This is a genomic window from Pseudoalteromonas sp. MEBiC 03607 (assembly GCF_004792295.1).
Lineage (GTDB): Bacteria > Pseudomonadota > Gammaproteobacteria > Enterobacterales > Alteromonadaceae > Pseudoalteromonas > Pseudoalteromonas lipolytica_C.
This window is the reverse complement of sequence record NZ_SRRY01000001.1, coordinates 1,269,217-1,326,887: the sequence shown is the minus strand read 5'-3', so window position 1 is coordinate 1,326,887 and position 57,671 is coordinate 1,269,217. Positions and strand designations below refer to the sequence as shown.

At 41.7% G+C, this 57,671-nt stretch carries 53 protein-coding genes and 1 tRNA gene (2 of these 54 only partly in view); 27 read left to right on the top strand and 27 right to left on the bottom strand.

The annotated features are described in order from the left end of the window. The 3 genes from E5N72_RS06045 to E5N72_RS06035 all read right to left on the bottom strand — a co-directional run. A protein-coding gene (locus E5N72_RS06045; protein ID WP_135923646.1) for an endonuclease/exonuclease/phosphatase family protein crosses the window boundary here: on the bottom strand, positions 1–416 show its 5' portion. It extends 658 nt beyond the left edge of the window; the window shows 416 of its 1,074 coding nt (coding positions 1–416); it begins with the start codon at positions 414–416; the stop codon falls past the left edge of the window. Positions 417–433: 17 nt separating this feature from the next. Then, on the bottom strand, positions 434–748 hold the full coding sequence (locus E5N72_RS06040) for a hypothetical protein (protein WP_135923645.1): 315 nt from the start codon (positions 746–748) through the stop codon (positions 434–436). 100 nt (positions 749–848) lie between these two features. After that, complete coding sequence (locus E5N72_RS06035; RefSeq protein WP_135923644.1) at positions 849–1,286, bottom strand: hypothetical protein; 438 nt, start codon at positions 1,284–1,286, stop codon at positions 849–851. Positions 1,287–1,632: 346 nt separating this feature from the next. Here E5N72_RS06035 and E5N72_RS06030 point away from each other — a divergent pair, with 346 nt between their 5' ends. Then, on the top strand, positions 1,633–3,690 hold the full coding sequence (locus E5N72_RS06030; protein WP_135923643.1) for a TonB-dependent receptor: 2,058 nt from the start codon (positions 1,633–1,635) through the stop codon (positions 3,688–3,690). A gap of 96 nt (positions 3,691–3,786) precedes the next feature. Beyond that, a complete protein-coding gene (locus E5N72_RS06025) occupies positions 3,787–4,971 on the top strand; it encodes an MFS transporter (RefSeq protein WP_135923642.1) in 1,185 nt (394 codons plus the stop codon). Positions 4,972–4,985: 14 nt separating this feature from the next. Here the strand turns inward: E5N72_RS06025 and E5N72_RS06020 are convergent, their stop codons facing one another. The 5 genes from E5N72_RS06020 to E5N72_RS06000 all read right to left on the bottom strand — a co-directional run bounded on the left by E5N72_RS06020 (position 4,986) and on the right by E5N72_RS06000 (position 10,984). Continuing rightward, the gene (locus E5N72_RS06020; protein ID WP_135923641.1) at positions 4,986–5,396 is read right to left on the bottom strand and encodes a GFA family protein; all 411 of its coding nucleotides are present in this window, start codon (positions 5,394–5,396) and stop codon (positions 4,986–4,988) included. Between the two features lies 1 nt (position 5,397). Further along, positions 5,398–6,411, bottom strand: a complete 1,014-nt coding sequence (locus tag E5N72_RS06015) for a fatty acid desaturase (RefSeq protein ID WP_135923640.1) — start codon at positions 6,409–6,411, stop codon at positions 5,398–5,400. Between the two features lie 46 nt (positions 6,412–6,457). Continuing rightward, positions 6,458–8,629: a GGDEF domain-containing phosphodiesterase gene (locus tag E5N72_RS06010; RefSeq protein ID WP_135923639.1), complete on the bottom strand. Its 2,172-nt coding sequence runs from the start codon at positions 8,627–8,629 to the stop codon at positions 6,458–6,460. A 441-nt stretch (positions 8,630–9,070) separates the two neighbouring features. Then, positions 9,071–9,155, bottom strand: a tRNA-Leu gene (locus E5N72_RS06005). A gap of 176 nt (positions 9,156–9,331) precedes the next feature. Then, complete coding sequence (locus E5N72_RS06000) at positions 9,332–10,984, bottom strand: acyl-CoA dehydrogenase family protein (protein ID WP_135923638.1); 1,653 nt, start codon at positions 10,982–10,984, stop codon at positions 9,332–9,334. A 140-nt stretch (positions 10,985–11,124) separates the two neighbouring features. On the opposite strand from E5N72_RS06000, the gene E5N72_RS05995 reads away from it, so the two are divergent. Next, positions 11,125–11,625 (top strand): RDD family protein, encoded by a 501-nt coding sequence (locus E5N72_RS05995; protein WP_135923637.1) that lies wholly within the window; start codon positions 11,125–11,127, stop codon positions 11,623–11,625. Between the two features lie 66 nt (positions 11,626–11,691). On the opposite strand, the gene lptG is transcribed toward E5N72_RS05995, so the two are convergent. Continuing rightward, positions 11,692–12,759, bottom strand: a complete 1,068-nt coding sequence (lptG, locus tag E5N72_RS05990) for an LPS export ABC transporter permease LptG (RefSeq protein WP_135923636.1) — start codon at positions 12,757–12,759, stop codon at positions 11,692–11,694. Then, a complete protein-coding gene (gene lptF, locus E5N72_RS05985; RefSeq protein WP_135923635.1) occupies positions 12,756–13,868 on the bottom strand; it encodes an LPS export ABC transporter permease LptF in 1,113 nt (370 codons plus the stop codon). The genes lptG and lptF overlap by 4 nt, the downstream gene beginning before the upstream one ends. Before the next feature lie 322 nt (positions 13,869–14,190). Here lptF and pepA point away from each other — a divergent pair, with 322 nt between their 5' ends. From pepA to E5N72_RS05970, 3 genes are all read left to right on the top strand, one after another. Further along, positions 14,191–15,705 carry a leucyl aminopeptidase gene (gene pepA / locus E5N72_RS05980; protein WP_135923634.1) on the top strand — a complete coding sequence of 505 codons (1,515 nt, stop codon included), beginning with the start codon at positions 14,191–14,193 and terminating at the stop codon, positions 15,703–15,705. Between the two features lie 114 nt (positions 15,706–15,819). Further along, positions 15,820–16,266 carry a DNA polymerase III subunit chi gene (locus E5N72_RS05975; protein WP_135923633.1) on the top strand — a complete coding sequence of 149 codons (447 nt, stop codon included), beginning with the start codon at positions 15,820–15,822 and terminating at the stop codon, positions 16,264–16,266. Between the two features lie 23 nt (positions 16,267–16,289). Next, positions 16,290–19,145 (top strand): valine--tRNA ligase, encoded by a 2,856-nt coding sequence (locus E5N72_RS05970; RefSeq protein WP_135923632.1) that lies wholly within the window; start codon positions 16,290–16,292, stop codon positions 19,143–19,145. Between the two features lie 109 nt (positions 19,146–19,254). On the opposite strand, the gene E5N72_RS05965 is transcribed toward E5N72_RS05970, so the two are convergent. Continuing rightward, positions 19,255–20,532, bottom strand: coding sequence for an outer membrane protein transport protein (locus tag E5N72_RS05965; protein WP_135923631.1), 1,278 nt, complete (start codon positions 20,530–20,532; stop codon positions 19,255–19,257). A gap of 336 nt (positions 20,533–20,868) precedes the next feature. On the opposite strand from E5N72_RS05965, the gene E5N72_RS05960 reads away from it, so the two are divergent. Next, positions 20,869–21,192 (top strand): hypothetical protein, encoded by a 324-nt coding sequence (locus E5N72_RS05960; RefSeq protein ID WP_135923630.1) that lies wholly within the window; start codon positions 20,869–20,871, stop codon positions 21,190–21,192. Here E5N72_RS05960 and E5N72_RS05955 read toward each other — a convergent pair. The 3 genes from E5N72_RS05955 to E5N72_RS05945 all read right to left on the bottom strand — a co-directional run bounded on the left by E5N72_RS05955 (position 21,152) and on the right by E5N72_RS05945 (position 23,642). After that, the gene (locus E5N72_RS05955; RefSeq protein ID WP_135923629.1) at positions 21,152–22,369 is read right to left on the bottom strand and encodes an HD-GYP domain-containing protein; all 1,218 of its coding nucleotides are present in this window, start codon (positions 22,367–22,369) and stop codon (positions 21,152–21,154) included. The genes E5N72_RS05960 and E5N72_RS05955 overlap by 41 nt on opposite strands. Before the next feature lie 224 nt (positions 22,370–22,593). Then, positions 22,594–22,929 (bottom strand): ribonuclease E inhibitor RraB, encoded by a 336-nt coding sequence (gene rraB / locus E5N72_RS05950; protein ID WP_054552644.1) that lies wholly within the window; start codon positions 22,927–22,929, stop codon positions 22,594–22,596. Beyond that, on the bottom strand, positions 22,929–23,642 hold the full coding sequence (locus E5N72_RS05945) for a 1-acylglycerol-3-phosphate O-acyltransferase (protein ID WP_168246715.1): 714 nt from the start codon (positions 23,640–23,642) through the stop codon (positions 22,929–22,931). Before E5N72_RS05945 ends, rraB begins: the two co-directional genes overlap by 1 nt. Before the next feature lie 264 nt (positions 23,643–23,906). On the opposite strand from E5N72_RS05945, the gene E5N72_RS05940 reads away from it, so the two are divergent. After that, entirely contained in the window at positions 23,907–26,216 is a 2,310-nt protein-coding gene (locus tag E5N72_RS05940) for a M66 family metalloprotease (RefSeq protein ID WP_135923628.1), read from the top strand. Between the two features lie 36 nt (positions 26,217–26,252). Here E5N72_RS05940 and parC read toward each other — a convergent pair whose 3' ends face one another. The 7 genes from parC to E5N72_RS05905 are packed head-to-tail and all read right to left on the bottom strand — an operon-like array spanning position 26,253 to position 34,033. After that, the gene (gene parC / locus E5N72_RS05935; protein ID WP_135923627.1) at positions 26,253–28,550 is read right to left on the bottom strand and encodes a DNA topoisomerase IV subunit A; all 2,298 of its coding nucleotides are present in this window, start codon (positions 28,548–28,550) and stop codon (positions 26,253–26,255) included. A gap of 10 nt (positions 28,551–28,560) precedes the next feature. Further along, positions 28,561–29,661, bottom strand: coding sequence for a PQQ-dependent sugar dehydrogenase (locus E5N72_RS05930; RefSeq protein ID WP_135923626.1), 1,101 nt, complete (start codon positions 29,659–29,661; stop codon positions 28,561–28,563). 34 nt (positions 29,662–29,695) lie between these two features. Further along, positions 29,696–31,585, bottom strand: a complete 1,890-nt coding sequence (parE, locus tag E5N72_RS05925) for a DNA topoisomerase IV subunit B (protein WP_135923625.1) — start codon at positions 31,583–31,585, stop codon at positions 29,696–29,698. Positions 31,586–31,618: 33 nt separating this feature from the next. After that, on the bottom strand, positions 31,619–32,179 hold the full coding sequence (locus tag E5N72_RS05920) for a YqiA/YcfP family alpha/beta fold hydrolase (RefSeq protein WP_135923624.1): 561 nt from the start codon (positions 32,177–32,179) through the stop codon (positions 31,619–31,621). Beyond that, positions 32,164–32,946 carry a metallophosphoesterase gene (locus tag E5N72_RS05915; RefSeq protein ID WP_135923623.1) on the bottom strand — a complete coding sequence of 261 codons (783 nt, stop codon included), beginning with the start codon at positions 32,944–32,946 and terminating at the stop codon, positions 32,164–32,166. Before E5N72_RS05915 ends, E5N72_RS05920 begins: the two co-directional genes overlap by 16 nt. Continuing rightward, entirely contained in the window at positions 32,933–33,391 is a 459-nt protein-coding gene (locus tag E5N72_RS05910; RefSeq protein WP_135923622.1) for a DUF1249 domain-containing protein, read from the bottom strand. The genes E5N72_RS05915 and E5N72_RS05910 overlap by 14 nt, the downstream gene beginning before the upstream one ends. Before the next feature lie 9 nt (positions 33,392–33,400). Continuing rightward, entirely contained in the window at positions 33,401–34,033 is a 633-nt protein-coding gene (locus E5N72_RS05905) for an NUDIX domain-containing protein (protein WP_135923621.1), read from the bottom strand. A 150-nt stretch (positions 34,034–34,183) separates the two neighbouring features. On the opposite strand from E5N72_RS05905, the gene tolC reads away from it, so the two are divergent. The 3 genes from tolC (at position 34,184) to E5N72_RS05890 (ending at position 37,193) form a co-directional block, all read left to right on the top strand. Next, the gene (tolC, locus tag E5N72_RS05900) at positions 34,184–35,524 is read left to right on the top strand and encodes an outer membrane channel protein TolC (RefSeq protein ID WP_135923620.1); all 1,341 of its coding nucleotides are present in this window, start codon (positions 34,184–34,186) and stop codon (positions 35,522–35,524) included. Positions 35,525–35,631: 107 nt separating this feature from the next. Further along, positions 35,632–36,558 carry an LpxL/LpxP family Kdo(2)-lipid IV(A) lauroyl/palmitoleoyl acyltransferase gene (gene lpxL / locus E5N72_RS05895; protein ID WP_135923619.1) on the top strand — a complete coding sequence of 309 codons (927 nt, stop codon included), beginning with the start codon at positions 35,632–35,634 and terminating at the stop codon, positions 36,556–36,558. Between the two features lie 59 nt (positions 36,559–36,617). Next, a complete protein-coding gene (locus E5N72_RS05890; RefSeq protein WP_135923618.1) occupies positions 36,618–37,193 on the top strand; it encodes a TcpQ domain-containing protein in 576 nt (191 codons plus the stop codon). Positions 37,194–37,200: 7 nt separating this feature from the next. Here the strand turns inward: E5N72_RS05890 and glnE are convergent, their stop codons facing one another. Further along, positions 37,201–39,987 (bottom strand): bifunctional [glutamate--ammonia ligase]-adenylyl-L-tyrosine phosphorylase/[glutamate--ammonia-ligase] adenylyltransferase, encoded by a 2,787-nt coding sequence (gene glnE / locus E5N72_RS05885; protein WP_135923617.1) that lies wholly within the window; start codon positions 39,985–39,987, stop codon positions 37,201–37,203. A gap of 72 nt (positions 39,988–40,059) precedes the next feature. Here glnE and E5N72_RS05880 point away from each other — a divergent pair, with 72 nt between their 5' ends. The 6 genes from E5N72_RS05880 to ruvX all read left to right on the top strand — a co-directional run bounded on the left by E5N72_RS05880 (position 40,060) and on the right by ruvX (position 44,322). Next, positions 40,060–40,953, top strand: coding sequence for a hypothetical protein (locus tag E5N72_RS05880; RefSeq protein WP_135923616.1), 894 nt, complete (start codon positions 40,060–40,062; stop codon positions 40,951–40,953). A 27-nt stretch (positions 40,954–40,980) separates the two neighbouring features. Further along, complete coding sequence (locus E5N72_RS05875; RefSeq protein ID WP_135923615.1) at positions 40,981–41,442, top strand: hypothetical protein; 462 nt, start codon at positions 40,981–40,983, stop codon at positions 41,440–41,442. A 69-nt stretch (positions 41,443–41,511) separates the two neighbouring features. Next, positions 41,512–42,246 (top strand): 16S rRNA (uracil(1498)-N(3))-methyltransferase, encoded by a 735-nt coding sequence (gene rsmE, locus E5N72_RS05870; RefSeq protein WP_135923614.1) that lies wholly within the window; start codon positions 41,512–41,514, stop codon positions 42,244–42,246. Positions 42,247–42,315: 69 nt separating this feature from the next. Further along, on the top strand, positions 42,316–43,269 hold the full coding sequence (gene gshB / locus E5N72_RS05865) for a glutathione synthase (RefSeq protein WP_135923613.1): 954 nt from the start codon (positions 42,316–42,318) through the stop codon (positions 43,267–43,269). A gap of 24 nt (positions 43,270–43,293) precedes the next feature. Beyond that, a complete protein-coding gene (locus E5N72_RS05860) occupies positions 43,294–43,851 on the top strand; it encodes a YqgE/AlgH family protein (RefSeq protein WP_135923612.1) in 558 nt (185 codons plus the stop codon). A 21-nt stretch (positions 43,852–43,872) separates the two neighbouring features. Further along, positions 43,873–44,322, top strand: coding sequence for a Holliday junction resolvase RuvX (gene ruvX, locus E5N72_RS05855; RefSeq protein WP_135923611.1), 450 nt, complete (start codon positions 43,873–43,875; stop codon positions 44,320–44,322). Here ruvX and E5N72_RS05850 read toward each other — a convergent pair. From E5N72_RS05850 to E5N72_RS05840, 4 genes are read right to left on the bottom strand one after another with little or no spacing between them, the layout of a single operon-like run. Then, positions 44,319–44,864, bottom strand: a complete 546-nt coding sequence (locus tag E5N72_RS05850; protein WP_240704502.1) for a hypothetical protein — start codon at positions 44,862–44,864, stop codon at positions 44,319–44,321. The genes ruvX and E5N72_RS05850 overlap by 4 nt on opposite strands. Next, positions 44,852–45,187 carry a hypothetical protein gene (locus tag E5N72_RS20705; protein ID WP_240704501.1) on the bottom strand — a complete coding sequence of 112 codons (336 nt, stop codon included), beginning with the start codon at positions 45,185–45,187 and terminating at the stop codon, positions 44,852–44,854. Before E5N72_RS20705 ends, E5N72_RS05850 begins: the two co-directional genes overlap by 13 nt. Next, positions 45,187–46,320 (bottom strand): PilT/PilU family type 4a pilus ATPase, encoded by a 1,134-nt coding sequence (locus E5N72_RS05845; RefSeq protein WP_135923610.1) that lies wholly within the window; start codon positions 46,318–46,320, stop codon positions 45,187–45,189. The genes E5N72_RS20705 and E5N72_RS05845 overlap by 1 nt, the downstream gene beginning before the upstream one ends. Positions 46,321–46,334: 14 nt before the next feature. Further along, positions 46,335–47,375 (bottom strand): type IV pilus twitching motility protein PilT, encoded by a 1,041-nt coding sequence (locus E5N72_RS05840; RefSeq protein ID WP_135923609.1) that lies wholly within the window; start codon positions 47,373–47,375, stop codon positions 46,335–46,337. 2 nt (positions 47,376–47,377) lie between these two features. On the opposite strand from E5N72_RS05840, the gene E5N72_RS05835 reads away from it, so the two are divergent. The 9 genes from E5N72_RS05835 to E5N72_RS05795 all read left to right on the top strand — a co-directional run bounded on the left by E5N72_RS05835 (position 47,378) and on the right by E5N72_RS05795 (position 55,643). Next, positions 47,378–48,091 (top strand): YggS family pyridoxal phosphate-dependent enzyme, encoded by a 714-nt coding sequence (locus tag E5N72_RS05835; protein WP_135923608.1) that lies wholly within the window; start codon positions 47,378–47,380, stop codon positions 48,089–48,091. 17 nt (positions 48,092–48,108) lie between these two features. Further along, the gene (gene proC, locus E5N72_RS05830) at positions 48,109–48,930 is read left to right on the top strand and encodes a pyrroline-5-carboxylate reductase (RefSeq protein ID WP_135923607.1); all 822 of its coding nucleotides are present in this window, start codon (positions 48,109–48,111) and stop codon (positions 48,928–48,930) included. Between the two features lie 23 nt (positions 48,931–48,953). Next, positions 48,954–49,487 carry a YggT family protein gene (locus E5N72_RS05825; RefSeq protein ID WP_135923606.1) on the top strand — a complete coding sequence of 178 codons (534 nt, stop codon included), beginning with the start codon at positions 48,954–48,956 and terminating at the stop codon, positions 49,485–49,487. 57 nt (positions 49,488–49,544) lie between these two features. Next, on the top strand, positions 49,545–49,985 hold the full coding sequence (locus E5N72_RS05820) for a DUF4426 domain-containing protein (RefSeq protein ID WP_135923605.1): 441 nt from the start codon (positions 49,545–49,547) through the stop codon (positions 49,983–49,985). 8 nt (positions 49,986–49,993) lie between these two features. After that, positions 49,994–50,593 (top strand): XTP/dITP diphosphatase, encoded by a 600-nt coding sequence (locus tag E5N72_RS05815; protein ID WP_058586594.1) that lies wholly within the window; start codon positions 49,994–49,996, stop codon positions 50,591–50,593. Further along, the gene (hemW, locus tag E5N72_RS05810) at positions 50,590–51,723 is read left to right on the top strand and encodes a radical SAM family heme chaperone HemW (RefSeq protein WP_135923604.1); all 1,134 of its coding nucleotides are present in this window, start codon (positions 50,590–50,592) and stop codon (positions 51,721–51,723) included. Before E5N72_RS05815 ends, hemW begins: the two co-directional genes overlap by 4 nt. A gap of 40 nt (positions 51,724–51,763) precedes the next feature. Next, positions 51,764–53,599 carry a DUF885 family protein gene (locus tag E5N72_RS05805; RefSeq protein WP_135923603.1) on the top strand — a complete coding sequence of 612 codons (1,836 nt, stop codon included), beginning with the start codon at positions 51,764–51,766 and terminating at the stop codon, positions 53,597–53,599. A 99-nt stretch (positions 53,600–53,698) separates the two neighbouring features. Further along, entirely contained in the window at positions 53,699–54,382 is a 684-nt protein-coding gene (locus E5N72_RS05800) for a hypothetical protein (RefSeq protein WP_135923602.1), read from the top strand. 4 nt (positions 54,383–54,386) lie between these two features. Beyond that, positions 54,387–55,643, top strand: coding sequence for an oligosaccharide flippase family protein (locus E5N72_RS05795; protein ID WP_135923601.1), 1,257 nt, complete (start codon positions 54,387–54,389; stop codon positions 55,641–55,643). On the opposite strand, the gene E5N72_RS05790 is transcribed toward E5N72_RS05795, so the two are convergent. Further along, on the bottom strand, positions 55,632–56,348 hold the full coding sequence (locus tag E5N72_RS05790; RefSeq protein WP_135923600.1) for an SIMPL domain-containing protein: 717 nt from the start codon (positions 56,346–56,348) through the stop codon (positions 55,632–55,634). The genes E5N72_RS05795 and E5N72_RS05790 overlap by 12 nt on opposite strands. 169 nt (positions 56,349–56,517) lie before the next feature. Between E5N72_RS05790 and E5N72_RS05785 the strand changes: the two genes are divergently transcribed. Continuing rightward, positions 56,518–57,671, top strand: partial view of a bifunctional acetate--CoA ligase family protein/GNAT family N-acetyltransferase gene (locus E5N72_RS05785; protein ID WP_135923599.1) — the start only. The gene runs 1,516 nt beyond the window's last position; only the first 1,154 of its 2,670 coding nucleotides appear in the window; the start codon lies at positions 56,518–56,520; its stop codon lies off the right edge, out of view.

Genomic DNA, 57,671 nt, shown 5'->3' with positions numbered 1-57,671 from the left:
CAAGTTTGATCAGACTCTAAGGTAATGAATAGGTCTGGTTGGTGCGTTCTAACTAAACCTATGAGTTTGTCATATTCAGTGTTCGACATCAGTACATTTGCCGACATAATACGAATACTGTGCTTATCATCTTTATTGCTTGAGGCAACTTCTTTATTAGCCAACCTTGTGTAAGGGTAAATCCAACCAACTTGCAGTAGCAGAACTAGGATACTAGCCAGAGCACAGCCAATAAAAAGCAATGACTCCGTTCGACTGATTAAATAACATGATGCAACTAAACACATTCCTGCAAGGTAAACCACTTGCAAACGTACAAAGTCACAACTACGAATTAAATAATGTTGGGAGTATGAAAATGGCAGGATTGAGACCACCAGCAGCAGAGCTAGCAGTATACTCAATCCATAAGTCATACAGCTTTGTAGCAAAACTAGCGACTCAATATTGATACAATTTCGCGAGTGTCTTCAACTAAACGAACAACAGTATTGTCTACCTCAATAGAAATTAATCCATCGCGATCACGTGAGTTAATTATTTTACCGCGGCGGTAAATATCACGATCGAGAATGTCGCCCTTACGAAGTTTTTTCTGCCAACCTGGTGGTAAATCACCACCGTTATCTAGCTTTTTCTCTAGACCCGGTGGGAGACTCTTTCCTTTGTCTTTGTCCTTATCTTTTGCCAATACACCTGTTGTGGCTAGACTTAATCCCAACACAGCAACCGTTAATAATGCTTTCATGCAAATACTCCTTTTTTATATACACTTTTAAGCGTAGCAAGTTTTCCTGAACAAGGTATGAAATAACCAAAAAAAGCCGCATTAGCGGCTTCTTACAGGATTAACGATGACGAGTAACGATTGATAATATCTCTCGCGTATCATGTACTAAATGAATCAGGCGGTCATCGATTTCGATGGCAATAATACCATTTCGATCACGGCGCTTAATTACACGCCCATGTCGATAAATATCACGGTCCAGGATGTCACCGTGGTGAAGACGTTTATACCAACCTGGTGGCAAACCACCACCATGTCCTACTTTTTTGTATAAACCAGGTGGTAAATCACGGTAGCTATAACGGTCATACCTATCGTGGCGATCATATCTGTCATGATGATGGTGATGCTTGTGATGCTTCTTATGTTTATGATGCTTTTTACGCTCATGTTTGCGCTCATATCTATCATGGTCACGGTCATGTTTTGCGTATGCTTCCATCGGAATAAAGCTTAGACCCAAAACAGCAACAGAGATAGTTAGTAATTTATTCATAATTGAGACCCTCAACTTTGCTCATATTGAAAGCCTAACGTTTGTGGCTGAATCATAGATGAAGGGTTACAATTTAAAAACGTAATTGTTTACATATCAAAATATTAGAAAGCCAATCTTTACATTTCTTTAAACTTCTTTGGTGATCATAGCCAATTTTATGACTCGATTTTGACTTTTTACAACGCTAATTACCGAAAATAGGGCAGTACTTTTCATGCTGATTTAAAGTGCGAATTTTTAGCGTCATAAACACAACGTAAAAAGTTATTAATCGCGAAAGCTTTTACCCATCCTAAAAAGCAGTTACCCTTTGATTTTTGTTGTACCTAACCAAAGGCTTTTCATGAAGTTGTCGATACTCTCAGTGCTTGTGAGCACCTCATTAATTAATCAGCAAGCGATTGCTAATAATGAGCTAGAACATATTACAACAACCGCCTCGCGCAGCGAGGTATTGGCAGATCCACTGCCTGTTGTGGTTAGTAGTATTTCACAAAAGCAACTGGCACTTATCGCTCCAACCCATATTGAACAAGCCCTAAAGCAAGTTGCCGGTGCTAATCTTCAACATGGTAACGGTCAAGAGTATTTACCCGCTTTACGTTCGCCTGTGCTATCAGGTGCCGGTGCTTGCGGTGGTTTACTTACTGCTGAAGATGGTATTCCACTTCGCGCAGCTGGCTTTTGCAACATCAATGAATTATTCGAAGCCCATACTGAAATGGCTGAACGTATCGAAGTACTGAAAGGTCCGGGCTCTGCTCTTTATGGTTCAAACGCAGTGCATGGTGTGGTCAACGTGATCACCCCGGATACAACCTATGACCACAACCAGCTTGGTTTTGATTACGGTTCGTTTGGCTATACCCGCTATAAACTAGGTACGGGTCGTGACTTTGGCAAGCAAGGTTTAGGCATTAATGCCACGATCACCCGAGATACGGGTTATCGCGATGACGAAAGTGTTGATCAAGAAAAGCTCTCGCTACGTCATCGTTTTGATGGCGAAAAACTAAGTGTAAGTACAGGCCTTACTTATACCCATTTAGATCAGCAAACTGCTGGCTACATCGAGGGCTTTGAAAGCTATAAGGATGAGCAAATAGCACAGTCTAACTTTGACCCTGATGCATTTCGTAAGGCCCGCTCTTTGCGTGTTTGGTCAAAGCTAAATTGGACACAAGATGAGGCTAACAGCTTCACCCTAACGCCTTATATTCGCGACCAAAGCATGACCTTCTTTAAGCATTTTTTACCGGGTACTCCCCTTGAAGAAAATGCTCAGCAAGGAGTTGGCCTACAATCTAGCTGGCAGCATAAGTTGACCGCTTCTAGCCTGTTAACTGTTGGTTTTGATGGTGAGCTTACTGATGCTGATTTTTTACAATATCAAGACGGCCCCACTCAAGGCTCAGCGTTTTTAGTCGCCACCGTGCCACAAGGTAAACATTATGACTATCAAGTAACAAGTACCCTATTGGCACCATTTGTTAACCTTGATTGGCAACTTGATGAGTTACTCATCAGTCTTGGTGGTCGCTACGAGCGTATGCGTTATGACTACGACAACCAAATGTTGGCTGGTCGCACAAAAGACGATGGCACAGCATGCGCAATGGGTGGGTGTCGCTATTCTCGACCAGAAAGCGGCGTAAATCGCTTTACTAACTTCTCGCCTAAGCTTGGTTTAAGCTATCAATATGCTGATAATCAGTTTATCTATGCCAATGCTTCTGAAGGTTATCGAGCACCGCAAGCGGCAGAGCTTTATCAGTTACAGCGCGAACAGAATGTCGCAGATCTTAAATCCGAAATAGCTAAAAACCTAGAACTCGGTTTAAAAGGTCAACAAGGACAGCTGCATTATGTAGTTAGCATTTATGCAATGAATAAAGAGAATACTATTTTCCGCGACAGTGACTTTTATTACGTCAATGATGGCCAAACCCAGCATCGCGGTGTTGAGCTTGAGCTGGCCTATGCCATTACACCAAGCTTATCGATGCAGTTAGCAGCGAGCCACGCCAAACACACTTACAGTTACGATCAATTACTTGGCGGGGTTAATATTAATGGCAATCTCATCGATACTGCACCACGTAACATCGCAAACTTACAGCTACTTTGGCAAGCAAACGACATAACGCGTGTTGGTCTTGAGCTACATACCACCAGCAGTTACTTTACTGATCCTGAAAATCTGCATAGTTACGAAGGCCACTCGCTAGTTAACTTAAGAGCGGCGTGGCAATTAACAGCAAACTTTACGGTGACTGCACGAGTGAACAATTTAACCGACGAGCGTTATGCTGAGCGTGCTGACTACACCACATTTAGTGGCGACCGCTACTTTCCGGGTAGACCGCGCAATGCCATGTTATCAGTAAGTTATCAGTTTTAAGTAACCGCATTTTTTGGTGAGCTATCTCATAGTTCACCCACGCTGTTTAGTGTTTTGGTATGATAAATGTACCTCTTGCTATGATTTCTAAACAGCGTGACATCATCTCAAAACTTATTTCGTAACCTTGTTTTAGTGCTGGGCATTTTTCTTATTGCAGCCAGTTTAAGAGCACCGATCACTGGCATTGCACCAGTACTTGAACAGATCATTGAACAATTTAAGTTAAATGCATCGCAAGCCGGTATGTTGACGACTCTACCTTTAATCGCGTTTGCTATTGCCTCGCCTATGGCGGCAAGTCTTGCTAAAAAGTGCGGCCTTGAAGTATCGCTATTTATTGCTCTTGTACTAATAGGCATAGGGGTTATATCTCGTGTTATTGATTCTGCCACTGTGCTATTTATTGGCACCGCAGTGATTGGCGTAGGTATCGCGATTGGTAATGTGCTATTGCCAAGCCTGATAAAAAGAGACTTTCCACATAAAGTGGCAGTGATGACATCTAGTTATGTTTTAGCAATGGGCATATTTGGTGGCAGCTATTCAGCACTTATCATTCCGCTGGCAGAATATAAAGAACTTGGCTGGCAATTGGCACTCGCAAGTTATGGCTTATTGGTTGTACTGGCAATAGTGGTGTGGTTACCGCAACTTAAGCAACATACCATGCCAAAACAGTCTCATGTACCTGGTAGCACACAAAGCAAAATTTGGCACTCAGCACTTGCTTGGCAAATCACTTTGCTGCTCGGTTTCAACTCATTTTTCACTTATATCATGCTAGGTTGGCTACCCAGTATACTTATAGAAGGTGGCCATAGCGCTCAGCATGCAGGTGCTTTGCAAGGCGCCTTTCAAGTTTCCTCGGCACTGCCGGGTATTGTGCTTATTCCACTACTTGCCAAATTAAAAGATCAACGCATCTTAACCCTAAGCCTGGCGTTACTTGGTGCGCTTTGTTCAGTCGGGTTATTAGTTGCACCTAGTTTTGCGACACTCTGGTCGATCACGCTAGGTTTTTGCTCAGGTGCGTGTTTTATCTTAGGCTTATCATTTGTAAGTTTGCGAACTCATGACTCAATGCAAGCCGCGGCATTATCAGGTATGGCACAATGCATCGGGTATTTACTAGCTGCAACAGGCCCTATTATTGCGGGGTCCTTACATAGCTATTTTAATAACTGGGCAGGAGCACTTTGGCTGTGTATTACATCAAGCCTACTGTGTGCATTGTTTGGTTACTTAAGTGGCCGAAATGTCACTATCGAGCAACAATAAAAATGAAACCGCACCTATTTAGGTGCGGTTTCAAAGGCACTCATATCACTTAGGTTATCGAGCCAAGGTTTATGTGAACGATACCAAATATGGGCTTTAGGGATAAGCTCATCAGCTTGCTCTACAGCGCCAATTCGTAAACCATAAATACGCTCACCAGCCCCTACAGAAGTAGCATACAAGGCTGTACCACAGTTACCACAAAATCCTTGTGCACGTTGATTACCACTTTCAGCGATTTTTATATATTCTTTTGGTGGAGCACCTGTGAAGGTAACCCCATCAGGCACAGACACCACAACCGTGCGAAAAGGCCCACCCGAGATAATTTGGCAGTCAGTGCAGTGACAGTTAATCACTTTATTTTCATCAACTTCTGCATGGTAAGTTACCTCACCACAATGACAACGACCGGTAACCTTCATATTAAACTCCTTGTTGAGATGACTGCTCTTTTACTGGGTAGTGATTGGCATGTTTTAAGCTTTGTAAGTCATTAAAACGTACCCCATGCTGGGCCATAATAGGATGTATTTTTTTGCTGATCAATTGCCTAATGTAAAAGGGCTGATTCGGCACAAAATGATGGATTGTATGCGTGCGGCCAAAATCAAAACAAAATAACTGAAACGGTAAAAACCAGCGGCTGGTGATCACATGCGTTTGCTCAAGCAAGTTATTTACACCGCCATAATAATGCATGGAAGATGTCACTAAGTTAAGAGAGCTCGAACGAATCATATTAGGCACAATAAGTACCACCATTAAAAACTCTGCCATCGCCAGTAATTCAGCTCCCCATGTTGGCAATGTAAATGGCTGCACAAACTGCACAGCGTAATAAGCAATTACCCCATAAAGAATCGCAAAGTACGCGGTTGTAATCGGAAAGCCTGCATTAAACACGCGTAAAAACTTAAAACCGCTAATTTCTTTACTAAATCGCTTGGTATTCACAAGCAAACCTAGCAGGCCATCAGTAATGACCAAGGCTCTCAAAAATGGCGATTTAATGCCATTGCCCACTAAGCGCTCTTCTAAATCTTGTGAGGTGCCGGATACTTTATGGTGATGTAAATGAATTTTTCTGCGATACCAAGGGTTAACCGTATTGGGTCGCATTAGCCACACGGTTAACATCATTAGGTTATGAATATAAGGGCGATTACTAAAATACTGCTTGTGGATCAGGTCATGCTCAAGCTCATGGGATATCGAGGTAATAAAAGCAGCCAGAATGATACACAGCCATGCAGGTATAATAGCTAGGTAATAAAGTGTCGCAACGCCAATCAGTGCGCTTAACGACATTAGTAAAATAACCATCGCAATGGTGTTTTGCTGGTTGAGTATAGGGAAACGTGTTCTAAGCGACTGCTCTTCGACCTTAATGGCAGTAACAATCGCCTTTATGTTTTGCTTTGCGGTTAATTTTGACATCACAAGCTTTGCTAACTGGTTGATATCAAAATCATACCGTAATTACCTACTGCTCTCGAGAAAATTGCGTTAAAAATGGCACTACATCATTTGCTGGCAATGGCTTAGAAAAGTAATAGCCTTGAATATAATCACAACCCGCTTCAGTTAGAACCGCTAGCTGCTCACGCTCTTCAACCCCTTCAGCAACAACTTTAATACCTAACACCCGACTCATTTGAATAATCGATTTAACCAGCGCTTCGTCACCTAAATCAACATGCACTTCATCAATAAATGACTTATCAAGCTTAAGTACATCAACCGGGAAGCGGCGCAAATAACTAAGGGACGAATAACCGGTACCAAAATCATCTAATGAAATTAAACACCCTGCTTGCTTCAACTGCTTTAATACATCGAGATGGTTTGTATTTTCTGGCGCTAGCACACTTTCAGTTAACTCAAATGAAATTTTTGATGGTTTAACACCCTGTTTTTTAATGATTTCAAGCCATGTATTACGCTCAGGGTTAAACTCAGTAAACTCAAATAAAGAGCGATTCACGTTAAAAACAAAGTTTTCATAACCTTCTGCTTCTAACGCTTTTATTTGCTGACAGGTTTTAATCAACACAAGTTCACCGAGAGGTATAATCACTCGAGACTCTTCAGCTAACGGAATAAACTCAACAGGTGATACCCATTGCCCTTGATTATTCCAACGCACCAAACTTTCGAATTTAGCAACCGTGTTATTTTCAACATCAATAATCGGCTGAAAATACACCTCTAACTCGTTATTTTTAACCGCTTGCGTTAATTGCTCAACTAATAGGTTATGCTTTTTAACCTTAATATCCATATCTTTACAGAAAAATAAGTACTCTTCTGCAACTTGCTTTGCATTTAATGTAGCCAGCTCTGCTTGTCTTATTAAACGACGAGCAATTTTTTCTATTTTATGTTGCGATGTTGTATCACTGGTTTGCTCTAATCTGCTAATACCCAATGTAACTGATATTTGTTGATTGATACCACCAATTGAAAAAGGCTCAAGCAATAACGTAGTAACCTGTTTACATACATGTTCAAGTTCACTCGTGTGCTGATAGGTCTGCAAGATAGCAAAACTATCGCCATCTATTCGCGAAAAAGCACATTCTTTAAAATGGCGTTCAAGTCGCTCTGCTAACTTACATAAAACCCTATCACCAAATGTTAAGCCGTATACCGTGTTAATATCTTGGAACTTGTCGATATCAAAGTAAATTACAGCTAAATTGGTATCCACATCGTCTTGATAAGACAGCGACGACACAAGCTGGCACAAGTACTCTTTAAAATAAAAGCGATTGGTTAAACCGGTGAGCTGGTCATGATTCGCATGAAAGTAGATTTTCTGTTCTGCTTCTTTCTTCTCAGTGATATCAAGAATAAACGCCACATAACAATCTTCACCATTATTTTGCATTTTGGTTATAGATAAAAATTGTGTATATAGCGTACCTTGTTTGGTCTTGTTAGTGATTTCACCGGACCACTTACCCTCAGTATTAATTTGGTGCCACATTGCTTTGTAAAAGTGAGGATCATATTTGTTTGAGCTTAAAATTTTTGGGTTTTGCCCTAAAACTTCATCCAACGAGTAGCCCGTCATTTTCGTAAATGCGGTATTCGCGTAGGTAATATGTACATTGTGGTCGCAAATAAAAATTGCTTCGTGGCTTTGTTCTATAAGTTGATTTGCAAAATCGAGTTTAGCAATAAAGCGGTCTTTCTCAATTTCACGTTGAATAAGGCCGGTAAATAATGAGAAAAACGATTCTATTTGCATCGCGTCGTTTATTTCATGCTGAAATAGCGCGACAAGAATAGTATCAGTTTTGCCAGACACGCTTTGTAGAGGTACCCCTACATAAGCTTCAACTCCCATGTCAACGAGCATCTGATCGTTTGGAAATAGCTGCTGAACACCAGCACTATAACTAGAAATACTGCCGCATTTTACATCGTTACAGGGGGTACAGCGGATATCGTAGCTGATGTTTTCAACAATTTCGTCATGCGCAGCCAAAGCAATGGTCGTCGCATGTAACGTTGACTCATCAACTTGAGCTAAAAAAACATAAGAGGCACCAAGTACTTCAGACAAGGAAAGGCATATTGCATTATAAAAGTTTTCACTTTTAAGATTAGATATACTTTCAACAATACGTTTTAAGTCGTATGTACCCACGCGATGCCACCCTACCGATTCAATGCACTAAGTGATTGACTTCACTTATACTTAGACCACAAATTGTATTATAAGATTGTTCTAAACACCATCGGACACTAGTCTAAAATGGTGACATTGCGAGCAAAAAAGCACACATTTTTCGGGGTTATTTAATAATTAAGCATAGTTCGAACTTGACCGCTTATAAATAGAACAAAAGTTGCTTTAATAGTGGCTGAATGGATACTTTATAACGAATTGCAAGCACTAGACAAAGTTCCCCGAAGGAATAGCTTTAGCCTTGATTGTTTTGTGTATGGTTAGGTATTGCTTGGTTAGGCACAAAAGTACCTTTTCGAACTGGATTGCTGAAGATAGCTTGCCCCACATGGCGCTCAAGTCCGCTAACTACTTTTCAGGCATAAAAAAACCCCAGCAAAACTGCTGGGGTCATAAAAGTGGTACCAGTAGGCGGACTTGAACCGCCACGCCCGAAGGCAACGGATTTTGAATCCGTCATGTCTACCAATTCCATCATACTGGCTTCATTTTTCTTTAACCTTCTAAACACGAGAAGATAAAGAAAAACCACTTTAGAGCAAAAACTTTTTAAACTGCTTTTGTCTCTATGCCAAGCATTATACAAAGAATGGGTAAGGCAGCAAGCCTTTTGTGCGCAGCGGCTACTCAACCGAACAATTATTAAACAAGTTGTTAACTTTAGAGTTTTGGCATCATTCTCGAAACAATGGCCTGACAATCAATATCACAACTAAGGCAACCATATTGACTAAACCCCACACCGGTTAAACGGCTTTTCACAAACGCATCTGCTATAAGCGGTTCGCCAAATTGCAATAGCGTTGCTGCTTGCCAAAGCTGTGCCAGCCTTTCAATTATGCGCCGAGCATGCATTTCGAAGTTTGCGGTATCTGTGAGCATTTCTTTAAGTTCATCGAGTTTTATCGCAAAATCAGGGTGCAAACTGCGCGCTTTTTCAAGCTCATTGATAAGCACCTCAAGTGATTCAGGTTCACGGCTAAACACCCGCAAAAGATCAAGGCACTGCACATTACCAGAGCCTTCCCAAATAGAGTTAACTGGTGCTTCTTTATAAAGTCGGCTGGTAATGTTGTCTTGAACATAACCCACACCACCAATACATTCCATAGCCTCATAAGTATGCTGCACTGCCCGCTTACAAATCCAATATTTACCGATTGCCGTGGCACTGCGTATCAATGCCACTTCATTGCTATCATCTTGATTATCAAGGGCATGGGCAATACGCATTGAAATCGCAAGTGCAGCTTCTGCTTCAATAGCTAAATCAGCCAGCACATTGAGCATCAGTGGCTGTTGATGCAGATTTTTCCCAAATACACTGCGCCCAGATGTATGCCATATTGCTTCTTTTACTGCTTGTAACATCAATGAACTTGAGCCTAGCATGCAGTCGTAACGAGTTAGAGCAACCATTTGAATAATTGTAGCAATACCTCTTCCTGGTTCTCCGAGTAACCAGCCATGCGCACCTCTAAATTCAATTTCAGAACTCGCATTTGATTGATTACCTAACTTATTTTTTAAGCGCTGAATAAACATGGCATTTTTCTCGCCAGTTTCGAGCCAGCGTGGCACTAAAAAGCAAGATAATTGCTTGTCATCGGTATTAGCGAGCACTAAGAATGCATCACTCATGGGCGCTGAGCAAAACCATTTATGCCCAGTTAAAGCATATAATTGCCCTGCACCACTCTCATTGATGGCGTCGGCTTTGGTGGTGTTAGCTCTAACATCAGAGCCACCTTGTTTTTCGGTCATCGCCATACCTATGGTGACACCCTTTTTTTCGTACCAAGGTTTATTATCTGAATCGTAATGATTTGCCAGTATTTTAGGTAGCCACATAGCTGCTACATTTTTTTGACTGGCTATTGCAGGCACACTGGCAAAGGTCATGGTTAATGGGCAGCCGGAGCCCGGATCAGCATGGTTGTGGAGCACCGCCATCGCTGCTCTTACAACATGACTACCAGCCTTTTTTTGTTGCCAAGGCAATGCGCAGTGCCCTTGCTCTATGGCATGCTGCATCAGCTGATGGTAACTTGGATGATAATCAACTTGGTCTATGCGCTCACCAAAGCGGCTGTGTGTATTTAGTTCTGGCAAGTGTTTATTTGCTAAGAACCCAGCACGCAATAATGTGCCGCCCACTTGCTCTCCAAACGCCGTTAAATGCGCAGTTCCCCATTGCCCTGCAAAACGGTTTTGCCAATACTGAAGCACGCTGTCAGCCTTATAGGCGTTGTAATTTTCAAGCGGTTTAGGTTGATTAAATACCTGATGGGTTTCACTTTGAGAAACAGCCATAGTTGTGTACTCATTTTTATTATTTTCTTTACTATAGCAGGTCAGACCTGTTTGTCGACGCGCTAAAGCTTCGCTAAGTATTTCTTGTTTGCTAAGTACTTTGCTAAACTACTGCGCAATTTAATTGGATGAGATAGTTTATGTCAGCTGAGTTTCCACGTGCCGGTTTCTGGCGCCGTTTTGCCTCTTTAATTTACGATACCTTAGTTGTAATTGCTTTTGCGATGCTGACAACTGTACTCTACTTGCTTGCTATTCAGGGGTTAATTTCATTAGACGTACTTAGCATTGGCAACGCCGAAGATGTATCGGCATTCATTCAAAATTCGCCATTACTGTATGGGATTCGTAGTGCGTTATTGGTAGTAGTGAGTATTAGTTTCTTTAGCTATTTTTGGGCTAAAAGTGGCCAAACTATTGGTATGCGTGCATGGCGTTTGAAGGTGCAAACCCTCGATGGTCGCTTAATTAGTTGGCATCAAGGTGCTATCAGAGCGATTACTGCCCTATTAGGTTTAGGGAATCTAGTGGTGTTGGTTGATTTTAAAAATAAGCGCGCTTTGCAAGATTACATCGCAAAAACAGAAGTTATCACCTTAACCAAAGAAGAAAATAAACGTATTTATCGCTCACTTGATTAAGCAACAAATCAAGCACAAAAAAAGCGTGGCTCAAAACCACGCTTTTTTTGTGTCTTAAAACGAGCATTACACCCTTTTATTCAATAAGTAAGTAGCAAAGCCAATAAATAAAACACTTGGCAATACAGCCCCAACCACAGCAGGAATTTGATACACCATAACCACAGGACCAAAAATCTCATTGGTTAGGTGAAAAGTAATACCTGTGATCACGCCCATAATGATGCGTGCGCCCATTGTCACGGTACGAAGTGGTCCAAATATGAATGATAATGCCACTAATAACATCACGGCTATCGATATAGGCTGCATAATCTTACGCCACAATGCCAATTCATAGGTGCTCGTATCTTGCTCATTCTGTTTCAAATAGCTTAAGTAAGACCATAATCCAGTGAACGATAAAGCCTCAGGTTTTACAGATACAACCCCTAGCTTTTCGGCGGTAAGTTGGGAGCTGTAAAACTCTTCACCTTGTTGCTCGGTAGTGATCTGTTCAGGTGTAATCATTACCTTATTAACATCGCGAAGTAGCCAGCCATCCTTGCGGTTGAGTGCTTCTTCAGCTTTCGTAATTTGTGTTAATTGCAGTGACTTATCAAAATGATACATGTGTACACCGCGAAGTATGCCTTGTTGATCAACATCTTCGATATTTATAAAGTTGTTACCATCTTTTGCCCACACCCCTTGTTTGGCATTAAAAACATCCCCACCATAAATGGCTTGGTTACGGATATCTTTTGCCTTGAGCTGTGCTTCTGGTGCACCCCACTCACCTAGTGCCATCATACAAATAGCCATAAACATAGCGGTTTTCATTACTGAAACAATAATTTGCAGCCGTGACATCCCCGCCGCTTGCATGACTACCAGCTCACTGTTTGAGGCCAGCGCACCAAGTCCCGTCAAGCCACCAATTAGCGCAGCCATCGGAAAGAAGATAACTAAATCGCCTGGCATACTATACAATGTGTAAATGAGGGCTGTTGCAATATCATAGCTACCACGACCAACCGATTTTAACTGCTCAATAAACTTTATTAGGGTGCTAATACCCACCAATACCATTAAGGCAAAACCGGTTGTTTGAATTATGCTGCGACCTAAATACCAGTCGAGTGTTTTCATCATGCGCTTAACTCCCGCTTAGTCACTACTGCTTTTAACCACGCACCGAGCGGACGACCTTTAATAATCAAGAACCCACCAATAAACAAGGCTGATAAATGGATCCACCACAAACCAATTGAAGGCGGAATTTTGCCATCTTCAACAGCAAACTTAGCGGCATTCAGTAATATGAAATACCCTAAATATAAGCTGATTGCAGGCACTAATTTAGCAAATTTACCTTGACGTGGATTTACCACACTTAAAGGCACTGCTAATAAAGTTAATAATGGAATTGAAAGCGGAATAGCTAAACGCCATTGCCACTGCGCAATTGCTTCAGTGGTTTTCATTTTAAACAGATCAAATGTTGGTACAGCTTCTAATTTACGGCGCTGATGCTCAATTTCTTGATCTTGGATTTGCACACTATAGCCATCGAATTCGGTTAAGTTAAGGGCAGCTGTTTCGCCATCGGTTTCGTAACGTTTACCGTCGTTTAAAACAAGTTGTTGCTCACCATTTTCTTGTTCAATCACCACCCCACGCTCAGCATATACTAAACGGGCTAAGTCACCTTTCTCTCGGTCTGGCAACTGGGCAACAAATACTTTGTGAAGCTCTTTGCCGCCATTTTCAATATTATGAATAAACACAACCGCTTTTTCGTTCCCGGTTTGCTGAAAACGTCCGGCACGTAAAGCCGACAAGCCAGCGTCAGCTTTAGCTTGCTCTTTTAATTGATATTCTTGCTCACTGGCCCATGGCGCGATATAGAGTGTAAGCGCCCCTGCTAATACGGCCATAGCAGTGCTTGAAATAAGTGTCACTCGAACCACGTACCACTCACTCACACCACATGCTCTGAAAACTGTCATTTCGCTGTCAGCATAAATGCGACTATATGCCAAGATAATACCCAAGAAGATACTTAAAGGCAGAATAAGTGAAGCAAGTTGAGGTAGTTTTAGTGCAATCATCGAAAGCACAAGCTTAGCAGGAAGCCCCCCTTCAGAGGCGTCTCCTAAAATAACAACAAACTTTTGAGACACGAAAATAGTCATCAAAGTTAAAAATACGGCGACCTGCGACTTTAAGACTTCAGTGGTCAAATAACGAAAAATTAGCAATGCTCGCCCCTGTTAAACATCGAGTTTCACTGGAATAGTAAGGAATTTTGAGTAAACTAGTTATTTTACTCACTTTATTATATGCCATCAAAGTTAAATATCATACCTAGCAAGAACATATAATCTTGCTTAAATGGTACAGATGGCCTCTATTATGTGATATTGATATTCACATTAAGATAAAGTTCAAAAACACATAAATAGAGTCACAGTTTATGTACTAACATTAGTGCTTATAAACTAAAAAATGTAAGAAACAGCTCAAAATGAATTTCTTACCCTTATTTTACGAAGGTATTTAGACTCAACATCAGGAGTAACAATGGAATTTAGCGTAAAAAGTGGTAGTCCAGAAAAACAACGTAGCGCATGTATTGTAGTTGGCGTTTATGAGCCACGTCGTTTATCGCCCATTGGTGAACAGCTAGATAAAATAAGTGACGGTTATATCTCAAACTTACTTCGCCGCGGTGATCTTGAAGGAAAACCTGGTCAAGTATTGTTATTACACCACGTTCCCAATGTACTGAGCGAGCGCGTACTGTTAGTTGGTTGTGGTAAAGAGCGTGAGCTTGATGACAAACAATACAAACAAATCATCTCAAAAACGATTAACACGCTAAACGAAACAGGTTCGATGGAAGCTGTATGCTTTTTAACTGAGCAACATGTTAAAAGTCGTGACACCTACTGGAAAGTCCGCCAAGCAGTCGAAACGACACAAGACTGTTTATACACATTTAATCAGCTTAAAAGCAAAAAGAGCGATCCACGTCGCCCGCTTCGTAAAATTGTTTTCAACGTACCAACACGTCGCGAGCTAACGATTGGCGAAAGTGCAATTGAGCATGGTTTAGCCATCGCTGCGGGTAGCAAGTTATGTAAAGATGTTGCCAATATGCCACCAAACATCTGTAACCCTGCTTACTTAGGTGAGCAAGCAAAGGAGCTTGCAGAAAACTTTGATAACGTAACTGTTGAAATTATTGGCGAAGAAAAAATGGCTGAGCTGGGCATGAATTCATACCTAGCGGTTGGCCGTGGTAGTGCTAATGAGTCAGTAATGTCTGTGATCAACTATCAAGGTGGCGACAAAGATCAAGCGCCAATCGTCTTGGTTGGTAAAGGTTTGACCTTTGACTCAGGCGGTATTTCAATCAAGCCAGGCGAAGCCATGGATGAAATGAAGTACGACATGGGTGGTGCTGCAGGTGTTATTGGTGCTATGCGCGCCTTGGTACAAATGCAGTTACCTATTAATGTGGTTGGTGTACTTGCCGGATGTGAAAATATGCCAGGCTCAAACGCTTATCGCCCGGGTGATATTTTAACAACCATGTCAGGTCAAACTGTTGAAGTGTTAAATACCGATGCAGAAGGCCGGTTAGTATTGTGTGATGCATTAACGTATGTTGAGCGTTTTGAACCAGATACTGTTGTCGACGTAGCGACACTAACTGGTGCGTGTATCATTGCGCTGGGCTCTCATGCTACGGGTTTACTCTCAAACCATAACCCACTTGCTCATGATTTACTTAAAGCGTCTGAGCAAAGTGGTGACCGCGCATGGCAATTGCCACTGTGGGATGACTACCAAGAGCAACTTGAAAGCCCATTTGCTGATTTCACCAACTTAGGTGGCCGTGCAGCAGGTACGATTACTGCAGCGTGCTTCTTGTCTAAATTTACCAAAAAATATAATTGGGCTCATTTAGATATTGCAGGCACAGCGTGGCGTAGTGGCGGTAAAAATAAAGGCGCTACAGGCCGTCCGGTCCCAATGCTGACACAATATTTACTTAACCGTGCAGGCGTAAACGAAGCCAATCACGACTAACAAGCTAAACATAGCTAAATAAGGCGCCAAATGGCGCCTTATTAATTGAAGCAATACGCGTTCTATGTCAAAATCCCTGCTTTGATCTGTGTATCTGTGGGGACGCCCGTCACAATGAGTATGAACGCACAATTTTACGTTCTAAAACAAGATGATAATGCCCAGCAATTAACTGACGCACGTTTCGATCTCGCGGCAAAAATTGCTGCTGATCAGTATCGTCTTGGTCATCGCGTATTTATTTACGCCGATAACACTGACATGGCCCACACAATCGACGACATCATTTGGTCATTTGAACCAGATAGTTTTGTACCACACAACCTACAAGGTGAAGGCCCTAAAGGTGGCGCACCGGTTGAAATTGGTATGACTCCGCCCGTCGGCAACAGAAAAATATTAATCAACTTAGCTGAACACCTGCCGGATTTTATTCGCCGTTTTCAGCAAGTTTTTGACTTTGTACCCATTGAGCCAAACGCTAAGCAAGCCGCCCGTGAGCGGTTTAAAAAGCTTCGCCAACTGGGCGCTCATATTGCAACGCAAGAAATTGACATTTAAGCATTTATTTAAGGTTCTGTGTAATGGATAAAACCTATAATCCGCAAGATATTGAACAGTCTTTATACCAAGACTGGGAAGAAAATGGCTACTTTAAACCGTCTGGCCAAGGTGACGCATACTCAATTATGATCCCGCCACCAAACGTCACGGGTAGCTTACACATGGGCCACGCGTTCCAAGATACCATCATGGATACGCTAACGCGTTTAAAGCGTATGCAAGGCAATAATACATTATGGCAAGTAGGTACTGACCACGCGGGTATCGCAACACAAATGCTTGTTGAGCGTAAGCTTGCTGCTGAAGAAGGTAAAACACGCCACGACCTAGGCCGTGATGCATTTATCGAAAAAATCTGGGAGTGGAAAAATCACTCTGGCGGCACTATCACTAAACAATTACGTCGTTTAGGTGCTTCTGTAGATTGGGACCGTGAACGTTTCACTATGGACGAAGGTCTTTCTGAGGCGGTTAAAGAAGTATTCGTACGTCTTCACAAAGAAGATCTAATCTACCGTGGTAAGCGCCTAGTAAACTGGGACCCTAAACTACACACAGCTATTTCTGATCTTGAAGTTGAGAACAAAGACAAACAAGGTCACATGTGGAACTTACGTTACCCACTTGCTGATGGCGTAACAACACAAGACGGTAAAGACTATATCGTTGTTGCCACAACGCGTCCTGAAACAATGCTAGGTGATTCAGGTGTTGCGGTTAACCCTGACGATGAGCGTTACCAAGATCTGATCGGTAAAGAAATTTTACTACCTATCGTAAACCGTCGTATTCCAATTGTTGCCGATGAGCATGCAGACATGGAAAAAGGCACTGGTTGTGTAAAAATCACCCCTGCCCACGATTTTAACGATAATGAAGTGGGTAAACGTCACCAGCTTCCTATGATCAACATCTTCAATAAAGATGCTGCGATATTAAGCGAAGGCGAAAGCTACACATTCGACGGTAAAGAGCTTGAATTAGATGCGCCAATTCCTGAGCGTCTACATGGCCTTGACCGCTTTGATGCACGTAAAGCGATTGTGAGCGAATTTGAAGAACTTGGCCTACTAGAAAAAATTGAAGATCACAGCTTAACAGTCCCTTACGGTGATCGTTCTGGCGTAGTGATTGAGCCACTTCTTACTGACCAGTGGTACGTGCGCGTAGCACCTCTAGCTGAACCAGCAAAAGAAGCGGTTAAAAATGGCGATATTAAATTTGTACCTCAGCAATACGAGAACATGTACTTCTCGTGGATGAACGACGTACAAGATTGGTGTATTTCACGTCAGCTTTGGTGGGGTCACCGCATCCCTGCTTGGTACGACAACGAAGGTAACGTATATGTTGGTCGTGACGAAGCTGAAGTACGCCGCGATAACAACCTTGCTGATGATGTTGCACTTAAGCAAGACGAAGACGTTTTAGATACTTGGTTCTCATCTGCGCTTTGGACTTTCTCAACGCAAGGCTGGCCTGCAAACACTGATGATTTAAAAACTTTCCACCCGTCTGACGTATTGGTAACAGGTTTCGACATCATCTTCTTCTGGGTTGCTCGTATGATCATGATGACCATGCACTTCATCAAAGATGAAGACGGCAAGCCACAAGTACCATTTAAAACCGTTTACGTAACAGGCCTTATCCGTGATGAAAACGGCGATAAGATGTCTAAATCGAAAGGTAACGTTCTTGATCCTATCGACATGATTGACGGTATCGACCTTGAAAGCCTAGTTGAAAAGCGCACTGGTAACATGATGCAACCACAACTAGCGAAAAAGATTGAGAAAAATACTCGCAAAACATTCGAAAACGGTATCGAAGCACACGGTACAGACGCGCTACGTTTCACCCTTGCAGCAATGGCTTCAACGGGCCGTGATATCAACTGGGATATGAACCGCCTAGAAGGTTACCGTAACTTCTGTAACAAACTATGGAATGCGAGCCGTTACGTATTAATGAATACAGAAGAGCAAGATTGTGGCTTCGCTACAGATGCTGAAAAACAGTACTCACTTGCTGATCGTTGGATTTTAGGCCAATTTGAAGCAACTGTTAAAACCTATACTGAGCATCTAGAAAACTACCGTTTTGACCTAGCAGCAAACACCATTTATGAGTTCACTTGGAACCAATTCTGTGACTGGTACCTAGAACTGACTAAACCAGTATTGTTTAAAGGTAACGAAGCACAGCAACGTGGTACTCGTCATACTTTGATCACGGTATTAGAAAGCCTACTACGCTTAATGCACCCGTTAATGCCTTACATCACAGAAACGATTTGGCAACGTGTTGCACCACTTGCAGGCATTGAAACTGCGGGCACTAGCATCATGGTTCAAGGTTTCCCTGTTTACAATGAAGCAAATGTTGATAGCCAAGCAATGGCTGACCTTGAGTGGGTTAAGCAATTCATTCTTGCTATTCGTAACATCCGTGGCGAAATGGATATCAGCCCAAGTAAGCCATTATCGGTATTGCTTGCTAATGCGTCTGACGAAGACAAGCGCCGCTTAACGGATAACGAAGCATTCTTAGCGTCTCTTGCTAAGCTTGAAGAGTTCACGCTTCTTGATAACAAAGACGATGCACCTGCATGTGCAACATCATATGTTGGCAACCTTGAGATCATGATCCCAATGGCTGGCCTAATCGATGTTGAAGCTGAATTAGCCCGTATCGCGAAGCAGCTTGAAAAAGCAGAAAAAGGCTTAGCACAGGTTCAAAACAAGTTAGCTAACGAGAAGTTCGTAAATAATGCTCCAGAAGCTGTGCTTGCTAAAGAGCATGCTAAACTGGCTGAATTTACAGATGCGAAAGACAAACTATTAGCGCAAAAAGCGAAAATCGAAAGTCTATAACAGCATATATCAAGCGCGATTTATTCGCGCTTACAAAAAAGCCGCGCTATAACATTGTTATAGCGCGGCTTTTTAATGCTCTGTAGCGCAACTTTACGTCGCGCCAGTATTAAAACGTGTAGTTATACTGAGCACCAACTAGTACTGCGTGACCTTTTGATTCATATTCCCATGAAACATTTTGGCCTAAAGAAGCTGCTAGGCTGTCTTTTTCAGAGAAGTTTTGTGTTTTACCACGAAGGATACTTACACCTAAGTCAACATTTGAGTTTTCGCTGAATGCGTAGTTACCACCAAACGAGAACCAGAAACGATCTGTATCAGGGATAGAGATTGATAAGTGTGATTTATCAGCTGGTGATTCGTCGTATGCAATACCTGCACGAAGTAATAATGCATCGCTGTACTGGTAGTCAGTACCGATAGAGTAACGCATTGAATCAGAGAAGTTCTCTTCTTTAGAGAATACAGGCGTTTCAAGGCTTGGTGTATATGCTTCTAATTTTTGGAAGCTGTCCCAACCTGTCCATAAAATGCTGTAGTGTACGCCTAGCTTCTTATCAACTTGATGTGAACCAGAAAACTCAGCAATTGCTGGTAGTGTTAGTTTTAACTCACCAGGTACTACAGTGCCCGCTAAACCGCCAACAGCAGCTGGAAGTTGGTTTGAGTACTCACCTTCAAAATCGATATCTGTTTCGCTGCGGTAGTTAAAACCAAAACGGCTATTCTCATCTAGTTGATACATTACACCAACGTTCCAACCAAAGCCGTAGTCGTCGCCTTCAAGGTGAGCGATTTGCGTGCTAGCTGGTAAACCAAATGGGTTAGTACCTGCATTACGAACAACTTTAGCATCAGCATAAACATAGTTTAAACCAAGACCTAGGCTGAACTGTTCGTTGATTTTATATGAAGCGCTTGCATTCATATTTACAGTAACGATTTCAGTTTCACCTGCAATAGAGCCCGCAGCGTAGTCATCATTAAATTCAGTAGAAAGACCAAAGTTTGAGAAAGCACCAAAGCCTAGTGATACTTTGTCGTTTAATGGCATTGTGAAGTAGCCAGCAGGAATAAATGCAGATGGTGCGATGCTGTCATCATCAATAACATTCTCATCTAAACCATATGCCGCACCTTCTCCATTTAGACTTACGTCTGGAATTACAGCAATGCCTGCAACTGAAATTTGCTTGTCTTTGAATAAAGACATAAGTGCAGGGTTGCGAGCAACAACAGAGGCATCATCAGCTACGGCTGCTTCACCTGCGTATGCACGACCTAACCCTGATACGTTTTGCTCTGCTAATTGGAAGGCTGCAGCAAAGCTGTCAGCAGAAACAACAGCAAGTGATGCTGCAATTAGTGTTTTAGTGAACTTCATAAATCTGTGTCCTCTTGCAAACTTGTGCGTTAGCTAATCCAACATCGAGGGCAACCCATTAGTTAAGCATAAAAGATTAGCACTGTATGTTGGTATTAGATGTTTTATTCTAATGATTACAAACTTTCGAACATTACCTTAATTAAGATCAAAAAACTGTAATTTTTCGTTAGAAATAGGTAAAAAACCCGCATTTTAACAACAAGATAACAACTTATTAAAACTCATCAGATCTCTGGTTACAAACCCTACAAACAACAATAGTTATCATTTGCATTGACATGTATTTGTTGTCCCTTTAGACTTAAATAAAGGTTTTTCAGTTAGGATCGGGCCATGGAAATCGCACTTATTGTTGTTGCGCTGATGTTATGCGGTGTGAGTGTTCATTATTTTTGTAAAGCTAACTACTGTGCGTGTACTAAAGCAGGTGATTGCGATAACCCTGTGAATCACTTTTGGTTAAAAGCGATGTTTAGTGCGGTATTGTCACTCATGTTATGTTGCATCGCCTTGCATGTCGAAAAAGGGACGTTGTTGTGGTTGGTTTTAATGACGAGTTGTTTTAGTGGTGCATTTATATCAGCAAAACGCAGCGCTAGAAAACGCTGCGTTAAGTCTAAACAAGCAGATGCTCTTTTAACAAACGAGCCAAATTAAGCTGATAATCTAGCGGTTTTATACTTGCAACAATCTTAAGATCTTGCTCTTCATTCAAATTAACATCTTTCGCAGTAATGTGGTGCTTGTGTTTCGCGTTATAAAATATTTTAACTTTAGGCTTGATTGGATTTTGATGATTTCCTTCCATTACCAGCGCCAAACGCTCATTGTTTAACTTCACAATCGTGCCAACAGGATGTACACCTAAGCATTTAATAAAGCGTTGCACCAACTCTGAATCAAACATTTGTTTGTTAGCAAGTAAATAGCGCAGTGCCGAAATGGGTTCTTCACCCATTTGGTGAGGTCTGTCCGCCGTCATTGCATCATACACATCAACAATAGCCATAATGCGCGCTGGTCGACTTAACTTTTCTCCGGTGATGCCCCGAGGATAACCGCTGCCATCTAAACGTTCATGATGATTAACTATCATCTCTAACATTAAGGGCGTAATGCCTTTTTCACCTTTCACTAAACCTAAACTTTGTGCCACATGTTTTTTTACTACCTGCATTTCATTATTATTTAATGCGCTTGGCTTAGAAAGAACCCCCTGTGGCATCTTGGCTTGCCCAATATCATGCAGCAATGCACCCATTGCTAATTCTTTAATGGTTTTTTCTTTATAGCCTAAATACTTGGCAAACACACTAACCAAAATGGCGGTGTTGATCATATGTCGCCAATTATAAATATGTTTATCTCTGAGCCGAGTTAAGATAGTCAACGCATTGTGATTACGAAATACCGAGCTGACTATATCAACGGCGATATCATCAAGTACCGACACATTCATTTTTAAACCCGAGGTAATATCAGAGTAAAAGCCTTGCAGTTTTCGACTATGTTGTTCGTAATGCACACTGGCTTTTAGAAACTCTTGTTGAACAGTGATCCCTTGCGGTACTTCGTTAGCCGCAGGCTTTTGTTCTACTTTGGCTTGAGTAGTCTCAGTTTTTGGTTGATATTTTTTAGGAAGTGCAACATCACTTTGGGTGAAGTCGATAAGAAGCTCTTCAACACCTTCAGATATTAAGCGCTGAATAATGGTTTTATCGCGGACCAGGCCACGCGTCTTAATTTTTATGCTATTTACGTGCTCTTGCTGCTTACTGACACTGTCAACAAACATCCCTGGTACTAGTTCGGCAATGGGTAAAGTTATAAGCATAAACGCGCTTGGTGTATAAAAAGATTGAGTTTTTAATTATCACCAATTAATCAAAAATGTCTATATATTATTCTTAGAATACGAAATAGGTATGGGTTAGAAAGTTGAAAAGAGGAAAGTTAAAAAGGGAAAGTTAGAAAGTAGCAACTCGCTAACTTTACTCTTTCCCCTAGAAGCTCACAAACTATTAAGTTTCAATCTGAGAGCTGACAGCTGATAGCTGTTTACTCCTGAAAGTAAGTGCCCCAGCCGTCGTATTCAACATCAGTTTGCTGAGCAAGCGCTTCTAGCTTGTCTACGTCTTCCATAATCGCTTCTACATCAAGTTCACACTCAACAACCACATCAAAGCTCCACACTTTCTCGCCGTCTTCTAGCTCAAGTTCAGCAGGTTCTTCAACATCATAACCTAGTTTAAAAGCGGCTAAAGCTGCTTGCTCTAACTTTTCAAAATTTTCGCTAACAAAGTGGTGTTCCACTTCATAAAGTACTTCAGGATCTGAGCCATCTTCAAGTAATGAAGTTACGATGTCTTCAGTAATTTCGCGCCAATTTTCCATTATTTATTTCTCACTTGAGCATCTAATTCAGTTATTTTAGCAGCCATAACCTGATGAACATGGGATGCATGATCACGAGCAGATACGTTTTTATCAAGATAGATTGGCGCTAACATTTCGAGATAAATTGTACCATTATCCCAGCGATTTAGCTTAATAGTTTTATGCGTTGTACTCATACAAACAGGCACTACTGGCACATCGGCACTCATAGCAGTATGAAAAGCACCAGTTTTAAAAGGCAATAAACCTCGGCCATAGCTACGCGTACCCTCAGGGAACATCCATACCGATAACCCTTTACGCTTAATTTTTTCGGCTGATTTAGAAATTGTACCAGCTGCTTTTGAGCGATTAGCTCGGTCAATTAATATATTGCCTGATAACCAATAAAGCTGGCCAAAAAATGGGATCCACTTAAGGCTTTTTTTACCAAGGCTTACACAGTTCTCAGGCACCATCGCTGGCAAAGTAAATAAATCATAATTATTTTGATGGTTGGCTACATACACTGCAGGACCAATATTTTTAGGATCTTCGTGGTACTTAAGCTCAAGCTTTACACCCAATACTTTAGCAACTTTGCAAAACCACCCAGAGATAATGTGAACGTTATTGGCATGAAACGGCTTCACAATACATAAAAGCAAACCAACAAGGCAGCTAAAAACTATAAATAAAGCCATGAAAATAATGCGAAAAACAGCTAACAAACGAATTCTCCTCGTACTAATCAGCGCGCATTATACCGTGATTAATTGCATTTCCATAGTATTAAGCGAACACATGTAAGCTAAAAATTATTACAAAATCGCTTACCGGCATTACCATTACGGCTATCTGAAATAGCCAATTGGTAACCGTGTTCAGAGTTTTCTCTTGTTCATTTATGAAGCATCTTAAAAGGTGCTAGGCCTATGAATGATAGTATTTTCGATAGCATTATTCCTACTTATGACGCAATTGGTTGAACGTTTATGAAAAACACATCTTTATCTCTAGCTGTACTGTGCGCATTAACGCTAAGTAACTACAGTGTGGCAAATAACACAGATACTCACTACTTTAACCAAAATGCCCTTAATAGTGATACCGAAGGAAACTTTCCTGCAACCGTACTTTTTGCTCAAAATTCAATAACGCCTTCTCTAAATAAGATCGAAGAGGATATTCAACCTCATTTAGTAGCGCAAAGAAAAACCATGCTGATGTTCAAGCCACATCAAGAATTAGCAAATGACTCTCAAATTATCTTAAGTGTGCTTGATAGCAACGATACCCTCGTGTATCAAACGTTTATGCGCTCGCCTGATGCCTTTACTAAACCCTTTGGTTATGATGATAATTCTGTTAACTATTCTGATAACACTTTTTCGAGCATTCTGCCGGCATCAGTTATTCAGCCGAACATTCACTTTGCGTTTGAGCTAGGCGATAAGTCAAGTAAACTAAATAACGTCAAAGTTGGTGCAAGCACAAGTCTTATAATTAATACTATTGATGTAGGCTTGCTTACTCCTTATCGAGACAAGTTCACTTTTCAACACGATGCTGATTTACATCGCCAGTACTTTCAGCAAGTCCCTATTACTAAGCTATCTGTAAATAATTTTGAACCGCTGCATTTAACCGAAGTGATGATGCCTGACGGCCGCCTGTTGACTGATTCAGATCCAAGTAAAGGGGGAATTTACTCTGGTGATATGCGCCATTTAATTGCTAAAAATCTGCTGTCGCATGGTATCAATAATGCTAATTATGGTATCAATGCGTCTGGTATCGGTGGTCCGACAGCACACCCGTATAGTGCAGCACAAGTAACCGCCCATAATGCTATTGGTAAGTATGATAATGGTATCTTTGTTCACGGTTTATCAGGTGGTGCGGGCATGGTGACACTGTATAAATCTGTTGGTAATGAATTTAGTCACGAGTTAGGACATAACTTCGGTTTAGGCCATTACCCTGGCGGCGAACATGGAGTATTGAATCGCCCCGCCGATGAACGTAATTCAACTTGGGGTTGGGATGGCGACTTAGATAAATTTATACCAAACTTTTCACCTAAGTTATCGTATAAAGACCGCTGTTATAAACAGACCTGTATTGCTGCATTTAATGGTCATCAATATGGTACAGGCTCTATGTCTGGTGGTGGGCCAATGTACAGCGAGTACAACAAATACACGCTACATACTCCATACGAGTTGCAACATATACAACGCTTTTTAGAAAACAAAGCACATTTTGATAGCAGCAGCAAAACTGGGTTTAGTAAATGGGATCCGCTGACTCAATCAATGCAACCTTGGAACAATACAGTCTTAGATACCAATACACTGCGCTTGGTTAATCGCACTCCTTATAAGCAAGATGTTCCAATCACAACTATTATCGGTTTTTATGATCCTGAACAACAGCTACAAAGCTTTATTTACCCTGCTCTTCACGGTGCTTCAGGCGCCGTCTATAAAGACAGCTTCTCTTCATCAAGCTGTAAGTTAATTGTCAAAACCCAAAAAGCAGGGAATAAAACCTTCAACCTACCTGCAACACGATTAACAACAGGTAAAATGAATAAGATCCACATCAATCTAGAGGCAACTTCAGTACCAACTAGCGCTTCTGTGTACTGCGACTCAAACCTACTGGTATGGCAAGAGCTAGAACCTGCAAAACAAAACTTACCAGCCTCAGTTATCACTACTCAAGAGAAGCCAAAAGCCTGTATTGTAAACATAGAAACAAACGAAGAGTTTTGTCTTGAAAATGGACAAAAAGCAAGCTACCTCCCAGCTTTTATCAGTAGAAAACCCGTATATGTGAGAGCACCACAAGGTTTACAGGTCATGTTATCTGACTATGGAAACTTATCTTATAACCGCATTGCGACTTTTAATGGCACCGTTGAAAATAACAAACTGAAAAATGTTTTAGCAAAAAATGGACAATATTTAGATTTCTCTAAGCCGCGCTCTATGCGCGTATTTAGCTCTGAGGAGCCTTTAGGTTGCATTGTAAGCTTGCTAGATCAAAGTGAATACTGCTTAAAAGCAAATGAACGCTCAAACTACAGGCTACCTGCTTATATCAATAAACATCCTGTATACATTAAAGCAGCGCCAGGAGTAGCAGTGACTCTTTCTGATTGGCCGAATCTATCTTATCGCCATACAGCTACGTTTACTGAAAATACCAGCCATCAAGATTTGCAAAATGTAAAAGCCGATAACGGTCAATACCTTAACTTTTCTAGGCCGGCTTCAATGAGAGTCGTTGCAAACTAAAGCAACAAAAAGGCCTGCAATTGCAGGCCTTGTATTTTACTCTATTACTTCACTTGGCGACTCATCACTATCATCAGTTTGAGTCATTTCAACCACAGCTTCATCAACCCGCTGTAGACCGCGTGGTAATTTGTTACCTCGTCTACCCCGTTCACCATGATAATGCTCAAGATCAGACGGTTTAAGTGTCAGTTTTCGTTTACCTGCATGCAGGGTTACGCTACTGCCCTCTGGCACCACAGCAAGTACTTTTACAAACTCTTCACGAGCTTGTACTTTCGCACTTGGGATAGAAATAATCTTATTCCCTTTACCTTTACTTAACTTAGGTAAGTCACGCAGTGGGAATAACAACATTCGGCCTTCGTTAGAAATTGCCATACAGTAGTCTGTCGCTACATCAGTCACTCTAATTGGCGCGAGTAATTCACCACCTTTAGGAACACTAACCAGCGCTTTACCGTTTTTGTTCTTACTCACTAAATCTTTAAAGTCGCTAATAAAGCCATAACCTGCATCTGAAGCCATTAACAACACTTGGTTGTCTTCTGCCATCACCACATGCTCAAAGTTGGCACCAGAACTTAGGTTAAAGCGCCCTGTCATTGGTTCACCTTGACTACGAGCAGAAGGTAAACTGTGCGCATCGGTAGCAAAAGCGCGACCACTTGAGTCTAAGAACACTGCTGGCTGATTACTCTTACCTCGCGCCGAGGCTTTATAGCTGTCGCCAGACTTATAACTTAGCCCTTCAACATCTAAATCATGGCCTTTACCAACGCGTGCCCAGCCTTTTTCAGATAGCACAACTGTAACTGACTCAGAAGGAATAAGATCTTTTTCGCTTAGTGCTTTTGCTTCTACACGTTCAACGACTGGTGAGCGGCGATCATCACCGTACATTTCAGCGGCTTCTTGGATTTCTTTTTTCATCAACGTCGACATACGACGCTCAGAACCCAGAATTTGCTCTAACTTGTCACGCTCAAGCGCAAGCTCATCTTGCTCACCTTTAATCTTAAATTCTTCAAGTTTTGCTAAATGACGTAGTTTTAATTCTAAAATCGCTTCGGCTTGAATATCGGTAATACCAAAGCGCTCCATTAATACGGGCTTTGGTTTATCTTCAGTGCGAATAATTTCGATGACTTCGTCGATATTTAAAAAGGCAGTTAATAAACCTTCTAAAATATGCAAGCGTGCTAACACTTTATCTAAGCGGTATTGTAAACGGCGACGAACAGTTTCACGACGGAACGTTAACCACTCAGTTAAGATACTACGTAAGTCTTTAACTTGCGGACGACCATCAAGGCCAAGCATGTTTAAGTTTACGCGGTAGTTCTTTTCTAAATCGGTGGTTGCAAACAGGTGTGCCATTAGTGGCTCAGCCTTGATGCGGTTCGAACGCGGTACAATCACAATACGGGTTGGATTTTCGTGATCTGATTCGTCACGTAAATCGGCAACCATCGGTAACTTTTTAGCGTTCATTTGTGCAGCAATTTGCTCAAGTACTTTTGCACCTGAACACTGATGAGGTAGCGCTGTAATTACAATATCACCGTGCTCTTCAGTGTAAATTGCACGCATCTTGATAGAGCCACGTCCGGTTTGATAAATCTTACGAATATCATCTTTCGGAGTGATTATCTCAGCTTCTGTTGGATAGTCAGGGGCATGCACTAACTCAAGCAGCTCTTCGATTTCAGCTTTTGGTTTATCAAGCAGTAAACAACAGGCACTGGCAACTTCTCGCACGTTGTGTGGTGGAATATCCGTTGCCATACCTACCGCGATACCAGTCACACCATTGAGCAAAATGTGCGGTAAGCGCGCTGGCAATACCATTGGCTCATCCAGTGTGCCATCAAAGTTTGCGGTCCAATCAACAGTACCTTGGCCGAGCTCTTTTAATAAAACTTCAGAGAACTTAGATAAACGCGCTTCGGTATAACGCATCGCCGCAAATGACTTAGGATCGTCCGCGGCACCCCAGTTACCTTGACCGTCCACCAGCGGGTAACGGTAAGAAAACGGCTGAGCCATCAACACCATGGCTTCATAACAAGCACTATCACCATGGGGATGGTATTTACCAAGTACATCACCAACAGTACGCGCAGATTTTTTATACTTAGCTTGCGCCGATAACCCAAGCTCGCTCATTGCATAAATGATACGACGCTGTACAGGCTTTAGACCATCACCCACATGCGGTAAGGCGCGGTCCATAATGACGTACATTGAGTAGTTTAAGTAGGCGTCTTCAGTAAAACGCCCCATTGTTTGTTGTTCTATGCCCTGCATCAGCAAGGTATCAGTATCACTCATTAACGCTTACCTATTTTTTCTTTGCGCTAACACGATAAATCACGTTAGCAAAGTCGTCTGAGATCAATAAGCTGCCATCTGCAAGTTCTGCAAAGGCAACTGGGCGACCAAATGTTTCTTCATTTTGCATGAACCCTGTAACGAACGGAGTGTATTGAGTAATACGACCTTGTTCAACGTTCGCTAACATCACTCTGTAACCCGATTTTTTACTGCGGTTCCAAGAGCCATGCTCAGCAATAAATAGTTGTTCTTTGTATTTCGCAGGGAACTGTTTGCCGTTATAAAAATGAATACCAAGAGGTGCCACGTGCGCACCAAGTGCAAGCGCAGGTGACTTGTAATCAGCAATGCTCTTACCTTGACCAAACTCAGGATCTAAAATGGCGCCTGCATGTACATAAGGGAAACCATAATGTGCCCCTTCTTCACCTTCACCTACACGGTTGATTTCGCAAGGAGGCATATCATCGCCCATCATGTCACGGCCATTATCACTAAACCAAAATGCATTGGTAGTTGGGTGATAATCAAAACCAACTGAGTTACGAACACCTTTGGCGATTGTTTTAATTTCTTTTGTATCTACATCTAACGAAAAGATACGACCATATTTGTCGTCTTCCGCACAAATGTTACATGGCACACCCACAGGCACAATTAGCTCACCGGTTGGCGCAAAGCTAATGAACTTCCAGCCATGATGACGATCGGTTGGGAATTTATCGTAAACGACTTCAAATTTAGGGTCTTTTAGGTTTTTATCGATATCTTTAAAACGGATGATACGCGACACTTCTGCCACATATAAATCACCATCTTTAACAGCTAATCCCGAAGGCATTTCAAGGCCTGTGGCGATAACCATTTTTCTATCAGCAACGCCATCACTATTATGATCTATTAATGCATATACATTGCCCGCTTTTCGTGAACCAGCATACACAATGCCTCTTTTTGACACGGCAATCTGACGCGCATTTTCAACGTCATCAGCAAACAAGCTGATAGTAAATCCATCAGCTACAGTGAGTTTATCAAGAATATCTTTGGCCATTACCGGCGCTGACAACAAGCTCAGCGATAATAATGAGGTCAGTATTTTTTTCATTTTTCTTGCCCTTTCATTCGTTCAACTACCTTAACTAAACTTGTGCGCGGTTACCGTGATCTTCTAACCACTGGCGACGGTCTGATGAACGTTTCTTTGCAAGTAACATATCCATCATCTCCATCGTTTGCTCCTCTTCGTCCAGCGTTAATTGCACTAGACGACGCGTATTTGGATCCATAGTGGTTTCACGTAATTGTAGTGGGTTCATTTCACCCAACCCTTTAAAGCGTTGAACATTGACCTTACCACGTTTCTTCTCGGCCTCAATGCGCGCTAAAATGCCGTTCTTTTCATCTTCATCAAGGGCATAATACACCTCTTTACCAATGTCGATACGGAATAATGGCGGCATTGCTACATACACGTGACCTTCTTTAATAAGTGCAGGGAAATGACGTACGAACAAAGCACACAATAGAGTCGCAATGTGTAATCCATCCGAGTCAGCATCGGCCAAGATACAAATTTTGTTATAACGCAAACCAGATAAATCACTCGAATCTGGGTCTATACCTAGTGCCACAGAGATATCATGTACCTCTTGCGACGCTAAAATCTGACCCGACTCCACTTCCCAGGTATTTAAGATTTTACCGCGCAGCGGCATGATTGCTTGGAATTCACGGTCACGCGCTTGTTTTGCTGAACCACCCGCAGAGTCACCCTCTACTAAAAACAGTTCAGTGCGGTCATTATCTTGCGCGCTACAATCGGTTAATTTACCTGGTAATGCAGGGCCAGAAGTAATGCGCTTACGCACAACTTTTTTGGCGGCACGTAAACGGCGCTGTGCATTTGAGATACATAGCTCAGCTAATAATTCTGCCGTTTCTGTGTGCTCGTTTAGCCATAAGCTAAATGAATCTTTTACTACACCAGAAACAAACGCTGCACATGAACGTGAAGATAGCTTTTCTTTGGTTTGACCAGCGAACTGTGGGTCTTGCATTTTTACCGACAACACATAGCTACAGCGCTCCCAGATATCATCAGGAGTTAGCTTTACGCCACGCGGTAATAGGTTTCTGAATTCACAGAATTCACGCATTGCTTCAAGTAAGCCTTGGCGTAAGCCATTGACGTGTGTACCACCTTGGGCAGTTGGGATTAAGTTTACATAACTTTCAGCGATTGACTCACCGCCTTCAGGTAACCAAACCACAGCCCAATCAGCGCCTTCTGTAGAGCTAGAAAATTCACCTATAAATGGGTCTTTTGGCAGTACTTCAAAACCTTTAACAGCTTCATTTAAGTAATCTTTTAAACCTGTTTCGTAATACCACTCTTGGCTTTCTTTGGTTTGCTTATTGGTAAACTTAATACGCAGGCCTGGGCATAATACTGCTTTGGCTTTTAGCAAATGATTAAGCTTAGTAATAGAGAAGTTAGCTGAGTCAAAATAGCTGGCATCAGGCCAAAAACGCACAGTTGTACCTGTATTACGCTTACCCACAGTACCAATGACGTTAAGGTCTTCAACCTTGTCACCGTTCTCAAAAGCCATACGAAATTGCTGTGCATCACGGCGCACGGTTACTTCAACACGAGTCGATAGCGCATTTACAACCGAAATACCTACCCCGTGTAGACCCCCCGAAAACTGATAGTTTTTATTTGAGAACTTACCACCGGCATGTAGCTTGGTAAAAATAAGTTCCACACCCGGAATACCTTCTTCTGGGTGAATATCAATTGGCATACCACGGCCATCATCAATAACTTCAAGTGAGTTATCTTCATGAAGAATAACATCAATTTTTGTTGCATGACCTGCCATTGCTTCGTCGACACTGTTATCGATAACCTCTTGACCTAAGTGGTTAGGACGAACCGTGTCGGTATACATACCTGGGCGGCGTTTTACGGGCTCTAACCCGTTTAAGACTTCAATTGCTTCGGCGTTATAATTTTGCTGACTCATAGTTTTTATATCTTTTATGCGCTTAGCTATGTTTTACGTGATTTTAAGAAAATCTACAATACTTGCAAAGGTTTGTTCGAAGCCGATAAAACTATGATCGCCTCCAAATTCAACGTGTTGCTTACACTGAGAATAATAGTTAACCGCCTGCTGAAAAGGCAGTACTTCATCGCCCGTTTGCTGTAGCAAATAAAGCAATGAAGGAGTGTCTAATTGCGGCAAATATAAACTGCGCAATGCATCCATGTGACGAGTACCAAGTTCGTAATGACTATCTTGATACGGGTTATAATTTGGCCCTAAATAGTTATCGAGTAACTCAAATGGGCGAACCGCAGGGTTAATCACCACCGCAGGTATCGAATAACGTTGCGACAGATAGGTCGCATAAAAACCGCCTAATGAACTACCTAGTAATACAGTATCATCATTTAGCAATTGTTCTAATTGTATAATTGCATGTAATGGCTCATGGGTTAATCGCGGCACCTGATAATCAACATTGAATTGCGCCATATGTTCACCAAAGCGCACGGCTTTGTAAGACTGTTCAGAACTATTAAAGCCATGAATATAAATTACCCGTTTAGCCATACTACATCCGTGCTTAACTGCAATTTTTGTTGTGCATCAACATTTAAGTTGATGACACGAAATGCGGGGCCTAAATCGTCTTGCTGCCATGCCATCGTGTGCTTGGTAAATTGTATCGAGCTGGCTGGTGTAGCAAACACGCTAAGATCTCGGTAAGTTTGCGTGTATTCATGATGCACATGGCCATGAAACACACCAATACACTGCTCACTATTAACACACATGTTTAAAAACTGTGGGCCATTTTCTAGCATATGTTTATCTAAATAAGCTTGAATTGGCAACGGATTATGATGACAAAACACCACGCTTGGAACTTGCCCTATTGCTTGGCTTAATTCATTCAAATGCGTGTGTGTTACCCAACCTGCTGGCGTCGGACCTTTTGAGTTTGCTAAAAGCAGTTGCCCACCTAAAAACGTAATGCGTTTACTGTTTAAAATTTGCGGGCTTGTAAGCTTTTCATATTCAGCGAGTTCATCATGATTGCCAGGCAACCAAAATACCGGGCAGCTGAGCGCTGAATCTGTAATTAATTTAGCAAAAAGTTGATAAGACTCGCTGCTGTGATCTTGTGTTAAGTCGCCACCAAACACCACACAATCAGCATCTAGCTCAGCAATGGCATGTAAACAGCGCGCAAAATACGCAGCCGTATTCACGTTAAAGTATTCACCCGTTGTGTCTTTTGATAAGTGGCAATCAGTGATATGGGCAACTTTCAGTGCTGTTTTATCAAAATGATAGCGGTCACTAAACCAAGCCATTATTTACATCCCAATTTAAAACTGCTCGGCCATTTTCAACACAGGCAACCAACCAGTCATACAAAAAGGCATTAAGCTGATACTTTTCATCTTTTTGGTGCATACTCGGATTCGGGTACGCGTATGAGGGCTTGATACGTTGATGAAAATCATGATGAATGATTTCAGCCACTTTCGCATCATGATACATACGGACCGTTAGATATAGAGGCTGTAATGAACTCAATTGTCCAGTTTCTTGATTAATAGAGATATCGGTGGTGTATTTAGCCGTATCGTCCACTTTTATCACAAAAGTGCTCTGACCTAACTGAACTTTTCGCTCCTGCCCTACCAAACGCTCACGTGGCAATAATTTTAGTGCACGCGCATAGTTGTGTTCACACAATGTTAAGTACTTGGGTAAACTTTGAATATAGCGCTGTTCGGCAGTGACGTAGGCCAAAATAATCCCCTATTTATTGTTCCAATCAGACAGTATACGTTGCTTATTAAGTGCTAACCACTGTAATGAGATCACAGTTGCAGCGTTATCAATTTCGCCTTGCTCTAAACGTAGCATGGCCTCTTGATATGACATTACATGGGTTTTGATATCTTCATCTTCATTATCTAGACCAAAAAGGCCACCTTGATACCCAGATAAGTCAGTGCGCGCCAAATATAAGTACAAACGCTCAGTCGTACCACCAGGGCTTGAAAGATACGACATCATAAATTCGAGCTCATTAAGTTCAATGCCCGCTTCTTCAAACGCTTCTCGCTTGGCAACCTCTTCGTAGTCAGTACTACCATCAGCCATGCCAGCGATACACTCAAGTAACCAAGGAGACTGCTTTGATGCCATTGCACCAATCCTGATTTGCTCAATAAGCAACACTTGATCAGTAACAGGGTCATAAGGAAGTACAGCTACAGCATGGCCACGCTCTAAAATTTCACGCTTAATCTCCACCGATTTACCACCAGCAAACAGCGCATGATGAAAGCGATACACATTAATTTTAAAAAAACCATCATAAACTCGCTCAATTGGCTTTAACTCTATGTCGTCATGGCTAAATTGTGAGATTGCTGATATTTTCATTCACTATTTCCTGTAAGTATTACGTAAAATTTATCGTCAATTATATTCTGTTACACTTGGACATGTAGATTTACGTAATTTTTTTTTGGTTATTCATTAAAAAAGAGTACCATGTTGGCAGTACGAAATTGTCTAAGGACTGAACAAAAAATGAAAAAAACATTACTCGCTGCGCTGATTGGTTTTTCTAGCGCATTGACTGCAACAGCAAGTAACGCTGAAGACCTACTTCAAGTTTACGAGATCGCAACCGCAAACGATCCTACCGTACTTAAAGCAAAAGCCCAAGCAGATGCGCAAGCCTATGAGAGCGATCGCGCGTTAAGTGCACTATTACCACAAATTGGCTTAAGCCTTGGCTATGAAAAAACTAAGTCGGACCTATACGATGGTAATGATGCTACAGGCTATGCTGGTTATGATTATGACCCTGACGTTTTCAGTCGTGGCCTTAGCTTAAGTCAAACATTGTTCGATTTAGGTGCATGGAACTCACTTGGTATTGCAGAAAAACAAGCATTACAAGCAACTGCACAGTATGACTTTGCACGCCAAGACCTAATCGTTCGTGTTGCTGAAGGTTATTTCAATGTATTAAGCGCCATTGATAACCTTGAGTTCGTACAAGCAGAAAAACGTGCTATCGAACGTCAGTTACAACAAACTAAAGAGCGTTATGCGGTAGGTTTAACTGCGATCACTGACGTTCATGAAGCACAAGCTCAGTTCGATAACTCAGTAGCACAAGAAATTGTGGCTAAAAATAGTGTTGAAACAGCACGTGAGCAACTTCGTGAAATCACGGGTAAATACCACGCTAAGTTAGATGTATTAAATACAGAAACCTTTTCGACGGTTGCACCTAATAAACAATCAACTGACTTTATAAAAATTGCCGAAGACAACAACTTAAACCTGCAAGTGTCTAAAGTAACGGTTGATATTGCAAAAGACCAAATCGATTTAGCAAAAGCAGGTCACTATCCTAAGCTAACTTTGAACGCGTCTTATGGTGACAGCCTGACAGATTTAAACAGTAATTCACATCAACCACGTGAAGACAGTGCAAAAGTGGGTGTTAACTTCAGCTTACCTATTTACTCAGGTGGAGCAACGACAGCAGCAACAGATCAAGCTCGCGCTTACTATGTTGCAGCAAGCGAAGACTTAGAAGCAAGCCTACGTGCAGTGACACGCTCAGTGATCACGTCATATAATCAAGTGGTCTCTGACATCGCAACTTACAAAGCACTTCAACAAGCTGTTGTTTCTGCAGAAAGTGCGCTTAAAGCTACTGAAGCAGGCTTTGAAGTTGGTACACGTACTATCGTTGACGTATTGATCAGCACACAAAACCTGTATAACGCAAAAAGTAACTTAGCGAATGTTCGTTACCGTTATGTTGTTTCTACACTACGCTTGAAACAAGCTGCCGGTACCCTAACTAGCGAAGACCTTATTGCAATTAATCAAGGTTTAAAAGAAATCTAATCATTTCTTCTAATTGAGTCCTTAAATTAAAGCCAGCCTAGCGCTGGCTTTTTGTATTTTTAAAGACATACAGTTAAACTAGCTTTTTTATTTTTAGAGATTTTTTTGTGGTTAGTTCATCTCCGTTTAAAGCGTCTTTTTTAGGCCCACGTTACTGGTTAACTTGGATTGGCGTGTTCTTTTTATATCTTATCTCTTGGTTACCACACAAATTACAACTTGCACTAGGTAAACTACTTGGCCGTTTAGTGCATCGCTTTATGAAACGCCGTCGCCATATCGCTGAGGTCAACATTCGTTTATGTTTTCCTGATATGCCAGAACATGAACAGCGCGAATTAGTTCGTAAAAATATGGAAAACACCGGTATTGCCATGATGGAAACTGGCATGGCTTGGTGGTGGCCCGAGTGGCGTGTAAAAAAAGTATATGGCTCCATTAAGGGCCTAGAATACTTTGAGCAAATCCAGCAATCAGGAAAAGGGGTATTGTTACTTGTACCGCATATTCTGCATTTAGAAATGGCAAGCCGTGTCATGGGTTTAAAACACCAAGGCATTGGTTTTTATCGCCCTCATAATAATCCTTTGATGGAATACTTTACGACGAATGGGCGCTTACGCTCAAACGAATACTTAATTGGCAAGCGAGATGTAAAGGGTTTACTAAAAGCACTTAAAAATAAAAAAGTGTGCTATTACCTTCCTGATCAAGATTATGGCCGTAATCGCTGTGAGTTTGCGCCTTTTTATGCAGTAAAAGAGACAGCAACAACAACAGGGACTTTGCTTTTCGCTAATAGCAAAAACTGCGAAACTGTCAGCCTAACCAGCCGACGTGATGAACAAGGTCGCTACCATTTAGAAGTACTGCCTATTTTGCACGATTTCCCAAGTGGCGATGATCTAAAAGATGTAACACGTGTCAATCAACGAATGGAACAAGCCATAGATAATGCCCCAGAGCAATACATGTGGTTACATCGACGTTTTAAAACGCGCCCTGATAAGAACGCACCTTCTTATTACAAGTAGAGTGACAATTTTTAATTAGTATGTTTTTATTAAGGTAATAAACAACAAGAGTATTAGAAATGTGGTTCTGGGTTAAGCATTTATCATTAGCTTTTATTTTAATTGCTGCTGCAATCTACTTTTTATTCGGTAGCGGTCCGGTATTTGATATGAAAGAAACAAAAAATGCCGCTGCTCAGGGGTTGTCTCGCTTTTATTCTGCGTTACGTAACCAAGTAAACAGCAAAGATAACGAACGTGATAAATACGTTCTCAAGTTACCAACACCTGCAACAAGTTTAGATGTTGCACTATTTGAGCGCGAAAAAGTAGTTGAACCATCGTCACCAAACTGGACCGGCGATATTCAACCGCGCCGCTTTGAAAATGGTAATACGTTAAAAGACGTGCTCTCTGATTATGCCCGTAATGAAGACATTGTACTTTATTGGTATTTAAGTAAAGACTATGTCGTTAAAGATCATTTTCGTGTTGATAGTAATTTTGTTTCAACACTGTATCAGGTTGGCCGTGCCATCAATGACGACTTCGAAAATGAGGTTTATACCTTCTTTTGTTTTAAGCAAAGAGCTGCTGTTATCACTGAGCTCCCCTCTGCTTATGTGCGAGAGAACTGCCGCCGCTTAAAAAGCTAGCTAATATCTAAAACACCTCTTGCCACGCCAGACTTACTAAGTCGATGTGCTGAGTTAACTCAGCACGTGGCGCACAACGACCTTGCTGATCTAAACTCATTACATGATAGCGTGAGCGATAGGTAATATATGCCTCGACCAATTCCTGCTGCATTTGCTCTGTGATACAACCTAAACGTGCAGCATCAGCTAAAATGCGCACGTTATCAGACCAAGTGGTTAGCTCTGGATGCTGCATCGCATTATTCAGCACCAGATATTGAGTGATAAACTCAATATCTGTGATACCACCTCTATCTTGTTTTAAATCAAATAGTTCATCATTCCCTTTCGCTAGGTGAGTGCGCATTTTTTCGCGCATCTCGATGACCTCTTTTTTCAGCTTTTCTGTATCACGTGCTTGGCACAACACATCTTTACGGATCGCAGTAAAGCGCTCGTGTAATGAAACTTGCCCATAAATCATGCGTGAACGGACTAAAGCTTGGTGTTCCCACGTCCATGCTTGAGTTTGCTGGTAGTGATAATAACTTTCTAAATTAATAGCCAGTAAGCCCGATGCCCCTTCGGGACGTAAACGGGTATCAAGTTCATACAAAATGCCAGACGCTGTTCGCGTGTTGAATAAGTGCATTAGTCGCTGCGCGAGCTTTAAATAAAACTGACGTGAATCAATTGATTTATCACCGTCGGTATAACTACTGCCATCGTGATTATGCACAAATACCAGATCAAGATCTGAATCGTAGCCAACTTCAAAGCCACCCGTTTTACCATATGCAATAACTGCAAAGCCCTTTTCTTGATCAGAAGTATTGGCTGGCCGACCAAAGCGCTCAACACAAGCATGCCAGGCAATATTGACAGCTTGCTCTACAATAGCCTCAGCAAGCGCAGTAAGGTGATCGCTAACCTTCATCACACTAAGCACACCGGTTGCATCGGCGGCAGCAATGCGTAACTGATGCGTTTGTTTAAACTGACGAAGTGCTTCCATTTGCAGCTCTAAATCGCCATGCTCTATACGCAAGAAATACTGCCTAATTTCATCTTTGTAAGCAGATAAAGGCGTCGGTTTATAGAGCACCTGAGGATCAATCAGCTCATCGAGTAAGATTGGGTAACGCGAAATATGTTCACCAATCCATTTACTATGACAGCAAAGTGCAACTAGTTGATTTAATGCGCCTGGATTTTCATATAACAGCTCAAGGTAAGCGGTTCGAGAAATAATTTTATTCAGCACTTGGCTTATCATGTTAAATGCTTCGCCACTTGCCTTGGCAACAGTAAGCTGTTTAAGCAACAGTGGCATTAATTTGTCGAGAATATCTCTGCCGCGCGTGCCTATTTTCGCCTTCGTTAAGCGCGCTTTAAAGTCTTCAAGCGCCGCTTGCCAGTCAAGGTTAGGCTCGCACATCAAACTAACATCTGTCATCTCCCACGCGCTAATATACTCACTTTCACAGGGATCTGCGCTCTCACTTTCAAAGCCAATGACTTGCTCAAACTCATTATGCACTTCAGCCATCACCTGCTCGATTGCAGCTAAGCAGTGGCTAAAATCAGCCTTATTAAGTAAATAACAAAGGCGCTGCTGATTAAGCTCATCATCAGGTAGTGTCTGAGTTTGTTTATCAGCAAAAATTTGCAAATACTGCTCTACACGGCGTAATTCTAGGTAGTTCTGTTTTAACAATTGCGCTTCCGTGGATGTCATAACTTGATTATTAACCAGCTCTTTTAGAGCCAACAGTAATGACTGCGTTTGCAAGTTTGCTTCTCGACCACCACGCACCATTTGCAGAGCTTGCACTACAAACTCCACTTCACGAATACCACCTGCACCGAGTTTTATGTTATTGGTTAAACGTTTACGACGTACTTCTTGAGCAATCATATGCTTCATTTTTCTAAGTGACTCAATCACTGAAAAATCAATATAACGCCTGTAAACAAACGGCCTTAACAGTTCGTAAAACTCACTCCAATAGCGATTCTCAGTACCAATTAAACGCCCTTTGAGCATGGCATAGCGTTCCCACTCTCGACCTTGTTCTTGATAATAATCTTCCATAGCATGGAAGCTCATCACCAATGGACCACTTTCGCCAAAAGGCCGCAAACGCATATCTACTCGAAAAACCTGGCCGTTCACTGTTGTCTGGTTAAGCGCCATAATTAACTTTTGCGCTACCTTGGTATAAAAAACTTGAGCTTCAACTGAACGACGACCACCTTGTGTTGCAACATCTCGTGGATAAGAAAAAATGAGATCGATATCCGATGAATAGTTAAGCTCTCTTCCTCCTAACTTTCCCATACCAAGAACCAACATAGGGATGGCATTTCCGTCAGCATCGACTGGAGTGCCGCTTACTTTAGCAACTTGCGCAAAAGCCCATTGATTTGCGCTGTCAATAAGCTGGTTTGCCAGCTCAGAGATATAAGCAATGCTGTCAGCAATTGGGTTTGCACAACACAAATCTAGATACGCAACTTTCAACCAATATTTTTCACGATATAAACGCAATTTTGCCATTGCTGCTGAATCGTCAAGTTCACTTAGGTCACTGTTACTTAATGGCGACTCTACCACGCGGTTAGCACATTCTGTTTCATCAAGTAACCATGTTCTCAAAGCCGGCTGTGATTGTAAGCAGTGCCAAGCAAAATCACTTAATGATAATAACTTAGCGATATTTTCGTCGACATCTTGATCAGGGTATAAGCTAGTAAAGCGGGTTTGGCCTAACTGTTGAACTGACGTTGGAAGCGGATACGAATTACTCATTAAATACTCTCTTTTAACTTGCCAATAACCGTACTAGAATGATTATCAAAGATTTATTTAGCAGGGATCTGCATGTCATATTTATCATTATCTAACACTAGTTTAGTCGCGATTGCTATTAGTTTTGCGGTTATTTGTATCACCATAGTACTGCTGCGTATCCTAACGCAAATAAAGGCAAAACAAGCCCTTAAAGAAGAACTGGCGCAACATGATAATTTTGCTATGGGAATAAGCTTTGCCAGTGAGATCTTAGTTGTCATTGCTACCATTGCTTACATCTTTGATGAAATAAGTCTAAGCGCGGCTCAATCAAACCCTTTGAAAGTATTGATACTCATTTTTTTATTATTTTCTTTCATTAAGATTGGTCATTTAATACACCGAAAATGGATTTTATATCGCTTTAACGAAGAAGCGGCTATTTTAAAACAGAATGTCTGCGCTGCACTGGTTGATTCAGGTATGCTGATAGCTAACTGTATCATTTGTCTTGGTTTATACAATTGGTCGCATACGCAAGGTTTTAGTAGTTTACTTATTGCTACCGTTAGCTTTTTTGTTATACAAGGCATGTTTGCTCTTGATACTAAGATCCGCGAGTACCGCTTTGCAAAAGCCAACCAAGGGGCATCGCTGCAAAGTAACTTTAATTTAGAAAACACATCTATCGGCATACGTTATGCCGGGAAATCGATCGGCCTAGCACTTTCTGGCTACGCTGGTCTTTCCAGTGCATCCTTTATTAGTGGTAAGATGGTAGAAAATTTATTCACTTTAGTATCACATTGTGGTGCTATGTGGGTGTTATTGTATGTTTTGAGCTACATTATTAAATATATTTCCTTACCCAATATTGATACATCTCTGGAAGTTGATCACCAAGATAATATTGGAATTGCGTGTATCGAATTTGCCGTTTTTGGTGCTATAGGCTATTTACTAATTAGTATGTTTTCAATTTGATCAGAAGTGTTTGAATCGTGGGGCTTTATGCCAAATAAAATTAATAATTTTTTATTAGTCGATATCGACAATGAGTTTAGTCGAGCATTCGCTGAGCATTATTTTGCTAAAGCTGAAAGCTCTACACTTGTTGTGGCTGGTGCTAATAGCCGACAAATGGTCAAGCTGATGTTCGATGAACTAATTAAAGATTATTGCTACTGCGATTTTAGCAATGAAATAAGCGTTTCTGAGCTAGCCAGCTATTTGCACGAGCATCACACAATACAGGGAGTACTCATTAATCTAACTGATTACCAACTGGCTGATGATGCACAAAAGTTTATTTATAATTCATTACACAAGATAAGGTACTTAGTTCAACAAGACGAGCAAGGTTTTAGCTTTACCCCCTGCCCTGATGCTGCTCATATTAACCACCTTTCTTGCCAATCTGAGATTGCCGAAACCACCGCTCACGTCTTAAGTGCAAAAGACGACCTTAAATAACAAATAAATAATTGCACCTAAACCGCTGTATACTTACCATATTGCTAAAATTATTGATAAGTGACAGCCATGCGAGTACCTCATATTTACCAACCTTCAGCGATTTCTTTAAACACTCCTGTAGCACTTGATGATGATGCAGCAGGTCATGTTGGCCGAGTGTTACGTATGCAAGTCGGAGATAAAGTATCTATTTTTAATGGCGAAGGCGGTGAATACCTCAGCGAAATCATCGAGGTCAGTAAAAAAACAGTCGTTGTTGAGCCGCAAGAGTTTATCGATCACGACGTTGAATCACCACTTAAAATTCACTTGGGCCAAGGCATCTCTCGTGGCGATAAAATGGATTTCACCATTCAAAAATCGGTGGAGTTAGGTATCACTGAAATTACCCCTATTTTTAGTCAACGCTGTGGTGTAAAACTGAGTGGCGACAGACTGCAGAAAAAACACCAACAATGGCAAAAAATTGCAATTGCTGCAGCTGAGCAATCTGGCCGTAACTTCGTGCCTGTTGTGCATCCACCTATCGATATAAAAGTGTGGTTAGAACAAGCTAGCGAAGCAATTAAACTTACCCTACACCCTCGTGCTGAGCATAGTATTAAAACCATTGAAGTGCCTAGCGAAGGTGTGCGCTTTTTAGTTGGCCCTGAAGGCGGTTTTACTGATGAAGAAATTAACATTGCAAAGCAACAAGCCTTCGTTGATATTCGCTTAGGCCCACGCGTACTTCGAACAGAAACAGCCGCACTGACTGTTTTAAGCGCATTGCAATTACAGTTTGGCGACTTAGCCAATTGAAAATGGTAAAAATACCCATATATCAAAGTTACTAAATACAGTATGGCACTTCGATTCTAAGGCAAAAATATGGCAATTAAGTTAGGCATAATCTCTGATCCAATTAGTGGCTTTAACATAAAAAAAGACACTGGCTTCGCAATGATGATGGAAGCACAAAAACGTGGCTACGAACTTTATTACATGGAAATGGACGACCTGTCACTGCGTCAAGGTCAAGGCTATGCAACAGCTGCCAAAGCCCGTGTATTTGACGATGTAAATCATTGGTACGAATTAGAAGAAAAAGCCACCGTTGCCCTTGCTGATTTAGACGTGATCTTAATGCGTAAAGATCCACCTTTTGATACTGAATATATTTACGCAACCTATATTTTAGAGCGCGCAGAACAAGCTGGCACATTAGTTATTAACAAACCGCAAAGTTTGCGTGATGCAAACGAAAAACTGTTCACCGCTTGGTTTAGTGAACATACACCAGATACATTAGTAACGCGAAGCCAAGCAGATATTCGCGCATTTTTAGCTGAGCATAAAGACATCATACTAAAACCACTTGATGGTATGGGCGGTGCCTCTATCTTTCGTGTTAAAGAAGATGATGCCAATATTGGTGTAATTTGCGAAACATTAACCGAGCATGGTAGCCGCTTTGCAATGGCACAAAACTATATTCCTGAAATCAAACAAGGCGATAAACGTGTCCTTGTCGTTGATGGTGAAGTCATGCCTTACTGCCTAGCACGAATTCCACAAAATGGTGAAACGCGCGGTAATCTAGCAGCAGGTGGCCGTGGTGAAGCTCGCCCTATTAGCGAATCAGATCGCAAAATCGCCGAAGCAGTCGCACCAACGTTAAAAGAAAAAGGCCTTATTTTTGTGGGCTTAGACATCATTGGTGACCGCTTAACTGAAATCAACGTCACTGCGCCGACTTGTGTAAAAGAAATTGAAGCCGCGTACGACATTTCTATCACTGGTAAGTTATTTGATGCCATTGAGAGCAAACTGAGCCATACTTAATCTAAACAACAAAAGGGGCGACCTATGCAGTCATTAGAGAATCATTTCTTAATCGCGATGCCAAGCATGCAAGACCCTTTTTTTAAACGTGCTGTCACTTATATTTGTGAGCACAATCAAGAGGGTGCTATGGGGCTGGTTATTAATCAGCCTATTAATATTACTGTGGGTGAATTACTCGATAAAATCGAGATTGATAACGACAAAAATAAGCAAGCCGCAGGGCTTGCTGTTTATGCTGGCGGCCCCGTAAAAACAGACCGCGGCTTTGTGTTACATTCTCCTAAGCATGGCTATTCATCAAGCCAAAAGCTTAGCAGTGATATTATGATCACCACTTCAAAAGATGTGCTGGCAAGCTTAACCACTAATGAAGCACCTGAACAATTTATTATTACTTTAGGTTATGCAGGTTGGGAGCAGGGTCAACTTGAGCAAGAGCTGCTAGAAAATTCATGGCTTATCATAAAAGCAGATCCAGATATCATCTTCAACACCCCTGTTGAAAAGCGCTGGGAAAAAGCGGTATCCATGTTGGGGTTTGATGTAAGTCAGCTAAGCTCTGAAGCCGGCCATGCCTAACATAAATGAATTATTGAAACTATGACAAAAAGAACATTTAAGCCCGTAGGTGAGCGCACCGTTATGGGCTTTGATTTTGGCACCAAAAGTATTGGTATCGCCATAGGCCAAGAGCTAACCGGCACAGCCTCAAGCCTTCAAGCAGTGAAAGCCAAAGACGGTATTCCTGATTGGCAGCAAATAAAAAAGCAAGTAGATGACTGGCAACCAGATCTAATGGTAGTTGGTTTACCGCTTAATATGGATGGCAGCAATCAAGAAGTCACTTTTAAAGCCAAGAAGTTTGCAAACCGTTTGCATAATCACTTTGCTATCCCGGTTGAAACTCAAGACGAACGACTAACAACCGCAGATGCCAAAGCGCGTTTATTCGAACAAGGTGGTTACCGTAACCTTGGTAAAGGTAACGTTGATAATATGTCTGCGGTGATCATCTTAGAAAGTTTTTTTGAGCAATCTTATGGCGACTAACGCGCTTTGTTAATCACGGTATAGTCGTTTAAATCTGGAATAAAGCCTGCCTCTCGGTAGGCTTTTTCAATAGCGCTGCTATTACGAAGCTGCTGTAAGCCTTTTTGAATTGCTGCAAAGGCGGCTTTTCCGTCTGGATGCTTTTTCGAAATAATAAAGTGACGGCTATCATTTAATTGCAATACCACGTTAGGTACTGCAACCAGTTCAATATTTTCCAAACTGTAACGATTATTGAGACTTGGCATTAAAGGCATCATCATAAAATCAACCCACTGCATCGATACCGTGCGGACTTGCCCAAGCCACTCATCTTCTCTGAGCAGCTCTTTGAGCGGTAGAGCCGATAACGTTTGCCAGTCAGTTTGCCAACGAGGTGTTGAAACCGCAGTTAATTGCTTAAAGTCAGCAAACTGCTTTAATTGCAGTGCTTTTTTATTGTTTGGGGACGTGAATATACCAGCAAAATATTCACCAATACGGATCACGGGATCTGAAATATACACAGACTCAGCAAGCTGCTTTGCATCTACTGACCACACACTATCAAGCTAAGTAATAACTGGCCATCTTCTAAAAGCTTGGTGTTACGGTAATTAGCATTACCTTTGTGATAGCGAAATGATTTATTGAAACCACCTAAGCTCAACGCTTGTTGAGCAATGATCATATCAACTACATCACGGCGGATGTAAGCTCCACTAAAGTCTTTTACTTCAATAGGTTTACGACCATTTAAGAAGCGACTGTAATCGTCATAAACATCATCGCGGATAAAAATAACAACATCTTCAACAACATTACTAGACGCCTCAAAGGCAGTTACCAGCAGTATAAAGGCAGCTATAATTATCCGCGAAAACATTATATATCGCTCTTCTCGTCAAGGCCGTCGATGGTAACACCTTGTAAGAAACCAGCACCTTTTTGCTCATTATTTTGCAATTTGATCATCAAGCGCAAGTCGTTTGGTGAGTCGGCATGATGAAGCGCATCAGCGTAATTAATTCGACGCTGTTTATAAAGCTCAAATAACGCTTGGTCAAAGGTTTGCATGCCCATTTCTTTCGATTTCGCCATGGTTTCTTTGATAGAGCCAATATCACCACGTTTGATAAGCTCAGCCACCATCGGTGAGTTAAGCAGAATTTCGATAGCTGCAACACGGCCCTCACCATCGGCTGTAGGTATCAACTGCTGGGCAACAATGGCACGTAAGTTTAGTGCTAAGTCGTACTTTAATTTATCGTGCTTCTCTTTTGGTACTAAGTGCATGATACGGTCAATGGCTTGGTTGGCGTTGTTGGCGTGCAGTGTTGCTACACACAAATGACCGGTTTCGGCAAAGCTTAGGGCATATTCCATGGTTTCTTGGGAGCGTATCTCACCAATCAAGATAACATCGGGTGCTTGACGCAGTGAACTTTTCAGAGCGGATTCAAAGCTTTCTGTATCTAAACCAACTTCACGTTGGGTGATGATACTTTTACGATGTTCATGAACAAATTCAATCGGGTCTTCAATCGTTAAAATATGACCTCGCTGATTGCGGTTACGATAACCCAGAAGCGCTGCTAATGACGTTGATTTACCGGTACCTGTACCACCCACAAACAATACTAAACCACGCTTTGCCATGATCACATCGGTCAGTGTTGACGGCAGACCAAGCTCATTAACGTCCGGTATTTTCGTCACGATACGACGAATAACCATACCGGCACGATCTCGCTGCCAAAAAGCAGAAACACGGAAACGCCCTTCATCTGTCGCTATAGCAAAATTACACTCTTTAGTGTCATGAAATTCTTGGCGCTGCTTATCGCTCATCGCAGACTCAACTAAAGCCAGAGAGCTTTCATCAGAGAGCTTCTCATCAGTAAGATGTACAAGCTCACCATTGATTTTTGCACTCACTGGTAATTGGCTCGAAACAAATAAGTCAGACGCTTTTTTATCGATCATAACTTGTAAAAAGTGATTTAAAGGTAAAGACATCTTAAGTAACTCCGTTAGCCACCAAATTGAGTTTTATCTTGCGCTTTCGCACGTGCATCATTGGTTGTAATGATACCGAAGTTAACTAAGCTTGCTAAACATTGATCCATCGTTTGCATACCATGCGAAGCACCTGTCTGAATCGATGAGTACATTTGCGCAATCTTGTCTTCACGGATCAAGTTACGAATTGCAGGAATACCGATCATAATCTCATGAGCAGCAACTCGACCACCACCGACTTTTTTAAGTAATGTTTGCGAGATTACGGCACGTAATGATTCAGATAGCATTGATCGCACCATGTCTTTTTCTTCACCTGGGAATACGTCGATGATACGGTCGATAGTTTTTGGTGCAGAGGTAGTATGCAAAGTACCAAACACTAAGTGACCGGTTTCTGCTGCAGTCATCGCGAGGCGAATTGTTTCAAGGTCACGCAGCTCACCAACTAAGATAACATCAGGGTCTTCACGCAACGCACTTCTAAGCGCATTCGAAAAGCTATGCGTATCACGATGAACTTCACGCTGGTTAATCAAGCTCAATTTATTCTCATGTACGAATTCGATTGGATCTTCAATCGTCAAAATATGATGGTGCTTGTTCTGATTGATGTAATCGACCATTGCTGCCAGTGTCGTTGATTTACCGGAGCCGGTAGGCCCTGTCACCAACACGAGACCACGAGGGTTATCTGCAATGGTTTTAAAAATATCCGGTGCACCTAAATCATCTAGAGTCAGTACATCACTAGGGATAGTACGAAACACCGCAGCCGGGCCACGGTTTGAGTTGAATGCATTAACACGAAAACGCGCAAGATTAGGTACTTCGAAAGAAAAATCCACTTCGAGATTTTGTTCGTAGTCCTTACGCTGATTATCGTTCATAATATCGTATACCAGACTATTTACATCTTTTTGTTCTAATGCTGGAATATTAATACGACGTACATCGCCATCAACGCGTATCATAGGTGATACGCCTGATGATAAGTGTAAATCCGAGGCTTTGTGTTGCACACTAAAGGCCAATAATTCGGTAATATCCATTTATGACTCCACAACCAACTGATAATTATATGGTTACAATAGCAGAACGACTTACATCCGCCTATGCCAGAATTGCGCAAGCTGCAAAAAATAATCAACGTAATGAGCAATCAATAAACCTATTGGCTGTCTCAAAAACCAAACCAACCGACGATATCATTGCTGCTTATGAACAGGGCCAACGATTGTTTGGCGAATCTTACGTACAAGAAGCAGTAACAAAAGTGGCTGCCCTTGCTGAATACAAAGATATTGTTTGGCATTTTATTGGCCCTATTCAATCGAATAAAAGTGCACTTGTTGCCAGCCATTTCGACTGGGTACAAAGTGTTGACCGTATAAAAATAGCCAAACGTCTGAACGAACAACGTCCCTCGGATAAATCACCGCTGAATGTATTAATTCAAGTAAATATTAGTTTAGAAGAGGCTAAGTCAGGCTGCCACCCCGACGAGGTAATGACATTGGCAGAATTTATCAGTCAATGTGATAATTTATGTCTCAGAGGTGTGATGGCTATTCCCGCCAAAACGGACGATACGGCGCAACAATTACAATATTTTGAGCAATTAAGCGCTTGCTTTGATAAACTAAAGGCCCAATATCCCCAAGTAGACACCTTGTCGATGGGTATGAGTAATGATGTTGAAGCGGCAATTGCTGCAGGTTCAACCATGGTACGCATTGGCACGGATATATTTGGCCAACGAAATTAAAAGGTGATAACAGACATATGTCAGACAAAAAAATCGCATTTATAGGCACGGGTAACATGAGCTACGCCATTATCGGTGGCATGGTAAAGAACGGTTTTGCAGCTAAAAATATTATTGCAACCAATCGCAACCAAGAAAAATTAGCTAAGGTTGCTGCTGATTTCGGGGTGCAAACTACCGCGGATAACAACGCGGCACTTCGCGATGCAGATGTGATTGTCTTGTCTGTTAAACCACAAATGATGGGTGATCTTTGCCAATCATTCCAAGATTCTAGTGTTGATTTTAGCGACAAGCTATTTATTTCAGTGGCAGCAGGTCTTACCGTAAAACGTTTACGTGAAATGCTAGGTCAAGATGTGAAAATGGTGCGTTGTATGCCAAATACACCATCATTGCTTGGTCGTGGCGTTTCTGGATTATTCGGCGCAGATGAAACCGCTGAAGAACATGAGTTTGTTCAACAGGTATTCGAGTGTACAGGTATTGTTAAATGGGTAGAACACGAGTCTCAAATTAACGATATTATCGCTGTGACAGGCTCATCACCTGCTTACTTTTTCTTATTTATGGAAGCCATTGAAGAAAAAGCAAAAGCCCTTGGTTTTAGTGATGAAGATGCACGCCGCTTAGTACAGCAAACGGCGCTTGGCGCAGCTGAAATGGCACTTTCACAACCAGATATCAGCATAACTCAGTTACGAGCAAATGTTACATCGAAAGGCGGTACAACTCATGAAGCGGTAGAGCACCTTAAATCACAAGGTTTAGTCGCTACAGTTGCTGATGCAATGGACGCCTGTATCGCTCGCGCTCAGGCAATGGAAAAAGAACTTTAAGCTTACTTTTTGAAGGTAAAACTATGCAAGCCATGCAATTTTTAGTTGGGATTGTTTTCGATCTCTTTTTAATGGTGGTCCTTTTACGCTTTTGGTTACAAACGGCAAAAGCGGACTTTTATAATCCAATTAGCCAATTTGTAGTAAAGGCAACATCATTTGCAGTAAATCCTCTTCGTAAAATTATTCCGGGATTGGGTGGCTTTGATATGGCATCGTTAGTCCTTGCATATCTTGTAGCCGTAGCCAAAATTAGTGTGATTTTACTGATGTTTTACGGTACCTGGTCTCCAGCACCAGTATTTGTTTCTGCTTTAATGACTGTAATAAAAGAAGGCTTAAATCTGTTATTTTGGGTCTTAATAATTCGTGCATTATTGAGCTGGGTAAGCCAAGGTTACAACCCTATTGAGGCCGTTTTTCATCAGCTGACTGAACCTATGCTTCGCCCTATTCGTAAAATCATTCCACCACTTGGCGGTCTTGATTTATCGATTTTAGTACTGATCATTGGTCTACAGTTTTTACAAATCTTATTGATGGATTTTATAGGCTAAGTAATAACAACTACATCAAGAGGCCGAAAAGGCCTCTTTTGTTAAGTGAGATATAGCATGAAGCAAGTTATTTATTTTTCTTTGATTTTATTGAGTTTATTTACAACTCTTGCCCAGGCAGATGAACAAGCAGGCGCTCAGTATAAGGTACTTGGCCCTTGGGAAGTTCACTACATTGCATTTCCATCGACCTTTATTCAGCCTAGCATCGCCAAAAACTACGATTTAGACCGCAGCCCTAACAAAGGGATAATCAATATTTCGGTATTAAAAAACAGCGATAAAACAGCGCAGACTGCAACTTTAACAGGCACAGCGCGCAACCTGCTTGGCAATAAAAAGCAGCTTGAATTTAAAGAGGTTGTTGAAGGCGATGCAATTTATTACCTCGCGCAAATCGATTACAGCAACGAAGAAATTTACCGTTTTGATATCGAAATTAATCAAAATGGCAAAGTACAAACGCTGAAGTTTCAGCAAAAATTTTACGTAGATTAATAGACCCTATGAACAACACCTTGGTTTTAGCCACGGGTAATCCTGGCAAAGTAAAAGAGCTGGCAAGTATGCTCAGCCCACTTAATATTAACGTGGTTCCACAAAGTGATTTTCAAGTACCTGACGTACCAGAGACAGGCACCACATTTGTTGAAAACGCCATTATTAAAGCGCGTCATGCGGCAAAGATCACGGGCATGCCTGCGATTGCCGATGACTCAGGTCTAGAAGTAGACGGCCTAAATGGTGCGCCGGGTGTGTACTCTGCACGCTTTGCCGGAGCGGGTGCGAGTGATCAAGATAATATCGACAAGCTATTAAAAGAGCTTGCTGATAACCCTGTTCGTAGTGCGCGTTTTTGGTGTGTTTTAGTATTAATGCGCCACGCCGACGACCCGACACCACTTATTTGTAGTGCCAGTTGGGAAGGCGAAATCACCCATAGCCAAGATGGTCAAGGTGGGTTTGGTTATGATCCGGTGTTTTATGTACCGTCTGAACAATGCACTAGCGCTCAGCTTACTAAAGAGCAAAAAAATGCTCTTAGTCATCGCGGCCAAGCTTTAAAACAACTACTTGCGCAATTGCAGCAAAAAGGCGGCCTGTGAGTTTACCGCCTTTAAGTTTATATGTGCACGTACCTTGGTGCGTGCAAAAGTGCCCATACTGTGACTTTAATAGCCATGGCCAAAAAGGCACAATCCCCGAGAAAGAATACGTTCAGCATCTTATTGATGATCTTAAGGCCGATTTGCACCTAGTACAAGGGCGTAAAATCCACAGTATTTTTATTGGTGGCGGGACTCCAAGCTTATTAACCGGTGACGCTTATACTCGCCTGCTTGGTGAAGTTGACAGGTTAATTGGCCTAAGCGATGACTGTGAAATTACCCTAGAGGCTAACCCAGGTACTGTTGAAACCGGTCGCTTTAAAGAGTATGTTGCCGCTGGTATTAATCGTATTTCGATTGGTGTGCAAAGCATGCAAAACGACAAGCTAAAAGCCCTTGGCCGCATCCATGGTGCAGATGAAGCAAGCTATGCGGCTAAACAGGCGCACCAAGCTGGGCTAAACAGCTTTAACCTCGATTTAATGCATGGCTTACCCGGACAATCTCTTGAAGATGCCTTGGGCGACCTTGAAAAAATCATCGCCCTTAATCCTCCCCATATTTCTTGGTATCAGCTAACAATTGAGCCAAACACTCAGTTTGCGTCTAAGCCACCGACCTTGCCTCATGATGACATCCTTTGGGATATTCAAGAGCAAGGACAAGCCTTACTAGCAGCAGCAGGTTATGAGCAATATGAGATCTCAGGTTACGCAAAGCCCGGTTACCAATGCCGTCATAACCTGAATTATTGGCGATTTGGCGATTATCTCGGTATCGGCTGTGGCGCTCATGGTAAAATTACTGATGAAAATAAAGTCATCACCCGTACGGTAAAAGTTAAACACCCGCGCGGTTATATGGATCTAGCTAAACCGTATTTATATGAGCAATGGCAAGTAACCAAAGACGACTTAGCCTTTGAATTCTTTATGAATCGTTTTCGCTTAGTTGAACCGTGTCCGAAAGCTGATTTACCTTTGCTTACAAGTTTGTCATTGCAAAGTCAGGAACAAGCCTTGACTGAAGCGATTGCAAAAGGCCTACTAATTGATGATAAAGATAACTGGCAGGTAAGCCCTAAAGGCCAACGTTTTTTGAATGACCTGCTAGAATTATTCGTTTAAGAATTATAATTAAATTTCTAACAACTACAAAGGAACGATAATGCGTAAACTGACCTTCATCGCTGCGGCGGTAAGTGTTGCATTACTTGGCGGCTGCCAACAAATGCAAGAGCAACCAACGCCTGCACCAAGTGTACAAAGCCAACCTGTACAAAGTGAAATCGATAAAGCTAATGCCTTCTTCGAAGATACTTTTAACCGTGACGTAATGAAAAGCCCTATTTATCAAACATACATGGGCATCAAAAAAGATTACGACAAATGGGACGATGGCAGTGAAGAGCGCGTTTTAGAAGACTTTGAACAAACTAAAGCTGACCTAGTTGCGCTTAACGCAATTAACCGCGACCTATTAGATGACGCAACAAAAGTAAGTTACGACCTTAAAAAGCAAGATCTTGAAAACGAAATTGCTGATTTCAAATGGCGTCATTACAACTACCCGGTGAACCAAATGTTTGGTGTTCACTCAATGATCCCTGCGTTTTTAATCAACCAACATCAAATTGCCGATGTCTCTGATGCAAAAGCGTATATCTCACGTTTAAATGGTGTTACAACGGTTATTGATCAACTAATCAAAGACCTTGAAGTACGTGCAGATAAAGGCATTATCGCGCCTAAGTTTGTTTTCCCACACGTGATTGATTCAAGCCAAAATATCTTACGCGGCGCACCATTCCACGACGGTGAAGACTCAACATTACTTGCTGACTTTAAACGTAAAGTTAACGCATTAGAGATTGCCGATAGCGAAAAATCAGCACTTATCAGCGATGCTGAAAAAGCCTTAAAAGCAGCAGTAAAACCTTCTTATACTAAGTTAATTAATTTCTTAGCTCAGCTAGAAAAACGCGCTGATGACCGTGATGGTGCTTGGAAATTCCCTGACGGCGAAGCGTTCTACAATAACGCCTTAGCACGTACAACAACCACTGATTTAACTGCGAAAGAAATTCACACAATCGGTTTAGCTGAAGTCGCGCGTATTCACGACGAAATGCGTGCAATCAAAGACAAAGTAGGCTTTGAAGGTGACCTTAAAGCATTCATGCAATTCATGAAAACTGATAAGCAGTTCTACTACCCTAACACGGCAGAAGGTAAACAACGTTACCTTGATGAAGCAACGGCGCTTATCGATAACATGAAATCTCGTTTAGACGAGCTATTCATTGTTAAGCCAAAAGCTGACCTTAAAGTTAAAGCTGTAGAAGCATTCCGTGAAAAAGCAGCAGGTAAAGCGTTCTACCAACAACCTGCGCCAGATGGTTCACGCCCAGGTATTTATTACGCAAACCTTTACGACATGGAAGCAATGCCAACATACCAAATGGAAGCACTTGCATACCACGAAGGTATTCCAGGCCACCACATGCAAATTGCTATCGCGCAAGAGCTTGAGGATGTGCCTAAGTTCCGTAAGTTTGGTGGCTACACAGCGTATGTTGAAGGTTGGGGTTTATACTCTGAGCTAGTACCAAAAGAAATGGGCTTATATGAAGACCCATATTCAGATTTTGGTCGTCTTGCTATGGAACTATGGCGTGCATGTCGACTAGTAGTAGATACAGGTATCCACGCTATGAAGTGGACACGTCAAGAAGGTATCGACTACTACGTAAATAACACACCAAATGCGACGTCTGATGGCGTTAAAATGGTTGAGCGTCACATTGTAATGCCTTCACAAGCAACGGCATACAAAGTGGGCATGCTGAAAATTTTAGAGCTTCGTGAAGGGGCTAAAGAAAAACTTGGCGATAAATTCGATATTCGTGAATTCCACGATGTAGTACTTAAAAATGGTGCAGTACCATTAAATGTACTAGAGAAGTTTGTTGACCAATGGGTTGCTAAGAAACAAGCAGCTTAAGCAATAAAAACTTGAAAAAGGCCGCTCAGCGGCCTTTTTTATTTATTTAAACAAGTAGTTGAGCTATAAATGTATAAATAATAAAAAACGGGTAATTCCATGCAAAGCGCGATAGAGCAACTGAACAGCCGACTTCAACATCATCAGTTAAAAGAACTTATTGCCGATTATCAAAGCTTGTCGGGGGTTTTACAAGCGGCACAGTTACAGCATATCTATCAATTAGCTTGCAGTAGTGAAGTTAAATACCTGTTTTTACAAAATGTTGCTGCGCATTTACTTGAAGCAAGCCCGCTGCCAAGCGAAGCTGTTGCCTTGATTGATGATATTGATAAGCTGAGCTTTTTCACACCTGGCCTTAAGTTTCAAAATGCCTTTTGTGTTACAGACAACCAAGGTAACACCCTACTACATCATTTATTTACGCTGTGTCAGGCAGATAAACTCCCCTTTAACTATTTACGCTCGTTAATGTTATTTGAAAGCAACGAAAGCTTAGGCGTTGCTTTAAAAACATTGAATAAACAGCAGCTCACTCCTATTGGTTGCTTTATAGCGCAAAACAGTACGACTCAAATGCTAGCAAAACATGAGTTCTCCGCATTATTAGCCATGATGGAAGTCGACCAAAGCCACAGCCCTAGCGCAGTCAGTACCTTAATAAACACCCTTAAACAATTTTATGGTGCCAATCAACCAACGAGTGCCGACAGTAAAGTTTTACTGTGTGCGGCCTATTTGCAAGTGCCAACGGCGCAGTTATTAAACGCCCTTAATCAATAACTTCATGAATAAGGATGTTGTTAAAGCGTTTTTATCGCTCAGCAGTTTTACCGCCCTTAACCATGGTAGCCGTATTGTTCTTACCTTGTGCCTTGCAAGGTTATTAAGTAATGATGAGTTTGGCACTTTCGCCGCGTTACTCGCACTTTGTGAAATTCTTTTGTTACCAGCGAGCATGGGCTTTGCATCGTCGTTAATGCGTATTAGCTATCCGCTCTACAAAGCTCAACAACATGATTTACTGCGTGGCTTAAAGCATGTTTATTTAGCTGCATCTTGTTTATTCGGGGTGATTTTTGTTGCAGCTGTGGTGAGCAGCTTTCAGGCCATTTCGCCGCATCAAAGCGCCAAAGAACATGTAATTTATTTACTGTTACTGGTGCCGATTGGCGCCATTATGCAAAGCCAATCTGCTTTTTTAGTGGCTTTAAACAAACCCAAAATAGGCCTGATAACGCAGCAATGTATCTTTGAATTATTAACCGCGGGTTTTTGTTTCTTAGTTTATTTGATACGTGGCGACTTATCTTTAGTCGAGATTTGCATCTTGTTGTTTTGTAGCATGTTGTGTGTAGTCAGTTATCAATATTGGTTAATCAAGAAAATGATCGTCGCAAGTACTGCCCGCTACCAAACCAAGCAATGGTGTAAAGACTCATTGATCATGCTCGCCAGTGGTGCAGGCACTGTATTAGTCGCAAAACTCGATGTATTACTGGTGCATCACTGGTTTGGTGCACAAGGCGTAAGTATCTTCTTTCCTGCGGTGGTGATTGCCGGCTTACTGACTATTTTAGGCAATGCCGCCAACCAATATTTAAAACCCATTTTAATGGCCGATGAGACAACCGCTCAGCAACTTAGTGAGTTAATGAAAGTGCTGTGGCGCTTTAACTTTGCCGCTATCTTGCTACTTGCCCTGCTCGCAAAACCGCTACTTAATTTATATGGTGAAAGCCAATTAGAAGAAGGGTTTTGGATTTTAATGCTGCTGTTACTCGGGCAGTTGTTACTACCAGCAAGAATTTTAGCCAGTAGTATGATCAAGTTAAAAGGGAACCCGCTGATCAACTTGTATGTATTACTGGGTGCAACCAGCATCACGGTTTTGATAGCGATGCTGTTAAAAGATCAGTTTGGCTTATTGGGGGTGGCTGTGGCGTTTAGTGGTGGTTTTATGCTTGGTGCGCTTTGCCGCATGGTTATTGTATGTACACGCATGCGGCTGTCTTTATCTGTGGTATTGGGTTTAGTCAGATAAATAATATTCTACACTGGTAACAACACGCACTTTTTTCAGCTGAGGCGTGTTTGAATCTCTATCAGAAATTGAAAACTGGCCTTGGTGGGCGGTTTTAATTTTACCCAACTTAGACTGAGAGTCTTTAGCAAATTTCATTGCCACTTCACGGGCTTTTTCGGTTGCCTCTTGAATCATATTAGGCTTGATTTCATTTAAGCCATTAAATAAATATTGAATACGCGTTTCGTAATTGTCTTGTACTATCGCAATGCCTTGCTTAGCTAATTGGCTTACTTCGCCTAGCGCATGCTGTACTTTTTCAATATCATTTGAATAAACAATAACATTATTACGGGCAATATAACGAAACTGCTGATTTTCGCCGCCATATTCACGAGCTTGTTTATCAATAATTGATTGGCTGCCGAGGCTTATTTCTTCATCGCTAAAACCATGTAGCTTTAAAAAAGCCACAACCGCATCGCTTTTCTCTTCAACCCGACCAACTAGTTTTTCGAGGTTGTTATCGGCATCAGAAAACTGTAACGGCCAAATAACGGTGTCGGCTGGCACTTCCATTTCCGCTAAACCTTTAACGTGGACGGTGCGCTCCATGCCTTTTACATCAAGGGCTGCACTTTTCAATATAAAACCTAATCCAAGCAAACCAACCGCCAATGCGCACGCTGCAATAACGATATTAAATGGTTGCGTCTTATTCATGCTTTTCTCCTTGATGTAGGTCACTGTTTTTGACTCGAAAAGTAGTTATAAACAGGTTATCTTATGAGTATAACTATTAATACTTTAGAAGCGTGTCGGTTCTAGTTTGGGTGTATTAAACTTAACAGACCCTGAAGTTTTAACAAACAGCGCAAGCAAAGGAAACAGCATGAGCGTTAAACGTATTAGCCAATTTTTTAACCCTAAATCGGTCGCTGTAATTGGCGCCTCTAACTCTCCAAATCGTGCTGGCTTTGTGGTGATGCGCAATCTGCTGCAAGGGGGTTTTAAAGGCCCTATCATGCCTGTTAGTTTAAATCACAGTGCTGTACATGGTGTATTAGCTTATCCAAGTATAGCAGCGTTACCAAAAGTACCCGACCTTGCGGTTATTTGTACTAACAAGAATACCTTAATTAACATCATTAATGAGCTAGGTGAGCTTGGCTGCAAACATGCAGTGGTAATTGCTGCGGGATTAAACGTAGAACAAAAACAAGCACTGAAAGAAGCTGCCCTTGCAGCTAATGTATCTTTGCTTGGGCCAAATTGCTTGGGCTTACTCATTCCTCATATTGGCTTAAATGCCAGTTTTTCACATACAGTTGCAAGCCCTGGAAAGCTCGCCTTTGTATCGCAATCAGCTGCTGTTTGCTCAACCATTCTTGATTGGGCGAAAAACAAAGAGATAGGCTTTTCATATTTTGTGTCTGTGGGTGATTGCCTAGATATCGACTTTGATGAGTTACTCGACTTTTTAGGCCGAGATGCTAAAACCAAGGCCATCTTGTTGTATATCGATAATATTGAAGATATTCGCAGCTTTATTTCTGCAGCGCGAGCCGCTGCGTTTAGTAAACCCGTAATTGCTATTAAAACCGGTAAAACCAGTGCCGGAGCGCTTGCCGCAGAGATCCATACCGGTGGCAAACAAAGCTCAGATGCGGTCTATGATGCGCTATTCCAACGAGCGGGTATGCTAAGAGTAAACGACCTACGAGAGCTTTTTGCTGCTACACAAACGCTAGCAATGCACCCCAAATTACTTAAAGTCGAGCAACTGACTATTTTAACCAATGGCGGCGGCCCAGGTGTCATGGCCGTTGATACGCTATTACAAAGCTCAGGTAAGCTGGCTGAGCTCAGCGACGAGACCAGAGCTGCACTTAATAAGGTTATCCCGCAATCGGAGATGACCTCAAATCCGGTGGATATTTTTGGCGACTCAGCGCCAAGACGCTATCAACAAGCGTTAGAAATCTTATTGCAAGCTAAAGAAGTTAAAAACCTGCTGATCATTCATACCCCATCAGCGCTTGCACC

Excerpts from the sequence above, each read along its gene's own strand:
- E5N72_RS06040 (WP_135923645.1), bottom strand. The coding sequence starts at position 748 with ATGAAAGCATTATTAACGGTTGCTGTGTTGGGATTAAGTCTAGCCACA.
- E5N72_RS06035 (WP_135923644.1), bottom strand. The coding sequence starts at position 1,286 with ATGAATAAATTACTAACTATCTCTGTTGCTGTTTTGGGTCTAAGCTTT.
- E5N72_RS06030 (WP_135923643.1), top strand. The coding sequence starts at position 1,633 with ATGAAGTTGTCGATACTCTCAGTGCTTGTGAGCACCTCATTAATTAAT.
- E5N72_RS06020 (WP_135923641.1), bottom strand. The coding sequence starts at position 5,396 with ATGAAGGTTACCGGTCGTTGTCATTGTGGTGAGGTAACTTACCATGCA.
- E5N72_RS06015 (WP_135923640.1), bottom strand. The coding sequence starts at position 6,411 with ATGTCAAAATTAACCGCAAAGCAAAACATAAAGGCGATTGTTACTGCC.
- E5N72_RS06000 (WP_135923638.1), bottom strand. The coding sequence starts at position 10,984 with ATGGCTGTTTCTCAAAGTGAAACCCATCAGGTATTTAATCAACCTAAA.
- E5N72_RS05995 (WP_135923637.1), top strand. The coding sequence starts at position 11,125 with ATGTCAGCTGAGTTTCCACGTGCCGGTTTCTGGCGCCGTTTTGCCTCT.
- lptG (WP_135923636.1), bottom strand. The coding sequence starts at position 12,759 with ATGATGAAAACACTCGACTGGTATTTAGGTCGCAGCATAATTCAAACA.
- pepA (WP_135923634.1), top strand. The coding sequence starts at position 14,191 with ATGGAATTTAGCGTAAAAAGTGGTAGTCCAGAAAAACAACGTAGCGCA.
- E5N72_RS05975 (WP_135923633.1), top strand. The coding sequence starts at position 15,820 with ATGAGTATGAACGCACAATTTTACGTTCTAAAACAAGATGATAATGCC.
- E5N72_RS05970 (WP_135923632.1), top strand. The coding sequence starts at position 16,290 with ATGGATAAAACCTATAATCCGCAAGATATTGAACAGTCTTTATACCAA.
- E5N72_RS05965 (WP_135923631.1), bottom strand. The coding sequence starts at position 20,532 with ATGAAGTTCACTAAAACACTAATTGCAGCATCACTTGCTGTTGTTTCT.
- E5N72_RS05960 (WP_135923630.1), top strand. The coding sequence starts at position 20,869 with ATGGAAATCGCACTTATTGTTGTTGCGCTGATGTTATGCGGTGTGAGT.
- E5N72_RS05955 (WP_135923629.1), bottom strand. The coding sequence starts at position 22,369 with ATGCTTATAACTTTACCCATTGCCGAACTAGTACCAGGGATGTTTGTT.
- rraB (WP_054552644.1), bottom strand. The coding sequence starts at position 22,929 with ATGGAAAATTGGCGCGAAATTACTGAAGACATCGTAACTTCATTACTT.
- E5N72_RS05940 (WP_135923628.1), top strand. The coding sequence starts at position 23,907 with ATGAAAAACACATCTTTATCTCTAGCTGTACTGTGCGCATTAACGCTA.
- parC (WP_135923627.1), bottom strand. The coding sequence starts at position 28,550 with ATGAGTGATACTGATACCTTGCTGATGCAGGGCATAGAACAACAAACA.
- E5N72_RS05930 (WP_135923626.1), bottom strand. The coding sequence starts at position 29,661 with ATGAAAAAAATACTGACCTCATTATTATCGCTGAGCTTGTTGTCAGCG.
- parE (WP_135923625.1), bottom strand. The coding sequence starts at position 31,585 with ATGAGTCAGCAAAATTATAACGCCGAAGCAATTGAAGTCTTAAACGGG.
- E5N72_RS05920 (WP_135923624.1), bottom strand. The coding sequence starts at position 32,179 with ATGGCTAAACGGGTAATTTATATTCATGGCTTTAATAGTTCTGAACAG.
- E5N72_RS05915 (WP_135923623.1), bottom strand. The coding sequence starts at position 32,946 with ATGGCTTGGTTTAGTGACCGCTATCATTTTGATAAAACAGCACTGAAA.
- E5N72_RS05905 (WP_135923621.1), bottom strand. The coding sequence starts at position 34,033 with ATGAAAATATCAGCAATCTCACAATTTAGCCATGACGACATAGAGTTA.
- tolC (WP_135923620.1), top strand. The coding sequence starts at position 34,184 with ATGAAAAAAACATTACTCGCTGCGCTGATTGGTTTTTCTAGCGCATTG.
- E5N72_RS05890 (WP_135923618.1), top strand. The coding sequence starts at position 36,618 with ATGTGGTTCTGGGTTAAGCATTTATCATTAGCTTTTATTTTAATTGCT.
- glnE (WP_135923617.1), bottom strand. The coding sequence starts at position 39,987 with ATGAGTAATTCGTATCCGCTTCCAACGTCAGTTCAACAGTTAGGCCAA.
- E5N72_RS05880 (WP_135923616.1), top strand. The coding sequence starts at position 40,060 with ATGTCATATTTATCATTATCTAACACTAGTTTAGTCGCGATTGCTATT.
- E5N72_RS05875 (WP_135923615.1), top strand. The coding sequence starts at position 40,981 with ATGCCAAATAAAATTAATAATTTTTTATTAGTCGATATCGACAATGAG.
- rsmE (WP_135923614.1), top strand. The coding sequence starts at position 41,512 with ATGCGAGTACCTCATATTTACCAACCTTCAGCGATTTCTTTAAACACT.
- gshB (WP_135923613.1), top strand. The coding sequence starts at position 42,316 with ATGGCAATTAAGTTAGGCATAATCTCTGATCCAATTAGTGGCTTTAAC.
- E5N72_RS05860 (WP_135923612.1), top strand. The coding sequence starts at position 43,294 with ATGCAGTCATTAGAGAATCATTTCTTAATCGCGATGCCAAGCATGCAA.
- ruvX (WP_135923611.1), top strand. The coding sequence starts at position 43,873 with ATGACAAAAAGAACATTTAAGCCCGTAGGTGAGCGCACCGTTATGGGC.
- E5N72_RS20705 (WP_240704501.1), bottom strand. The coding sequence starts at position 45,187 with ATGTTTTCGCGGATAATTATAGCTGCCTTTATACTGCTGGTAACTGCC.
- E5N72_RS05845 (WP_135923610.1), bottom strand. The coding sequence starts at position 46,320 with ATGTCTTTACCTTTAAATCACTTTTTACAAGTTATGATCGATAAAAAA.
- E5N72_RS05840 (WP_135923609.1), bottom strand. The coding sequence starts at position 47,375 with ATGGATATTACCGAATTATTGGCCTTTAGTGTGCAACACAAAGCCTCG.
- E5N72_RS05835 (WP_135923608.1), top strand. The coding sequence starts at position 47,378 with ATGACTCCACAACCAACTGATAATTATATGGTTACAATAGCAGAACGA.
- proC (WP_135923607.1), top strand. The coding sequence starts at position 48,109 with ATGTCAGACAAAAAAATCGCATTTATAGGCACGGGTAACATGAGCTAC.
- E5N72_RS05825 (WP_135923606.1), top strand. The coding sequence starts at position 48,954 with ATGCAAGCCATGCAATTTTTAGTTGGGATTGTTTTCGATCTCTTTTTA.
- E5N72_RS05820 (WP_135923605.1), top strand. The coding sequence starts at position 49,545 with ATGAAGCAAGTTATTTATTTTTCTTTGATTTTATTGAGTTTATTTACA.
- E5N72_RS05815 (WP_058586594.1), top strand. The coding sequence starts at position 49,994 with ATGAACAACACCTTGGTTTTAGCCACGGGTAATCCTGGCAAAGTAAAA.
- E5N72_RS05805 (WP_135923603.1), top strand. The coding sequence starts at position 51,764 with ATGCGTAAACTGACCTTCATCGCTGCGGCGGTAAGTGTTGCATTACTT.
- E5N72_RS05800 (WP_135923602.1), top strand. The coding sequence starts at position 53,699 with ATGCAAAGCGCGATAGAGCAACTGAACAGCCGACTTCAACATCATCAG.
- E5N72_RS05795 (WP_135923601.1), top strand. The coding sequence starts at position 54,387 with ATGAATAAGGATGTTGTTAAAGCGTTTTTATCGCTCAGCAGTTTTACC.
- E5N72_RS05790 (WP_135923600.1), bottom strand. The coding sequence starts at position 56,348 with ATGAATAAGACGCAACCATTTAATATCGTTATTGCAGCGTGCGCATTG.